This is a genomic window from Ruegeria aquimaris, from assembly GCF_025751555.1.
In the GTDB taxonomy this organism is placed as follows: Bacteria; Pseudomonadota; Alphaproteobacteria; order Rhodobacterales; family Rhodobacteraceae; genus Ruegeria_B; species Ruegeria_B aquimaris.
Genome location: NZ_JAOWLB010000014.1, coordinates 1 through 57,382 on the forward strand (window position 1 = coordinate 1; position 57,382 = coordinate 57,382).

Here is a 57,382-nt window from a genome sequence, read left to right on the forward strand (position 1 = left end):
CGCCGCGTGGCAACTCGCTACGACAAAACCATGGAAAGCTTCCTGGGTTTCATCGACATTACCTCCATCCGGCTTTGACTCAGACATTTGTCAACATGACCTAGTGGAATTTGCAAGTGTGGTTGAAGCGGTAAAATGTGCATGGGAAATTCAGTCCAGCGTTGCCCGCTACAACTCGGCGTCCGAAGCTGGACGCGAGATTTTGTTTCGGATCGGCGTCAACGTTGGCGACGTGATTGCCAATGGCCAAGACCTGCTTGGCGATGGCGTGAATGTTGCAGCCCGGTTGGAAGCTATTGCTGATCCGGGCGGTATCATCGTCAGTAAGGCGGTGGCTGACTACGCCAAAGGCAAAACTGACTTCTATTTTCACCCGCTGGGTTCCAAGCGTCTTAAAAATATTGACCGTCCGGTGGAAGTTTACAGCGCTAAATCTGAAGCCCCTGCGCCGGAGAAAAGGCGCACTCCACTCTTGTCTGCTGCATTGGCTGTCATTCTGGCACTTTGCGCAGGTCTGTTTTTTTGGCTATCCCCTTTCGATTCCAAGCCTTCAGGTCCGCCGCGAATTGCCATCCTCGCTCTGGACGACCACAGCACCGGCGACGACAAAGGCTGGCTCAGCGACGGAATTGCGGAAGGTATCATTACGGAACTGGCCAGCTATCGTGAATTTCTCGTACTGGCACGAAACTCAAGCTTTAGCTTCCGAGACAAGCCTACCGATATTACCGAAATAGCAAAGCAATTGAATGCGGATTACGTGGTCGAGGGCAGTCAGCAGAAATCTAAGGACAGGCTCAGGGTGACCGTCCAATTGATCAATGGCCATGACGGTTCGCACATATGGGCGGACGAGTTCGACGCTACCATCGACGAGTTATTCGAAGTCCAATCGCGGATTGTGCGAAGCATTGCTACGCAGATCGGCAGCGAATTGACCTCGAAACCGCCACCAAGCGGAGGAAGACCAAAGGTAGATGCCCTGCACTGGTACCTGACGGGTGTGAATGAGTTCCAAAAAAGAACTCCGGAAGCGAGGCAGGCAGCCGCAAAACTGTTCGAACAGTCCATTGAGGCAGATCCCAATGCACCCTTCGGATACGCTGGAATGGCAACCTTAATTTATTTCGATTTGCTTCAGGGATGGGTCTATCCCGATGTACCTCGCAATGAGCTTATTCGACGAGGCATTGAATTCGCAGAGAAGGCCCTTGATGCGGATCCTACATTTTATGAGTCGCATATTGCGCGTGGCGATCTTCATCTTGCCGTGGGTGAACACGAAGACGCAGTGAAAAGATATCAAATGGCGCTTGAATTGAACCCAAGCAGCAGTGAGGCGATGGCCGTCTCAAATGATCCCTTGCTGTACCTCGGTCGTGGCGATGAAGCTGTTGCCTTGATGGAGCGGGCGATTGACATCAATCCAATAACTCCCGGCTGGTATTTTAATGAGCTTTCCCGCGCTTATTGGGCAGTTGGGCGCTGTGACGAAGGACTTGCAGCGATCAAGCGTAGACCGACGCTCCGGGCATGGGACTACAGGGCAATGATTGTCAACCTTACATGCCTCGGCGAAATAGACGAAGCAAAAAAAGCGGCCGCCAAGCTTCTGGAGCTCGATCCCGACTTTACGATCAGCGGACACGGCAACCAAATTCGCGAGACGGTAAATAACCCGGAGTTCCTTGAGCGTTGGTTAAACGGCCTCCGGGCAGCCGGATTACCAGAGAACTGAACCAGCTAGAATTTGACCAATTTTGTCATCTTGGCATCCTGACGGATTTTGAGCGGCGGCTAAGTCCCGCAAAGCTGTTTCTGATGACCGACGTAGCGCATGACCACTCCCCGCCGACCGCCAATTGCGCCTGTTTGCAGCCGCCCGAGGGTGATTGCGCCCCGGCAGAGGTGCTGACGACGCACGAAATGCGACGCTTTTCCAAAAAACAGCAGGATCGCGCGCGAGCCTGCGTCCCTTCGGTCTTACCTGGAAAAGGCAGGTCTCACCCTTCGCGCAGGTACCAGTCGTCAAATCGTGAAACGTCCTCCAGCACCCGGCGATACCCTTTCGAGGTCAGCAAGGCATGGATGTCCTCCCGCTGGGGGGCGTGGTTGTGTTCCACCGTCATCACCCCAAAGGTCCAGCGGTCGAAGTCGAAGGCGTTCAGGATGTCGAACTCGCTGCCCTCGGTGTCGATCGAGATATAGTCGATATGCGCGGGGGCCTTGTGGGTTTCCAGCAGGTCGACCAGCGAGATGGTCTCGACCTTGTAATTCTGGCCCCGCAACCGGCGTGACGATTTGACGAAGGTCGAGATGCCCGAATTCTCTCCGCGCGGTGCCTCGGTGAAGGCGAGCGTCTCGCCCGTGGTGTGCCAGACACAGCGGGTTTCAATTGTACATTTCCGGTTGGCCTTGAGCGCATCGTGCCAGCCACGGGCCGGTTCGGCGAGGATGCCGGTCCAGCCGAAATGGGTTTCCATCAGATAGCTGTTGTTCAGCTCGATGCCGTCTGTTGCGCCAAATTCGACAAAGAACCCGCCGGTCTTGAACCCGCATTGCGTCAGGGCAAACAGGTCCTGGCGAAGCTGCGATCTGGAGTCCTTCAGCAGGTCGATGCAGCGGCTTCTGTCGTCCGGAGCGGTTGCCTTGAGGAACTCCAGATCGAACCACGACTTTTCGCGCTGTTGCAGTTGCTTCAGACGATCGCGGCGGACAAGGGTTGTGTTCGAGATCAAGTGGCTCACGGGGACGTTACTCCGAAGTTACCGCTTCTGGGTACCGATCCCGTCAGGGTCACGCAAGAGACATTGTCAGTCGGGCTCGATCAGTCCCAATCCACGCAGATAGATCCCGACCCCTGTTTCCAGCAGATCCTCGGGCGGAAAAGGTGAGGCGGTACCTGTGTTTCGGGCATAAAGTTCAACCACCCCGTGGCTCATGGCCCAGATATGGGCGGACACCATTGACGCAGGCGGTCTGCGGTTGGTCGGGATATGCTGGCTGAGGTCGGATGCCGCCTGTTCCAGAACCGCCTTTGCCCGGTTCGCAGCGGCGGCCAGGTCCGGATCGCGATTTAGCGATACGCCGCTTTCGAACATCGCGATATAGTGGCCCGGATGTTTGCGGGCAAAGGCGAGATAGGCCCGGCCCGTCGCCTCGAACGCGGCCAGGGCCGAAGGCTGGCCCTTGTCATAAGCGTATTGCATCAGGTCGGCGAACATCTCGAACCCTTGGCGCGCGGCCTCGGCGATGAGGTCCTCGCGCCCGTCAAAATGACGATAGACGGCGGCCGGGGTTACACCGGCTGTCTTGGCCGCCTCGGACAGGGTAAAACCGGTCGGTCCCTTTTCCCGGATGAGTTCCAGCGCCGCGTCGATCAGGGCCTGTCGCAGGTTGCCGTGATGGTATCCCTGTTTACGCATCCCAGATTTCCGGGCCTCCGCAGATCTTGCTGTCGGGCTTGCCTATCGCCTTGTCATCCTTGTCGTCATAGTCGATGGTCGACAACACGGTCTGTATCGCCGCCATGCGCGCGCGTTTCTTGTCGTCAGAGCGGATAATCGTCCAAGGCGAGCGCTCGGAATGACTGCGGGTCAGGGTTTCTCCGATGGCTGAAGTGTAGTCGTCCCATTTGTCCAGCCCTTGCACATCCACCGGGCTCAGCTTCCACTGTTTCAGAGGGTCTTTCTCGCGGGCGAGGAAGCGGCGCAACTGTTCTGCCCGCCCGACGTTCAGCCAGAACTTGAACAGATGAATCCCGTCCTCCATCAGCGCATGCTCAAACGGCAGGGCTTGCCGAAAGAAGTGTTCGCGCGCCTCGGGCGTACACCAGCCAAACACATGTTCAACCACGCCCCGATTGTACCAGCTGCGGTCAAAGAAAACGATTTCACCGGCAGACGGCAGGTGCTGGATGTAGCGTTGAAAATACCACTGGGTGCGCTCCGCCTCGGTCGGTTTCGACAGGGCAACGACCCGTGCGCCGCGCGGGTTCAGGTTTTCGCGGAACCGCGAGATTGTACCCCCCTTGCCAGCGGCATCGCGGCCTTCGAAGACAATCGCGATGCGCGCGCCGGTTTCCTTGACCCAGGCCTGCATCTTGACCAGCTCGATTTGCAGATCGTCCATGGCCCGGTCGTAGGTCTTGGACGAGATCTCGTCATCGTAGGGATAGGTCGTGCTGAGAATATCGTCCTTGCCTGCATCCTTGATGGCCCGGCGGACTGCATCGGGGGCGCGGTCTTTGAAATAGCGCGAGATCTCACCGATAAATGTGTGTTTCATCCGCAGGCGTCCTTTGCCGGGGTTGTTCTTGTCCAATATGGAAGCTGCCGCGACCTAACGCAAACCCGCGCGTTGGGCTGCACGCAGCACAGCGGCAACAACGGCGTCCACGGCGACATGATGCGGCATATGACCGATACCGTCGAGAGCCGTCAGGTTTGCGCCTTTGATCTGGTTGGACAGGTTAACGGCGTGCAGTTCGAAGTTCACCGTGTCATCGGCAGTGCCGTGAACGATTTCGGTAGGGACGGCAATCTCGCCGTATCGTAGGTGCAGACCGCGGATTTCATCCAACAGAATGGCCCGGTGCCACGCATTCGCGCGCAGCGATCCCCGGCGCAGCGACAATCCCGGTCCAAAATGGTTGGCGTAGTCGTCAGGTTCGGCCTGCGGGGCAAAGACATCCTCCAGCGACCGGGTCACGTACCAATCCGGGACATAGGCGGTGATCATCGGCACGGCGATGGCCGCCCCAAAGGGATTGGAGGTGACCCGGTACAGCAGATCAAGGGGCGTGGTCCAGGGGTTGGACGCGGCCGACACCGGGATGAGCGCCGACAGGGCATCGGGGTGATTGACGGCCCAGGCCAGGGCCACCGCGCCGCCATAACTGTGACCCAGCACCATCGGTCGGTCCGATCCCAGCGCCTGTGCCGCACGGGCCAGGACGGCGGCCTGATGATCAATGCCCGCCGCGTCGTGGGGCAGGGCGTCCGAGTATCCCAAGCCCGGGCGGTCGAACAGGATGACCCGGAAGTGGTGCGCCAGAGCGGGGGCCAGCGCATAGGTCATGTCGCGGGTGCTTCCGTTCGATCCGTGGATCAGCACCAGATCGGGTCCTTCGCCCAGCACCTCGGCATGGATGCGCGTGCCGTCAACCTCGATGAATTGCCCGCGCCGCGGGTGCGAGGCCTCGGCGCGGTCTTCGTGACGGGCGGCACGCCACAGGGTCAGGGCCCAGAACCCACCGGCAATCAGCGCCAGGACGAGGATCAGGCGCATCTTGGCTCACCCCCTCAGATCTGTCGATTCCAGGCCGATCCTGTCAAGGTCGTATGGTGTCGTTTCATAGATCTCGCTGATCCAGTTGCCATAGAGCAGATGCGCGTGACTGCGCCAGCGGTTCAGCGGTTTGCGGGACGGATCGTCGTCGGGGTAGTAGTTCAGTGGCACATTGATAGCGGTTCCGCCGGCCACGTCGCGATCATATTCCTGCTTCAGCGTGTCGCTGTCATACTCGAAATGATTGAAGATATAGATCGCCCGATGGCCCGGATCCTCGATCAGGCATGGACCCACCTCGTCGCTGCCAAGAAGCGTCTTCAGGCCGGGAATCGCATCTATCTCGGCCTGTTTCATCTCGGTCCAGCGACTGACGGGAATGACGAAATCGTCTGAGAAGCCGCGCAGATAGGGCGAGGCGGGCGCAAGGTTCTTGTGCCGGAAACAGCCAAACGCCTTGTGGTCGAGTATGTGTTTCCTGACGCCATGGAAATGGTTGATCATCGCCATGCCGCCCCAGCAGACGCCAAAGGTCGAATGCACGTTGGTTTGCGTCCAGTCAAACACCTCGCGCATTTCATCCCAATAGGTGACATCGCCGAATTCGAGATGCTCGATGGGCGCGCCGGTGATGATCAGCCCGTCGAACTTCTCGGCCTTTACTTCCTGAAAGGGACGATAGAATTCTTCCATGTGCTCGGCGGCAGTGTTCTTGGTCTGATGTTCGGTCATCCGGATCAGGCTCAGTTCGATCTGAAGCGGCGTGGCGCCGATCAGACGGGCGAACTGGTTCTCGGTCTGGATTTTTTTCGGCATCAGGTTCAACAACCCGATCCGTAGGGGGCGGATGTCCTGCCGCGCGGCCTGATCCTCGGACATGACCATGACGCCCTCGCGGCTGAGAACGTCATAGGCGGGCAGATGTGCGGGGATCTTGATGGGCATTTGGGGGCTGTCTTTGTGATCGGGAAAGGGAAAGCTAGGTCTGTGCCGCGCGCACCTCAAGGGCGCTGGCGATCAAATCATCGAAATCGGCGGCATTGCGGACCGCGCCGATCTGGTCTGCGGTCACGGTGATCCCCCATTTCTCGGCCATCGCGGCATAGCGCGGCTGGCGGTGCGCCAGCGCCTGGGCATAGGTCCAGCGCAGAAAGGCGGGCGGGTCGACACGGTCGGGCGACAGATCGTTGAGCGACAGGTACTTGTCCCAGACACGGGTCAGGAACTCGGGCTGGTAGGCCATTGGCTTGGGGTCGCGATCGAACCGGCGGATCAGCTTTTCGGTATGCGCCTCGTCGCCCTTGATCCAGATCATCAGCGTGTGCTGGCTGAGGTTCCTCAGGATCGGATCCTCGGGATTATCGGCATCAACCCATTCGCAGATTGATCCGCCAGTGTCGCAGATAAAATGCGGATAGCCATAAAGCCGTTCGGCCCGGTCGATGAAATATTCAGTATCCAGAAGGGCATAGATCTCGGCATGGCGGAACTGATCCTGCCGCCGTCGGTACTCGGCTATGTCGAGGCCGCCCAGTGCCGGGTCGCCCGGCGTGCCCAGATAAGAGGCCACCGGCTTGAGGTTCTCGAAGCTGATATTCGAGCCGATATAGATCGAATCCGTCATCAGAAGATCGCGCAGAAACGGCACCTTCATCGCCTCGGCCTTGGCATTGTCGGCGATGAACTCGCCCATGTAGCGGGTGCCGATGCGATAGTCGATCGAGTAATGGAACCAGTTTCCGGCATCCCGCAGAATATTCGAGACATAGGTCTTGCCCAGTCCCGACATGCCAAAAAACAGCACCTTCTTGCGCGCCGCATCGCGCCATTCCTGAGCCGAGCCGTAGATCATTCTGCACCGCTATCCCTTGTCAGGGCCGTTGTTAATGGGCCTCACGCCCATGGTCAATCGCGGCGGCGCGGGCGGTTGAGAACAATCAGCCCCAGCGCAAGCAGGGCAAAACCCGCATAGGTGTTGGCCGACAGCGCCTCATGCCGCACCAAGGCCCCAAGGATGATGGCCACCGGCGGGATAACCAGCGTCACCAGCATCAGGTTCGATGCCCCCGCCATCGCCAGGACGCGGTAATACAACATATAGGCACCGGCGGTGGCGACCAGCGAATAATACCCGACCGCGGCCCAGGTGCGCGGTTGCAGGTCGAATTGCGGTGGACCATCGACCAGCAGGGTCAGCGGAAGCAGCAGCAGGGTCGAGCCGGTCAACATGCCCGCAGCCGCCAGCTGCGGTGGCAGATGGCCAAGCCGCAGCCGCGCCCAGGCGCTCGCCAGCGCATAGGACAGTGTCCCGGCCAAAACCGCCAGTTGCGCGGTCGAGCGCAGGCTGAACTGGGCCAGATGCCCAAGGCCGATGGTTGTCGCGACGCCAAGAAACCCAAGCGTGACACCCGCGAGCCGCCGTTTGGTCAACCGCTCGTCGGAAAAGACCAGCGTGGCGACCAGAACCCCGAAAATGGCCGTTGTCCCGTTCAGGATCGAGGTCAGCCCGCTTTCGATATGCTGTTGTGCCCAGGCCATCAGGACAAAGGGCACAACGTTGTTGAGCGCACCCATCACCAGAAAAGCCGCCCAGATCCGGGGATCGCGCGGCAGCGGAATGCGACCGATCAACACCACCACCCACAACAGCAGAGCCGCCCAGAATGTCCGATGCAGCACGGTGGTCAGCACCGGCAATTCATCCAGCGCGATGCGGATGGACAGAAAAGAGGCGCCCCAAATGAGGCCGAGCAGCAACAGCTCGGCCCAGGCGCGCGCGGAAAGGGTCTTCTGATCACTCATACGTCCTTGTGCCCGACCTCGTACCCAGGCGCGACCCGTTTCCTGCGCCTTGCTCAGTTCAGCGCATAGGTGATCTGGAACCCGACGCTCCAGGCGCTGTTGCCGGTGAAGCGGGCACCGTTGTTGGTGGTGGCATCGCCCAGATCGGTATAGCGCACGCCGCCCGAGATCTTGGCCTGCTCCAGCGAATAGGTGCCGCCCAGACCGATACTCCAGAACCCGTCGGTGGGGCCCAGGTCGGAGAGGCTGTCGCCTGAGCGCCGTTCGTATCCCAGCGTCACCGCGCCCGAGAAGGCCTCGGAGAACTTGCGCCCAAGGCCCAGCGAATAAGTCACCGTATCGCTGTCGTAATCGACCAGGTTGCTCAGCGGCGGATAGTTGGGCGGGTTGTAGACCAGCGCGGTCCAGTCGACCCAGCGCACGCTGCCGAACAGCAGCGTGTCGGCGGCGATGCCGGTCTGGAAATCCAGATTCACAGATTGTGGCGTGCTGATCGTGCTGGATGAGGGCAGGGTGGCCACGAAGCCCGGCGGCGCAGGCGGCGGCGGGTTCAGGCTCTCGCTTTGTTCCAGGGTATGGTCGATGGCCGAATTGTAGGTCAACGCCACCCGTGCGGCGATGTCGGGCCGCTCCCATGCGACGCCTACCACATAGCCGAAATCGACCGGGCTGTCGGTGGTTACACTGTATCCGGCGGCGGCTGGCACGGTGACGCTGGCCTCGGCCCGCTGGGCGCGCAGGCCGCCGATCACGCTCAGCCCCCGGTCAAAGCGATAGCGGAACAGGGCGGTCAGCGCGTCGGTATCGGCCTTGGCCCTCAGCACGTCACGGCGCCCGCCCGGCACCGGGTTTTGCGACAGCGGATAGGCCGCGTCATAGGTGATGTCGGCGCCAAAGGGTTGGTCATAGATCAGCGCGAAATCCAGCCGGTCGGTGAGCGCTTTCTTGTAGGCGAAATGCGGGGTGACAAAACTGTTGGCCACATTGCCCGAAGGCACGCCCCCCAGGCTGCCGCTGACGCGGGGATCGGTCCAGCCGAGGCGAAACTGGATCACATCGCCGTCCTCGAACAGGATGTTGACGCCCTGGCCTGACCGGTCAAGGCCGCCCGCCTGTGCCGCCACCGTCAGGGCGCACAAAGCCAGCGCACTCGAAAGCGCGTATCTCATTGATCTCTCCCAGATATCTCCGTCCCGCGCAGGTGAGGGGCTGCGGGGATCTCCCGTTACTCTGAGATCAAGTTATGAAGGTGTACTGATCGGTCAACTCTTAACCAAGGGTCAGCTCGCGCGGGATTGAGCGGGCGTTACCGCGCCGTGTTGCGGGTCTCGGCAAGGATATTGAGGTAGTTGCCGCCAAAGATCACCGCTGCGCCGACCAGAACCCAGATATCGAGCGGTTCGCCATAAAGCAGCATGCCGACAACCGCGATCGTGGGCAGGCGGGCAAAGTCGATGGGCACGACCACGGTGGCGGGCGCAATGGCCAGCGCGTTGGTGATGCAGAAATGCGCCAACAGCCCGGCAAGCCCTACCAGCACAAGAAACGGCGCGGTGCCAAGCGTTGGCAGTGCGATCTGACCGTCATAGCCCGAGGCCACCATGCCTAGAACGGATTGCATCACCGTGAGCCAGAACATGATGCAGCCGATGCTGGCGATCCGGGTGAGCTTCTTCGTGGAAATCGTTGTCAGGGCGAAGAAAAAGGCCGACATTGCCGCCGTCAGGATGCCGATGTTCAGGCTGCTGGCACCGGGTCGGGCGACGATCAGGATGCCGATGAAGCCGATCACCGCCGCGGCCACGCGCACCCGTGTCATCCGCTCGCCCAACAGGAGGGGTGACAGAAGGATGACCCAAAGCGGCTGGGTGAATTCCAGCGCAAAAACCTGCGCCAGCGGGATCACGGTGACGGCAAAGAACCACAGGTTCTGACCGGTGAAGTGCACCGTGTTGCGCAGCGCATGCAGGCCCAGGGCGCGGGTGCTGACCTGATGCCATTTACCGGTGAAGGTCAGGGCCAGAGAGACCACCAGCACGCCTACAAAACTGCGGTACATCATGATTTCGAACGTGTCGTGCACGGCGCTCAGTTCACGCCCGGCCACCGCCATGGCCGAGAAGGAGGCGATGGCGCCGGTCATCCAGAGCGCGGCTTTCGAGGTGTTGTTCATGAAATCTCCGTCACTCTGGCGCCGCCATCAAGACCGCCGACGGCGGGAGCGTCAAGCCGGGAATTGACCGTTTTGTACGTGATCCGAGAGGCGAATGTTCCGTTTTGTACAAGGGCGAACGCGGGGCAGAGACGGGTGCTGCTAACGAACTCGAAAGGTTTTGGATCTAACTTGATCGTGAATTGGTCTTGGATGTGCAGGCGGGCGAAGGTCGGGTTTCGCCTGATAGGCTTGGTTCGGCAGGGCCGGGGTCCGATGGGTTAGGTCTGGTGGGGCGGTCGGCCCGGGTCTGGTCGCGTGTATCGGGTCCAGCTCTGGGGATTGGGCCGGGTCGGGCGCCGGGGTTCCTTGGGCACGAGAGGCAGGTATGAGCGCGCAGGACAGACACCTGAATGGCGCGTCACCGTCCGCGACCATAGTCGGACAATACAGCATGGCCGAGTGGTGTGATCCCACTCGGCGGTCAGGGTCCGTCACGCCCAGGCGTCGGAGCAGATCATTCCCACTCGATTGTGCCCGGGGGTTTCGAGGTGATGTCATAGGTGCAGCGGTTGATGCCCTTGACCTCGTTGATGATCCGGGTCGCGGTTTCACCCAGGAACTCGTGGGTGAACGGGTAATAATCGGCGGTCATGCCGTCTACCGAGGTCACCGCGCGCAGCGCGCAGGCGTAATCATAGGTGCGCCCGTCGCCCATGACGCCGACGGTACGGACGGGGAGAATGGCGACGAAAGCCTGCCAGATCTCGTCATAGAGTCCATGTTTGCGGATCTGGTCGATATAGATCGCATCGGCCTCGCGCAGGATTTCGAGCTTTTCGCGGGTGATCTCGCCGGGGCAGCGGATCGCTAGGCCCGGTCCGGGGAAGGGGTGGCGGCCGATGAAGCTTTGCGGCAGGCCCAGTTCGCGACCCAGCGCGCGGACCTCGTCCTTGAAAAGCTCGCGCAGTGGCTCGACCAGTTTCAGGCCCATCTTTTCCGGCAGGCCGCCCACATTGTGGTGCGATTTGATGGTGACCGAGGGGCCGCCCGAGAAGGAAACCGATTCGATCACGTCGGGGTAGAGCGTGCCCTGGGCCAGGAACTCGGCGCCCTCGATGGTGTCGGCATGTTTCTGGAACACGTCGATGAAGAGCTTGCCGATGATCTTGCGCTTGGTCTCGGGGTCGGACTGGCCGTCAAGCTCGCCCAGGAACAGGTCGGATTCGTCGGCATGGATGAGCTGGATGTTGTAATTGTCGCGGAACATGCCGACGACTTCGGTCGCCTCGTTCTTGCGCAACAGCCCGTGATCGACAAAGACGCAGGTGAGCTGGTCGCCGATCGCCTCGTGAATGAGGATCGCGGCGACGGAGCTGTCGACGCCGCCCGAGAGGCCGCAGATGACCTTCTTGTCGCCGACTTGCTCGCGGATCTTGCGGATCATCTCTTCGCGATAGGCGCCCATGGTCCAGTCGCCCTTGAACCCCGCCAGACGCACGAAATTCTCGTAGAGCTTTGCACCATTGGGGGTGTGGTGCACCTCGGGGTGGAACTGCACCGCATAGAAATGCCGGCTGGTATCGGCGGTGATGGCAAAGGGCGCGCCGGGAGAAGTGCCGAAGACCTCGAAACCGGGGGCGATTTCGGCCACGTGGTCACCATGGCTCATCCAGACCTGTTCGCGGCCGTCCGTGAACCAGCCGTCGAGAATGTCGAGCTTGCCCTTGGGCGTCACATAGGCGCGGCCGAATTCAGCGGTGCCGTGGCCGGATTCGACGCGGCCGCCGAGCTGGGTCATCATCGTCTGTTGGCCATAGCAGATCCCCAGGATCGGCACGCCATAGTCGAAGATTTCCTGCGGCGCGCGCGGGGAGCCTTCGCGCGTGACGCTGTCGGGCCCGCCCGAGAAGATCACGGCCCGTGGCGCCATTGCGCGCACGAAGTCCATCGTGACGTTCTGATAGGGGTGGATTTCGCAATAGACGTTCAACTCGCGCAGGCGGCGGGCGATCAGCTGCGTTACCTGGCTGCCGAAGTCGATGATCAGGAGGCGGTCATGGGATGTCTGGCTCATGTCAGGCTCTTAGGCCGCGCATGGGGGTTAGGCAAGGGGCGAGATGGGGTCATCCTGTCGCCTTTGTGCGCGAAACATGTCGCTTTTCCCCCGATAGCGCCGCAATCCACATTCGGGCTGCGCGCAGTCCTGATAAAAGGCGTGCAACGCAAACCAATCAGCCAGGGGATCAACCATGGAAGAGGTCAAAACTCGGCGCGCTCGCGGGGGCGGCGGTGCGGCCCGGCGGGCCGAACGCACTGCGGTGAACATCGAAACCGCCAAGTATATCGAACGCAATATCCCCAACTTCGAAGTTCTGAACGAAGAAGCGCTGGAGATCATCGAGGCGAATGCCGAGACCATCCTGGCGGAGATCGGTGTAAACTTCGTCAATAACCCGGCGGCGCTGGAGCGCTGGCGGGCGGCGGGCGCCGAGATCGAGGACGAGCGGGTGCGAATCCCGCGCGGGCTGGCCCGCAAGCTGTGTTCCACCGCGCCGAGCCAGTTCACCCAGCATGCGCGCAACCCCGAGAAATCGGTGGTCATTGGCGGGCGCAACATGGTTCTGGCACCGGTCTATGGCCCGCCCTTCGTGCGCGATGCCCAGGGTGGCCGCCGCTATGCCACCATGGCCGATTTCGAGAAATTCGTGAAGCTGGCCTATATGTCGAAATGGCTGCACCATTCCGGCGGCACGGTCTGTGAACCGACCGACATTCCGGTGAACAAGCGTCACCTGGACATGCTGATGGCGCATATGACGCTCAGCGACAAGCCCTTCATGGGCTCGGTCACGGCACCCGAGCGGGCGCAGGATTCGGTCGAGATGTGCGGCATCCTGTTTGGCAAGGAGTTCGTGCGCGACAACACGGTGATGACCTCGCTGGTCAACATCAACTCGCCCATGACCTTCGACGACATCATGATGGGCGCGCTCGAGGTCTATGCGGCCAACAACCAGGCCGCGATCATCTCGCCGTTCATCGTGGGTGGCGCGATGGCGCCGGTGTCGGTGGCGGGCACGCTGACGCAGGTTCTGGCCGAGGTTCTGGCCGGTGTCGCCTATAGCCAGCTGGTGCGCCTGGGCGCGCCTGTGATCTTTGGCGCGTTTGTGTCGTCGATCGACATGAACTCGGGCGCGCCGACATTCGGCACGCCAGAGGCGTCGCTGATCACCTATGGTGCGGGACAGCTGGCGCGGCGGCTGAACCTGCCGTACCGCTCGGCAGGGTCGTTCTGCGGTTCGAAACTGCCGGATGCGCAGGCGGCCTATGAGACCGCGAATTCGCTGAACATGGGGCTGCTTGCGGGCGTGAACTTCATGCTGCACGCCTGTGGCTGGCTCGAAGGCGGGCTGGTCGCGGATTTCGAGAAGTTCGTGATGGATGCCGATCAGCTGGGCGTGCTGCACGGGCTGGCCAAGGGGGTCGCCGTGGATACCAACGCGCAGGCGATGGACGCGATCCGCGAAGTTGGGCCGGGTGGCCATTACCTGGGCTGCGCCCATACCCAGGCCAACTTCAAATCCGCCTTCTGGAAGACCGATTTGCTGGATTACAAGCCGTTCGAAACCTGGGAAGAAGAGGGCGCGCGCGATACCTATGCGCTGGCCTCGAACCGGGTCGAAAAGCTGCTGGCGACGTATCGCCAGCCGGAGATGGACCCGGATATCGCCGGGGCGCTGGCGGCCTATGTGGCCGAGAAGAAGGCCTCGATGCCGGACTCGTTCATGTAATCAGACAAGGTGCGAGGCGCGGTTTGCCTGGAGCAGCTCCGCCTCGCCCATCATCGCGATCAGAAGATCCACGTGGCGGGGCAGCGAGTACCCGGCATCGTCGGTGCAACGCTGCTCTTCCAGGTCGCGTTCCAGTTCGATTAGGCGCAGCAGCGCGGCGGCGGGACGCGGCAGGCTGCCATATCCCAGAATTCTTTGTAGATGGCTGTCGCGATTGTAGGTCGACTGCCCATGACGCGCCGCGCGGATCAACAATCGCGGCCGGCTTAATGTCGTCAACATGGTCAACAGATCTTGCATGGCGGAACCTCTCAGGCGTTTGAATTCGTTTCCGCCTTCTTTTTGGCACAACCAGGAAGGGTGTTGCACGGGTTGGTTTTCCACCGAACGGTGAGATCATGACTGTTTAGACTTTCGAAACAATCATGGGGGCTGCAGCGCGTTTCTTAACCAACAGGTAACGAAAACAACCATAGGGTGTGTTAATAACTTGGGGGATTAACGCTGTATAAGAAGGTCAGCTCTATTGTCATTGAGGACGGAAACAATGGTGAACCGATTGGTAGCCCGGGTTCCGGAGTGGGTTCCGGAGAATGCGCAACGCTACCTTGCGCATACCGAGGCCGGCTTTTCGATTCGCGATCTCGCGCGGGGGGCCGGGTGCCATGCATCGACGGTGTTGCGTCAGATCCGCAAGGTCGAGCTGCGCCGGGACGACCCACTGGTCGACGCGGCCCTGCAAGCCCTGGCCGCGTCGCATTTTCCGCCCCTGCGGTCAAGAACGGACGCTGACCCTGCCAGTGGAACCCAACCAGAGGATCATGCCCCGATGCCTTCCTTGGCCTTGCCGTCCAAAGACACTCCGAACGATACCACCTTTGACCAGGAGGCGATCCGGACCCTGCGCCGCATGTGCGAGAGCGGGGCGGTGCTCGCCGTGGCCGAAGACATGGACAAGGCCGTCGTGGTGCGCGATGACGGGCAGGGGGGCAGCACCCGGACGGCAGTGGTGGATTGCACGATTGCACAGGCGCTGGCGCTGAAGGACTGGATCGCCTGTGACCAGCCGGGCCGGATCAGCCGCTACTACGTTACCTCTGCCGGGCGCGCGGCGCTGGGGCAGTTGCTGGCCGAGGCCGAGAACCGGGCGCGGGTGCAGAAGGACGGTTTTGCAGAAGCGCAAAGCGCATTCACCGGCCCGGCGCGGGCAACGGCAACGGATGACGAGACGGCCGAGCGGCCTCGGCGGATGCGCTATAGTGCGGTGGAAAGTCCCCTGATCGCTCTGGCCCGGCGCAAGGACCGCGATGGCAGCCCGTTTCTGAGCGACACGCTGGTACGGGCGGGTGAGCGGCTGCGCGAGGATTTCGAACTGGCGCAGATGGGGCCGAATGTCACCCAGGACTGGGGGCGGTTTCTGACCGGCGGTGTGCGCGCGGAATATTCGCCGGATCGCCGGGGCGGGCATGGGCCCGAGGCCGCGCGCGACCGGGTGGCCCGGGCGCTGGCGGAACTGGGGCCGGGGCTGAGCGATGTGGCGCTGCGGTGCTGCTGTTATCTCGAAGGGCTGGAGCTCGCGGAGAAGCGCATGGGCTGGTCGGCACGCTCGGGTAAGATCGTGTTGCGGATCGCGTTGCAGCGCCTGCGCCGCCATTACGAAGAGCAGCACGAGAACGACCGGTATATCGGCTGAACCTGGGGTCGTGCGGCCCGGTGTTGTGAAATCCCCGGCGCGATGCCACATAGGAGGCCATGAATTTTACCCTTCGCCAGCTGCGCTACTTCATCGCCCTTGCCGAACAGCGCAATTTTGGCCGCGCGGCCGAGGTCTGCCACGTGTCGCAGCCGGCCCTGTCGGTGCAGATCCGGGCGCTGGAGGACTGTGTCGGCGGTCGCCTGGTGGAGCGTCGCGCCCGCGATGTGGTGCTGACGCCATTTGGCCGCACCGTGCTGCCACTGGTGCAGCAGGTGCTGGCCGATGCCGAAAGGCTGGACCGGTTTGCCCAGGCGCAGGCGGGAGAGGGGACCTTGTCGCTTGGGCTTATCCCGACGATGGCCCCCTATCTGCTGCCGGGGGTTCTGGCCGAGCTCAGGGCGCGGAACCTGTCACTGAAAATCCACGTGCGCGAGGCGCGGACCGAGCAATTGCTGGCGGCGCTGAACAAGGGCGAGCTGGATGCCGCGGTGCTGGCCTTGCCGGTGGCGCAGGCCGGGTTAACGGCGGTCGAGCTTTTCGAGGACCGGTTTCTGCTGGCGGGGTCGGCGGCGCGGTTGGAGCGGTTGCAGCTGGAGACCGCGCGGGTGCGACCCACTGATCTGCAACCCGCGCAACTGATGTTGCTGGAGGACGGGCACTGTCTGACCGATCAGGCGCTGGAGGTCTGCGGCCATGACCGGAACGCGGCCGGGATCAACATGGGCGCCTCGTCGCTGGGGACGCTGTCGCGGCTGGTTGCTGCCGGGTTCGGAATGACTCTGATGCCGGAACTGGCCGCCCGGGCCGAGGCGGCGGCGGTGCCCGATCTGTGCCTGCACCGGTTTCCGACGCCGGAGCCACGCCGGATCGTCGGGCTGGCGCGGCGCATCTCGACCTATCGTGAAAGCTGGTTTGATGATCTGGTTGCGGTGATCCGGTCCGTCGGACAGGAGATTGTGACGGCCGAGCGCGGTGCGGAGGCGGGGCCCTCTGCCCGGGAGGATTCGCAGCGGGCCTGACGGCCCGCGCTGGTGGAACGGGGGGCGGCCTGAATCAGGCTGCGACCTCGGCATTTGCGGCGACCAGCCAGTTCAGCACGGTCTCGGGTGACGAGACGCCATAGGGGTCGTCGGGGCAGTTGTCCATCAGGCCGGGTTCTTCGAACCAGGCCTCGACCTTGCCGTCGTTGACGATGGCCGCATAGCGCCACGAGCGCATGCCGAAACCCAGATTGTCCTTGTCCACCAGCATGCCCATCTTGCGGGTAAACTCGCCCGAGCCGTCGGGGATCACGGTGACGTTCTTCAGCCCCTGCGCCTCGGCCCATTTGTTCATGACAAAGCTGTCATTCACCGACATGCAATAGATCGCGTCGATGCCCTGGGCCTGGAAATCGCCAAAGCCGTTTTCGAAGCCGGGCAGCTGATAGGTCGAGCAGGTGGGGGTGAAGGCGCCGGGCAGCGAGAACAGTACCACGCGCTTGCCCGCGAAATAGTCGGCGGTGGTCATGTCCTGCCAGCGATAGGGGTTCGGGCCGCCAACCGCCTCGTCCCGCACCCGGGTGCGGAAGGTGACATTGGGAAGGGATGCTCCTGTCTTCATCAGACGATCTCCTTGGAATTTCAATTGGTCGGGCGAGGGGTAGAGCGATTCCAGATCGGCTTCAACCGGGGAAATGCTGCATGTGCAGCATCGTGCCGCACGGCAAATGCATGGCGGCCATGCAGCAGTGGTCTTACCAGTGACGCCGCGTTATGTTAGAGGGTGCCGCAACCGTTTCAGCCAAGGGAAACCCGCCCGTGCGTGACCTGAAGATCCCCGAGCAGCGCCACCCCGAAAAGGCGCATCGCCCCGATCAGTCGCAACCCAAGAAACCGGACTGGATCCGGGTCAAGGCGCCGGGGGGCAAGGGCTATGCCGATACCCGCCGGATCATGCGCGACAACAATCTGGTCACCGTCTGTGAAGAGGCAGGTTGCCCCAATGTCGGCGAATGCTGGAGCCAGGGCCACGCCACCATGATGATCATGGGCGAGATCTGTACCCGCGGCTGTACCTTCTGCAACATCGCCACCGGGCGCCCGGATGCGCTGGACGCGTTCGAGCCGGGCCGGGTGGCGCATGCGGTGGAAAAGCTGGGCCTGAACCATGTGGTGATCACCAGCGTCGACCGCGACGACCTGGCCGATGGCGGGGCCGAGCATTTTGCCCAGACCATTCGCGCCATCCGGCATCGCAGCCCGTCGACCACGATCGAGATCCTGACGCCCGATTTCCTGAAATGCGCGCCCGAAGTGCTGGAGGTCGTGGTCGCGGCGAAACCGGATGTGTTCAACCACAACCTGGAGACCGTGCCGGGGCTGTACCCCGAGGTGCGCCCCGGCGCGCGCTATTTCCATTCGCTGCGCCTGCTGCAACGGGTCAAGGAACTGGACCCGTCGATCTTTACCAAATCCGGCATCATGGTCGGCCTGGGTGAGACCGAACAGCAGGTGCGCCAGGTGATGGACGACATGCGCGCCGCCGATATCGATTTCCTGACCATCGGCCAGTATCTGCAACCGACGCCGAAGCACCACCGGGTCGACCGTTTCGTTACGCCCGAGGAATTCGCGTCTTATGAGAAAGCCGCCTATGGCAAGGGTTTCCTGATGGTCTCGGCAACGCCGCTGACGCGCTCGTCCTACCATGCGGGCGACGATTTTGCGCGCCTGCGGGACGCAAGGCAGAAAAAGCTGGGCCTGGCCTGACATCCGATGCGCCAGTGCTGACCGGCGCGGGCCGGGTCAGTTTGCGGGCAATGCCTTGAGATAGGCGGCGATTGCGGCGCGATCCTCGGGCGGCAGTTGCGCGGTGTTCTGGATCACTTCGGCCATGGCGCCGCCGGCGCTGTCGAAATCGGGGGTAAACCCGGTTTCCAGGTAGTAGGCGATGTCCTCGGCGCTCCACTTGAGCGTCCCCGGCGTCAGGTCGGGAAAGCGGCCCTTGCTGCCCGGGATCGGACCGCCGGTCAGCCATTTGTCACGCTGCAACCCGCCCAGCGCGTCGCGCGGGGTGTGGCATTCGCCGCAATGGCCCAGCGCCTCGACCAGATAGCGCCCGCGCGTGACCTGCGCGTCGGCGGGGTCGGTCATCACCCAGCCTTTGCCCGTGTTGAGCTGTTTCCACAGCCCCAGGCCCCGCCGGATGTTGAAGGGGAAGCCCACGTCATGCGCGCGGCTTGGCGTGTCCGAGACAGGCAGGGTGATCAGATAGGCGTGCAGATCGGCGATATCGCCCAATTCCGCATTGGCATAAGAAACATAGGGAAAGGCGGGATAATAATGCTGACCCTCGGGCGAGGTGCCGTGTAGCATCGCGTTGGCCAGGTCCAGCACGCTCCAGCCGCCGATCCCGTGTTCGGGTGAGGGCGAGATATTGGGTGCGTAGAATGTACCGAAGGGGCTGGCAAAGCCCTCGCCCCCGGCCAGCACCAGTCGCGCTTCGCCCTCGGCCCCCGGCGCGGCATGGCAAGAGGCGCAACCGGCGGCGGCAAAGACCAGCGCGCCGCGTGTGGCGTCGCCGGTTGTGCCGTCCAGAGTGCCATGGGCCACCTGTTCGGGCCGGGTGAGCAGCCAGAAAACCGCAATGCCCGCGACCGCGAGAATGGCGCCGATCCGCAGAAGCCGCATCCGCCCCTCCGTCTGAAAAAATACCGGTCCCAGTCTAACCGGGACCGGCGCGCGCGTCACTCTTCGGCGCGGAACGACTTGTGGCAGCCACCGCAAGAGGCGCCAACCGGGCCGATGGCGCCCCGCAGCGCCTCGAGATCGGTGCCGGCGGCGGCCTGAAGGGCCGCGACCGCCTCGCCCATCGCCTGCGACTTGGCGCCGATATCCGAATCGGCGGCCCAGATGGCGGGCAGCGCGCGGGTGCCCTCGACCGAGGCATTGTCCGACCCGGCGGGCCAGGCGGTGGGCATCCAGATCGACTTGGCGGCGGCAAGGTTGTTGGCGGCCAGCGCGGCGGCCTCGGCATCGTATTCCGCCTCGCCCTTGGCCATGGCGCCCAGGATGCCGAGGTTGAAGGCGTAAAGCGTCATCTGCGCCTGGCGCGCCTTGATCTCGCGGGCGAACTCGCCCTGCGCGTGGCTTGCAGCAAAACCGACGCCGGTCATGGCGACCAGCGCGGCGGCTGCAACGGAAATTCTGGCTTTCGAAAACATGTACCGTCTCCACTGTTGGATTGAAAATTGGCGACAGCGACTAGTTTATCTGTGATGGTAACTCGTAGTAGTCAGAGTTTTTGTCTAAAGGGTACGTATTCTTGCACAGATTGAACTGGGATGATCTTCAATATGTTCTGGCCGTCGCGGATGCCCAAAGCGTGGCGGGTGCCGCGCGTGAGCTGGGGGTGAACCATGCCACCGTCCTGCGCCGGATCGCGGCGTTTGAGGAAAGCGTCGGAACCCAGGTGTTCGACCGGACACCGCGCGGATATGCGCTGCGCCCTGATCGGCTGCGGCTGATCGCGGCTGCGCGGGAGGTTGGGCAGGCGGTCACCTCGGTCTGCAATCTGGCGGACGGACTCGATGCGCCTTTGGGCGGGCATGCGCGGGTGACATCCACCGACACGCTGTGTCAGACGGTGCTGCCGGAAATCCTGTCCGAGTTGTGCGGCAAGAGGACTGAACTGCAATTGTCGCTGATTTCCACCAACAGTCACCTGAACCTGTCGCGGCTCGAAGCCGAGCTTACGGTGCGGCCTGCGAAGGTCTTGCCCGAGGGACTGGTCGGAGAGACGCCCGTGTCCATGCATTTCGCGGCCTATGCCTTGCCTGGTTGCGCCAATCTGGGCTGGCTCGGGTTCGACGGGGCGATGCGGCGGTCCACCGCCTGGGCATGGTTGGAGCCGCAGCTGGACAAGGGAAGGGTCGTTGCGTCGGGTGACAGCTTCCTGGTGCTGCGGGAACTGGTCGCCCGGGGCGTGGGCAAGGCGTTGTTGCCGGTGTTCGTGGGGCGCAAGGACCCGAGGCTGGAACGGATCGACATCGACCTGCCGGGCAACCTGGCCACGCCGATCTGGGTCGCGTGTCACGAGGATCTGGCCGATGTTCCCCGTCTGATCCGGATCCGCAAACTGTTGTGCGATGCGCTTGAGGCGCGGTCCAGGGATTTCGTGGCCTGAGTTTACTTCAACAGATCAGAGACGATGCCGACCGCGTCGATCACGGTGCGGGAATCCTCGTAGATCGACACGATATCGTCATCAATCCGGATGTAGCGCTGACCCGGCGGCAGCGGCTTGAGCTTCCATTTATCGAGATCGTCGATGTAATCGAACTTGAGATCGCCGGGGAGTTTTGCGCCTCGCGTGTAGCGCTTGATCTGGCCGGGCGGAATCACCTTGGGGCCGTTCGACTTGTCGATCTTGACCTTGTCGGCCCCCTTTGCCTTGCCTTTGCCCTTGTCATCCTTGGCCTCGGCAGTGCCGGTCGCAAATGCCAGAGACAGCATGCATAGAAATGCGGTCATACCTTTTGCCATGGCCAGAGCCTCCTTCTGCCGGGAAGCCAAGCCTAGCCCTGACCGTGGTTGAATCAAAGGGTTTTCATGGCGGGTGGGGCGCAGTCCGTGACTGCGGCTCCTTACCCCTCGACGAAGCGGACCTTGCCGATGAAGGGCAGGTTGCGGTTGCGTTGGGCAAAGTCGATGCCATAGCCCACCACAAATTCATCGGGGATCTCGAAACCGATCCAGTCGGAGCGGAAATCCACCTCGCGTCGGCTGGGCTTGTCCAGCAGGGCGATGGATTTCAGCCGCTTGGGCATCCGGCTGAGCAACAGATGGGTGACATGGTTCAGCGTGTGGCCGGTGTCGACGATATCCTCGACCACCAGCACGTCGCGGCCTTCGATCGGGCTGCGCAGATCCTTGAGGATACGCACCTCGCGGCTCGATTCCATCGCGTCGCCATAAGAGGAGGCTTCGAGGAAATCGACCTCGATCGGCAGGTCAAGCTCGCGCACCAGATCGGCGATGAACACGAAGCTGCCGCGCAAGAGACCCACCACAACCAGCTTGTCGGTATCGGCGAACTCGGCCTGGATCTCGCGGCACAGCGCCTCGATCCGGGCCGCGATGGCCTTGGCCGAGATCATCTCGTCAATCACATAAGCGCGGTCCGTCATCGCAGCCCCCTTGATCTTTGGCGCGCAACATACGACATGACGCGCCATTGTCATCAACAAATGCCCAAGGACAGATGCCCACACATTCGGAAACCCGACGCCTGCCGTATAGTGCCCAGCAGATGTACGATCTGGTTGCCGATGTGGCCAAGTATCCCGAGTTCCTGCCCTGGTGCGCGGCGGCCCGCATCCGCCGGACCACGCCCGAGGGCGAAGCGGTGGTGATGGAGGCGGATCTGGTGATCTCGTTCAAGGTGTTCCGCGAGCGGTTCGGCAGCCGGGTGACCCTGTTTCCGGCGCAGATGCGTATCGACACCGAGTATCTGGACGGACCGTTCAAATACATGAAATCGGACTGGGCCTTTGCGGATGCGCCCGGCGGCGGCTGCGACGTGTCGTTTCATGTGGATTTCGAATTCAGGAACGCCCTGCTGCAAGGGGTGATCGGGATCGTGTTCAACGAGGCGATGCACCGGATCGTGCGCGCGTTCGAGGAGAGGGCAAGGGCGCTTTACGCCTGAACGATGCCCTCTTTACGCGGGTCCGTCCGACGCTAGACTGCGCGTCATGCCAGAGTTGACACGCACCCTTTCCGAATTCGCCACCGGTTCCATCACCACGACACCCGCCGCCCGGCTGGTCACGTCATTGTCTGCCCTCGACTGGGTCGCGGTCGGCCGCGCAGGCGCCGAGGAGCCGGTCTCGCGGATCGTCCGCGACATGGTGCTGGAGGAGGGGGGCGCGGGCCAGGCGCGGCTGTTCGGAGGGGGCGCGGCGCCGCTGCGCGGCGCGGCGCTGGTCAATGGCACGGTGTCGCATGCGCTGGATTACGACGACACCCATTTCGCCCATATCGGCCACCCTTCGGTGGCGGTGTTTCCGGCCGCGCTGGCCATGGCCGAGGCACGCGACGCGGCGCTGGTCGAGCTGCTGGAGGCGGCGCTGGTAGGCATGGAGCTGTCGGTGCGCGTGGGGCTGTGGCTGGGGCGCGGGCATTACCAGGCCGGGTTTCACCAGACCGCCACCGCGGGCGCCTTTGGCGCGGCGGCGGCGGCGGGGCGTCTGGCCGGGTTCACCGCCGCGCAGATGGCACAGGCGCTGGGACTGACGGCGACCCGGGCCGCGGGGCTGAAGGCGCAGTTCGGCACCATGGGCAAGCCCTATAACGCAGGGATCGCGGCGGCGGCCGGGATCGAGTCGGTGCAACTGGTGCGGCGCGGATTTGTCGCCAATCCGGACGCGATGGAAGGCCCGTTCGGGTTTGGGGCGACCCATCACGGGGCCGGGGACCTATCGGCGCTGGAGGGGTTGGGCGAGACCTGGCTCTTTGAGCAGGTCAGCCACAAGTTCCATGCCTGCTGCCACGGATTGCATGCGGTGCTGGAGGCGGCGCGCAGCCTGGATATCGCGGAACCCGAGGTGGCGGCGCTGACCGTGCGCACCCATCCGCGCTGGATGAGCGTGTGCAACCAGCCCGCGCCGACCACCGGGTTGGGGTCCAAGTTTTCCTATACCACGGTGCTGGCGATGCGGGCGCTGGGGCACGATACGGCACGGCTGGACAGCTATTCGGACGCGGTCTGTGCCGATCCGCGGCTGGTTGCGTTGCGCGAGAAGATCGAGGTGCGGGCCGATGACAGCCTGAGCGAGACCCAGGCGCATCTGGAGCTGCTGCGGCGCGACGGGGTGCGGCAGGAGGCGGAGCACGACCTGATGGCGCCGATGACCCTGTCCGCGCGCGAGGAGCGGGTGCGGGCCAAGGCCGTCAAACTGATCGGCGGGCGGGTGGCCGACGAGATCTGGGCAATGCTGCGCACCGGCGGGCGCGCGGCCGATCTGGCGGCGCGCCTGGCGGTGGGCTAACGCGGGTATCGCGCGGGTCGCGCGATGCCTCCGGCGGGGAAATTTTCGGCAAGAGGAAGGAGGGCGTGCGCGACCGGTTTGAATGGTCGTGGCCCATGAAAAAAGCGGACCCGGGAAGGGTCCGCTCCTTGCCCGTTCGGGCGAGCGAGCGCGCCGAGGTGGGCTCAGCTGCTCATGTCATAGGCCCGCTCGCCATGGACGGAGAGGTCGAGCCCGTTTGTTTCGGTCTCGGCATCTACGCGAAGCGGGGTAATGAGCGCAACCACCTTGATCAACACGATGGTGACAACGGCTGTGAAGACACCTACGATCACCAGCCCGCCCAGTTGTGCGGCCCAGCTGCCAGAACCGAGTACGGCGATCATGAGCGTGCCAAAGATGCCACCGACCCCGTGCACGGCAAAGACGTCGAGCGTGTCGTCGATCTTGAGCCAGTTGCGCACGAGGTTCACCGCCTCCTGACACAGGATCCCGGCGACGGCGCCAATGAGTAGTGCTGCGGCGGGGCCGACAAAACCGCTGGCGGGGGTGATCGAGGCGAGACCTGCGATGGTGCCGGTGACCAGACCCACCAGCGAGGCCTTGCCGTATTTGATCCGCTCCCACAGCGCCCAGCTGAGCGAGGCGGTGGCGGCGGAGATATGGGTGACGGTCAGCGCCATGGCGGCGCCGCCATCGGCGGCCAGTTGCGAACCGCCGTTGAAGCCGAACCAGCCCACCCACAGCATCGCCGCGCCGATCATCACGAAGCCGGGGTTGTGCGGCGGCGTGGTGCGGTTGCGGCGCGGTCCAAGGAAAACGGCGATGATCAGCGCGGCCAGACCGGCGGTTTCATGCACGACGATGCCGCCGGCGAAATCCTTGACGCCGGTCTCGCCGAAGATGCCGCCATCGGCCAGCATGCCGCCGCCCCAGATCCAATGCACCACCGGCGCATAGCACAGCAGCATCCAGAGGCCCGAGAAGGTGAGGACAAAGCCGAAGCCCACCCGCTCGACATAGGCGCCGACGATAAGCGCCGGGGTGATGATGGCGAAAGTCATCTGGAAGGCAAAGAAGAGGATCTCGGGCAAGGTGCCGCTGAGGCTGTCGACGGTCACGCCCGCCAGCATCACCTTGTCCAGCCCGCCCCAGAGACCTGATGTGCCGCCGCCAAAGGCGATAGAGTAACCCGCCACCAGCCACAGGATGCTCATCAGGCAGGCGATGGCGAAACAGTGCATGAACACGCTCAGCACGTTGCGGGCGCGCACGAGGCCGCCGTAGAACAGGGCAAGGCCGGGCAGGGTCATGAAGAGGACCAGGGCCGTGGCCACGATGATCCAGGCGGTATCGGCTCCGTTCATGGGCCGCTCTCCTTTGCTGCGAAAACGAGTGGTGAGTGCGGTTGAGCGGAAATCGGGCGCGGGAAAAAGAGGCAGGCGGGTGCCGGGGCGCCCAAAAATGACGCTTTTGTCAAAGTGATTAATTTTTGCGCGGCTGTTCCGGCTATTTGCCTGTTTTGGGGTCGATCAGGGAAAGCCCCCGGTCCAGCAGCGCCAGCGCATGGTCGCGGGCGGCGCGGCGCACCGCGTCGCGGCCCAGGGCGCCGAATTCGATGGTTTCGGATTCGGTGGCGAAGCCTTCGCCCGACAATCCGAAACAGACCCGGCCTTCGGGTTTGAATTCGGACCCGCCGGGCCCGGCGATGCCGGTGATCGCGACAGCCAGCGTGGCGCGCGAGAAATCGAGCGCGCCTTCGGCCATTTCGCGGGCCACTTCCTCGGACACGGCGCCATGGGCGTCCAGCGTCGTCTGGCGCACGCCCAGCATGTCGCGTTTGGCGGCGTTGGTGTAGGTGACAAAGCCCCGGTCGACCACGGCGGAACTGCCGGCAATGTCGGTGAGCGCCGCCATGACCATGCCGCCCGTGCAGCTTTCCGCGGTTGCGATGGTGACGTTTTGCGCCTTGGCGCGGTCCAGAAGAGCGGCAACGGTCACAGGCCCAGTACTCCGTGAGAGAGCCCTGCAAGCAGGGCGGTGCCGAGGGCGGCAAAAGCCCCGGCGATGATATCGTCGAGCATCACGCCCATAGGATCGCCGCGTCGGTCGGCGCGGCCCACCCAGCCTGGCTTGGTGATGTCGAAGAGGCGGAACAGCACGAAGGCCGAGACCCAGCCGGGCCAGAGGACCGAGATGTCGAGCCCATGCAGCCAGGCGGGCAGCGAGATGGCCCAGAGCGCCAGGAACTGGCCCGCGACCTCGTCGATGACGATCTCGGAAGGGTCGTGGTCGTCCTGTCCGGCGGTCATCACGCCGGTGGCCCAGAGACCGCCCAGAAACGCGGCGAGTGTCGCCAGGGCAAGGGCGGGGAAGCCGCCCGCCTGATGGATGAGCCAGGCCAGCGGCAGCGCCGCCAGCGAACCCCAGGTGCCGGGTGCGGGGCGCAGGTAGCCGACACCGCCGACGGTGGCGATCAGTCGGGCCGCGGTCATGGCCGCACCAGACAGGCGGTGGCCAGCGCCGCGATACCTTCGCCACGACCGGTGAAACCCAGCCGCTCGGATGTGGTGGCCTTGACCGAGATACGGGTCGAATCCAGCCCCATGACCCGGGCCATTTCTGCTTGCATCGCAATGGCATGCGGGCCGATCTTGGGGTATTCGCAGACCAGCGTGCAGTCGATGTTCGACACGGTGTAGCCGCGTGCGCGCACCAGATCGACGGCGTGACGCAGGAAGATCTCGCTGGCGGCGCCCTTCCATTGCGGGTCCGAGGGCGGGAAGTGGCGGCCGATATCGCCTTCGGCCAGCGCGCCATAGAGCGCGTCCGTCACTGCATGCATGCCGACATCGGCATCGGAATGGCCTTGCAGACCGCGCTGGTGCGGTACCCGCACCCCGCAGAGCATCACGTGATCGCCGGGGCCGAACCGGTGCACGTCATATCCATTGCCCAGTCTTACATCCATGTCCTGCCTCAATATGCGTTCGGCGCGGGCGAAATCCTCGGGCCGGGTTATTTTCAGATTATCCGGCTCGCCCGGCACGATGGCAATGTCCAGCCCGGCGGCGCGGGCGACCTCTACATCATCGGCGGCACCGCCCGGATGGGCGGCATGGGCGGCGCGGATGGCGTCATAGTGAAATCCCTGCGGCGTCTGCGCAGCATAGAGGCCATCACGGCTGCGCGTACCGGTGACGAGGTCATCGGCGCCGGTCCAGAGTGCGTCGGTCACAGCGAGGCCGGGAGCCGCCGCAGGATGGGTGTCGAGCGCATTCAGAATGGCGCCGATCAGGTCGGGCGAAACACAGGGCCGGGCCACGTCATGGATCAGCACCTTGGTGATGCCTAGCCTGTCGAGCGCCGCCAGCCCATTGCGCACCGATCCCGCGCGGTCCGCGCCACCTTGGGCGAGGATCAGCGGGCGTTGCGAGAACTCGGCCCAGCCGTCGTGATCCTCGGGGTTCAGGACAAGTACGACATGGCCGATCTGGGGGATTGCGAAACGGTCGAGTGTCCAGTCGACCACCCGGCGGCCCGCCAGCATACGCCACTGTTTCGGCAGGTCGCCCCCGGCGCGGGTTCCGCGCCCGGCGGCGACGATGATGGCGGCAGTCGTCATTGAAATCCTCAGGGTTATTCCGGCCGATGTTTATGAGGTGACGTGTTCGGTGGCAATCACTCGGCGTAAGTTGATTAAAAATTGTGCAGTTGCGTATTTCTTCCGCCTTGAGCCCGGTGGTTTCATTGTGCAAAGGGCATGACCTCGGTACCACTGGCTCAACTGCGCAAGGATTAGGCAGACGTGACCCTGCATCTTGGAGAGAAAACACTGACCCCGCCGGTCCTGCTGGCGCCGATGGCCGGAATCACCGACCGGCCGTTCCGCGACCTGGTCATGGAGTTCGGGGCCGGGCTGGTTGTCAGCGAAATGGTGGCAAGCCAGGAGATGGTTCAGGCCAAACCGGGCGTGCGCGAGCGTGCGGAACTGTCGGCGGATGTGGAGAACACCGCCGTGCAACTGGCCGGGCGCGAGGTGCACTGGATCGCCGAGGCCGCGCGCCAGGTGGCGGACCGGGGCGCCCGGATCATCGACATCAACATGGGGTGCCCGGCCAAGAAGGTGACGAACGGCTATTCCGGTTCGGCCCTGCTGAAGACGCCCGACCATGCGCTGCGTCTGATCGAGGCGGTGGTCGAGGCGGTTGACGTGCCGGTCACGCTGAAGACCCGGCTGGGCTGGGACGAACACCTGATGAATGCCGCTGACGTCGCGCGCCGGGCGCAAGAGGCCGGGGTGCAGATGGTGACCATCCACGGGCGGACCCGCTGCCAGTTCTACAAGGGGCAGGCGGATTGGGCGGCGATCCGGCCCGTGCGCGATGCGGTGCGCGTGCCGCTGATCGCCAATGGAGACATTGTCGATGCCGCTACCGCTCGGGACGCCTTGGCGCAATCAGGCGCGGACGGGGTGATGGTGGGGCGGGGTGCCCAGGGTAGGCCCTGGGCGCTAGCCGAAATCTCAAACGCGCTCTATGGCTCGCCGGCGCCCGAGATCCCGCGTGGCCTGACGCTGGTCGATATGGTGATCCGGCATTACGAGGCAATGCTGTCCTTCTATGGAACGGACCTGGGGTTGCGCGTCGCGCGCAAGCATCTGGGTTGGTACATGGACGAGGCGGGCACGCCCGCCCCCCTGCGCAAGTCGATTCTGACCAGCCGCGACCCGGTCGCCGTGATCCGCCTGTTGGCAGATGCGCTGATGCCGGGAACGGAGGCCGCGGCATGATCCAGGACAGCGCCATCTGGACCTCGCTGCCGGTGCCGGCCTTTCTGATCGACGAAAACGACCGGATCGCCGATGTGAACTCGGCTGCCGAAGGGTTTCTGAACGCCTCGCGCAAATCGGTGCTGGGTTATCCGATCTGGGACCAGCTGGCCATCGACGCACCGATCGAGCAGGCGTTCGAGCGCGCGCGCAAGCAGGGCACGCCGCTGTTCGTCAATGACATCGACGTGGGGTCGGGCAGCCGCGCGCCGCTGCAATGCGGGCTCCAGATCGCGCCTGTCGTGGGCCGTCCCGGCACCATGCTGATGCTGGTCAGCCCGCGCGAGCTGGCCGGGCGCATGACCCAGAGCCATTCGGTTAAATCGGCGGCGCAATCCGCCATCGGCATGGCCGAGATGCTGGCACATGAGATCAAGAACCCGCTGGCGGGGATCACCGGGGCGGCGCAGCTTTTGAGCATGAACCTGGCGGCCGAGGATCTGGAGCTGACCGACCTGATCGTCGAGGAAAGCCGCCGGATCGTGAAGCTCTTGGAGCAGGTCGAGCAGTTCGGCAACCTGAGCACGCCGGATTTCAAACCGGTGAACATACATGACGTGCTGGACCGGGCGCGGCGCTCGGCGCTTTTGGGCTTTGGCGCGCATATGGCCATCGTGGAGGATTACGATCCTTCGCTGCCACTGGCTTATGGCGACCCCGACCAGCTGTTGCAGGTGATCCTGAACCTGCTCAAGAACGCGTCCGAGGCGGCGCCGGGTGGCGGCACGATCCGCTTGCGGACCTATTTCGAGCATTCGTTCCGCCTGCGCCGCAGTGACGGATCCGGCCATTCCCTGCCGCTTCAGATCGAGGTGGTGGATGACGGGCCGGGCCTGCCGGACGATATTCGCTCAGATATCTTCGACCCGTTCGTGTCCGGGCGCGAGAACGGCACCGGGCTGGGCTTGGCGCTGGTGAGCAAGATCATTTCCGACCACGACGGCTGGATTTCCGTCGACTCGGTGCCGGGCCGCACGGTGTTCCGGCTGTCGTTGCAGCGCGTCCCGAAAGGGCGCCAGGAGAAGGAGAACAACTGATGGATGGTACGGTTCTGGTTGCCGATGACGACAGAACGATCCGGACGGTTCTGACCCAGGCGCTGACGCGCGCCGGATGCAAGGTGCATGCGACCTCGAGCCTGACCACGCTGATGCGCTGGGTTGCCGAGGGCAAGGGCGATGTCGTGATCTCGGACGTGATCATGCCGGATGGCAACGGGCTGGAGATGCTACCGAAGATCTCGCAGGACCGGCCCGGGCTGCCGGTGATCGTGATCTCGGCGCAGAACACGATCATGACCGCGATTCAGGCGACCGAGGCCGAGGCCTATGATTATCTGCCGAAACCCTTCGATCTGCCTGACCTGATGAAGCGGACGGCGCGGGCGCTGGAGCACAAGCGTCGCGCGTCGCCCGGTCGGCAGGTCGAGGAGGTGGCCGAGCGGCCCGATGAGCTGCCGCTGGTCGGGCGCACCCCGACGATGCAGGCGCTGTACCGGCTTGTGGCCAAGGTGATGAACACCGATCTGCCGGTGATGATCTCGGGCGAGAGCGGCACCGGAAAGTCACTGATCGCACGCACCATTCACGATTTCTCCGACCGCCGGACCTTGCCCTTTGTCACCGTCACGGCCTCGGACCTGCAAGAGTTGGAAGGCCCGGTCCGGGTTCTGGCGCGGGTCAAGGGCGGGACGCTGCTGATCGATGAGATTGCCGATATCAGCGAAGAGATTCAGGCGCGGATCGTCCGGATGATGGATGCGCCCGGCGATTATGTGCCGCGTTTCATGGCGACCAGCCAGACGGACATGGCCGCGGCGATGGAGCGGGGCAAGGTCCGGCAGGACCTCTATTATCGGCTGTGCGGGGCGCCGATCCATGTGCCCTCGCTGCGGGAACGTGTCGACGACATCCCGCTGTTGACCGATTACTTCCTGGCCAAGGGTGAACGTGAGGGCGGGCCGAAACGCTGGTTGAGTAAGGAGGCGGTCGAGTTTTTCCGTGTCTATTCCTGGCCGGGCAACGTCCGGCAGTTGGAAAACGCGGTGCGGCGCCTGTCGCTGATCAGCCGGGCCGAGGAAATCACCCGGGCCGAGGCGCAGCAGGTTCTGGGCAATCAGCCGGATCTTGAACCGGCGCTCGGCGGGAGGGGTGATTCCGAAAAACTCTCGGCTTCGGTGGCGCGTCACTTGCGGCGCTATTTCGATCTGCATGGCAATATGCTGCCGCCGCCGGGTCTGTATCAGCGTATTCTGCGTGAAGTCGAAGCGCCGCTGATCGAGATCGCGCTGGAGGCTTCGGGCGGAAATCAGGCGAAATGCGCCGATTTGCTGGGTATCAACCGGAATACGCTGCGCAAGAAGATCACCGATCTCGATATACAGGTGACACGCCGCCGCAAACTGATGTAATATCGCCACACAAAGCGTGGCATCCGGGTCGCATCCCGGCAAGGACCACGAAATATGGCGGTTCGTCGCGCAAGCGGCACATCAGGATGAGGGCAGCAGGTGGCATCCCGGTCACAGAGCGGATCGTTTTTGTCGCTCACCGAATGGCGAAAGACCCGAAAGGCCCGCAATATCGGGGCTTTGGGGCTGGTTCTTCTGGGGCCGGTGCTGACGCTTGCGACCTATCTGGTGACGGGGCCGTTCGATCTGGGCGCCAGTTCGACGACATTGCGGCTGATCCTGCTGGCGGATCTCGTCTATATCCTGGCGCTTGCGGCGCTGGTGATCTCGCAGGTGGGGCGGCTGGTGGCCGCGCGGCGCGAGAAATCGGCGGGATCCCGCCTGCACCTGCGCTTGATCGGGGTGTTCACGCTGCTGGCGCTGATTCCAACGATCACGGTGGCGGTGTTTGCCGGTCTGACCCTGAACATCGGGCTGGAGGGCTGGTTCTCGGACCGGGTGCGCAATGTGGTGGGAGCGTCGCTGTCGGCGGCCGAGGCTTATGAACAGGAGCACCGGGAGGGGTTGGAGCAGGACGCCCGGGCGCTTGGCCGCTATCTGGACCAGGCGCGCTCGCTGAACTTCTTTGTCACCGATGCCGAATTGCGCGGCGTGCTGGCCCAGGGGCAGGCGCAGATTCAGCGCGGCCTGCGCGAGGCCTATGTCATCGACGGAAGTGGGCAGATCAAGGCGCGGGGCGACCGGTCCTATCAGTTCGATTTCGAGGCGCCCAGGGCCGAAGATTTCGCGACCGCGCAGGCCAGGGGCACGGCCGTCATCCAGGATTGGGACAATAACGAGTTTCGCGCGCTGGTGCCATTGCAGGCCTATCTCGACCGCTACCTATATGTCAGTCGGGTGGTGGATGGCAGCATTCTGAACCTGCTCGACGACACCAAGGAGACGGTGCACCTGTATCAGCAGCTGGAAAACGAGCGCGGGCGGGTGCTGTTCGAATTTGGGCTGCTCTACCTTGGGTTCGCGGTCATCCTGATTCTGGCGGCGGTCTGGCTCGGCCTGTGGTTCGCCGAGCGTTTGTCGCGTCCGGTGGGCCAGTTGACCACTGCCGCACAGCGCGTCGGGGGCGGCGACTTGGGGGTGCAGGTGCCCGAGGACAATGGCGATGACGAGATCGCCATGCTGGGGCGCTATTTCAACCAGATGACGCGGCAGTTGAAGGGGCAGCGCGACGCGCTGCTGGAAAACACGCACCAGATCGAACGGCGCAGGCGGCTGTTCGATTCGGTGCTGAGTTCTGTTACCTCGGGCGTTGTCGGGCTGGATGCGCAGGGTTGCGTGACCTTTGTGAACCGTTCGGCCGCGCGGCTCTTGGATTGGTCGGGGGACGAGCAAAGCCTGGCGATCGGGATCGCGGTTCCCGAGTTTCTGCCGCTGTTCGAAGGGCTGGTGGGAAGCGCGCAGGAAACGGTTCAGGCCGAGATCAAGGTCACCCGCAAGGGCCAGTTGGAGAACCTGCTGGTGCGCATGTCGACCCGTCGCGGCGAGGATGACACACTCGAAGGTTACGTGATCGCCTTTGACGATGTCACCGATCTAGTCAGCGCCCAGCGGATGGCGGCCTGGGGCGACGTGGCGCGGCGCATCGCGCATGAGATCAAGAACCCGCTGACACCGATCCAGCTGAGCGCCGAGCGCATCAAGCGCAAGTTCTCGCGCAAGCTGGACGAAGAGGATTGCGATAGCCTGGAATCCATGACCGACGTGATTGTCCGCCAAACCAATGACTTGCGCCGGATCGTTGACGAGTTCTCGAAGTTTGCCCGGATGCCCGAGCCTGACCGGCACGAAGAGGACCTGAGCAAACTGGTGCGCGAGGCCGCGGTGTTGCAGCAATCGGGCCAGCCGAGCGTGCATTTTGTGGTCGATATCCCGGATCAGCCAGTGATGGGTAATGTCGATGCCACCATGTTGGGCCAGGCTCTGACGAACCTGATCAAGAACGCGGGAGAGGCCATTGAAAGCCTGGAGAAAAAAGGCGCGCCAGACAATCTGCGGCCGGAGATCCGGGTGCGGCTCGACGGTGAGGGTCCGGGTATTGTGGTGACGATTGCCGATAACGGGATCGGGTTGCCCGAGGACCGGGCGCGACTGTTCGAGCCATATGTAACGACGCGCGACGAAGGGACGGGCCTTGGCCTGCCCATCGTCAAGAAGATCATCGAGGAACATGGCGGGACGCTTCAGCTCGAAGACGCGCCCGTTTTTGAGGGCCAGGACCATTTCGGCGCGATGGCCGTGATCCGGTTGCCAGCCTATGAGCCAGTGCAAAAGTCCGCGACCCTAAGACAGGCGGCAAGAAGCAAAATGAAAGCAGGGACGATATGAGCGATATCCTGATTGTTGACGACGAGCGCGACATTCGTGAACTGGTGTCGGACATTCTGGAAGACGAAGGCTATGCGACGAGGCTGGCGGGCAATTCCGAAGAGTGTATGGCCGCGATAAACGCGGAACCGCCTGGGCTGTTGATCCTGGATATCTGGCTCAAGGACAGCCGGATGGACGGGATCGACATCCTCAAGGCGGTGAAGCGGGACAACCCGGATGTGCCGGTGGTGATCATCTCGGGCCATGGCAATATCGAGATCGCTGTGGCGGCGATCAAGCAGGGCGCCTATGACTTCATCGAGAAGCCGTTCAACATCGACCAGCTGATGGTGGTGATCCGGCGGGCGATGGAAACCTCGCGCCTGCGCCGGGAGAATGCGCAGTTGAAACGCCGCGAGGTTTCGACCGCCGAGATGATCGGCCAATCCGCCGCGTTCCGGGCGATGGTCAACCAGCTCGACAAGGTCACCAAGTCGAACGGGCGCGTCATGCTGCGCGGGCCGGCGGGGTCCGGCAAGGAAATCGCCGCGCGCTATATCCATGCCCATTCAAACCGGGCCAACGCGCCGTTTGTGACGGTGAACTGTGCCGGTGTCGAACCCGAGCGGATGGAAGAGGTGCTGTTCGGTCGCGAGACGCCGGAACGTGGCGTCGAGCCGGGGCTGTTGGAACAGGCGCATGGCGGCGTGATCTTTTTCGACGAAGTGGCGGACATGCCGCTGGGCACCCAGTCCAAGATCCTGCGGGTTCTGGTCGATCAGCAATTTCAGCGCGTCGGCGGTGCCGACAAGGTCCGGGTGGACCTGCGGGTGATTTCCTCGACCAACCGGGATCTGGAAACGGAGATCCAGGCAGAGCGCTTCCGGCAGGAGCTGTATCATCGCCTGAACGTGGTGCCGATCGCCGTGCCCTCGCTGGAGGATCGCCGCGAGGACATCCCGGTACTGGCCGCGCATTTCATCGAGACCTGTCACCAGAGCCAGGGCCTGCCGTTGCGGGAAATCAGTGAGGAGGCGATTGCGCTGATGCAGACCATGCCCTGGCCGGGCAATGTGCGCCAGTTGAAGAACCTGATCGAACGGGTTCTGATCCTGGGCGAAGGCACGGACCCGATCGAGGCCAAGGAATTGCCGAGCAACGAGGAAAAGGCCGAGGAAGGGCGGGTCGTTCTGTCCGGCGCGCTGGCGACACTGCCGCTGCGCGAGGCGCGCGAGGCGTTCGAGCGAGAATACCTGCTGACCCAGATCAACCGGTTTGGCGGCAATATCAGCCGCACCGCCAGCTTTGTCGGCATGGAGCGCAGCGCGCTGCACCGCAAGCTGAAGTCGCTGGGCGTGGTGACCTCGGGCAAGTCGGGCGCAAGGCTGGCCTTTGCCGATGACGAGGTTGAGGCGGCCGAATAGCCGTCAAACTAGCCGGAGACGGGTGTCACCACCTGAATGGACCCGTCTTCGAACTTTACGACACAGGATTTCGGCCCAAGCGCGGGCAGCTTGGCCGATTTGACCGGTTGAACCTGGGCCGCGACGGTCTGGCTGCACGTGGGCAGTTGCACCGGGGCATAGCCCTTGTCCGCCATGCATTGCTGTTCCACGCGCCCGCGCAGACCGGCATTGGGATCGACGGTGTAGACGTTGCCGGGCTCCCACCAGCCGGGCGTGGTATAGCACTGGCCTGCCGAATTGCAGACCGTGCGCCCGGGAAAATATATTGGCGGGCTTTGCCTGACTTGCGTGGCCACGGGCGCGTCACGCAGCGCCTTGACCTGGCAATCCGTGGTCTCGGATTGCATGCGCGAGACGCTGACGCCTTCGCGATAGTAGATCGACAGCGGGCCGCAGCCCGACAGAATCAACGCAACAAGAGGAAGAGAAAGACCGTGTTTCATAGCCGCGAGAGTGGCACCAACGCGCGGCCAAGACAATTGAATTGACCCGGTCCCGGGCTTCTGTCATTCAAAAAACCTCAGGCAAAAGGGGCCAGAGCATGAAGGTCATCATCTGTGGTGCGGGGCAGGTTGGCTGGCAGATCGCGCGCCATTTGTCGGGTGAGTTGAACGACGTCACCGTGGTGGATAGCAACCCCGATCTGGTGCGGCGCGCCACAGAGACGCTGGATGTGCAGGGGATCGCCGGTTTTGCCTCGTACCCCGATGTGCTGGAGCGCGCGGGCGCGCGGGATGCGGATATGATCATCGCGGCGACCTATTCCGACGAGGTGAACATGGTCACCTGCCAGGTGGCCCATTCGGTGTTCGGGATTCAGCGCAAGATCGCGCGCCTGCGGTCGAAATCCTATCTGAACGCGATCTATTCCGACCTCTACCGGCGCGAGCATCTGCCCATCGACGTGGTGATCAGCCCCGAGCGCGAGGTTGCGGCGGCGGCGATGCGCCGCCTGTCGGCGCCGGCGGCCTTTGACACCGAGGTGTTCATGGGCGGCATGGCGCAGCTGGTGGGCCTGTCGGTTGACGAGGAAAGTCCGATCATCAACACGCCCCTGCGGCAATTGACCGATCTCTTCTCGACCCTGCGGGCCATCGTGGTCGGCATCCGACGCGAGGGAACCCTGTTTGCACCGGAGCCGGGCGACCAGATCTTTGCTGGCGATGAATGTTATGTCTTCTGCCATGTCGATGACGTGAGCAGAACGATTGAAGTCTTTGGCAAGACGCAGAAAAAGCAGGATCGCGTTGTCATCGTTGGCGGCGGGAACGTAGGGCTGGAAGTGGCCCGCGCGCTGGAAGAGCACAAGGGCCGCATTCATGCAAAGGTGGTCGAGCGGGACCGCCGGAACGCGGAACGGGCCGCCGAGGCGCTGGAGCGGACCATCGTGCTGCATGGCGACGGTCTGGACGCCGCCTTGCTGTCCGAGGCCGGGATCGACCGGGCGGATGCGATGCTGGCCGTTACCGACGACGACCGGACCAATCTGCTGGCGGCGGTGCGGGCCAAGGCTGCCGGGTGTCGGCTGGCCATCGCGCTCATCAACGACCCGACGCTGGTGGCGTTGATGGGGCCGCTGGGCATCGACGCCTATATCAACCCGCGCGCGACCACGGTCAGTTCGATCCTGCGGCACATCCGGCATGGGCGTGTGCGTCAGGTCTATTCTATCGGAGACGCCGAAGCCGAGGTGATCGAGGCCGAGGTACTGTCGACCTCGCCCATGGCGGGCCAGCGGCTGCGCGACATTGACTTTCCCGAGGGGGTTCTGGTCGGCGCGGTCAGCAAGGATGGCAAGGTGGTGCGACCGAACGGCGAGTTGCGTATCGAAGAGGGCGACGTGATCGCGCTCTTCGCGATGGCGGATGACGTGCCCGAGGTCGAACGGCTGATGCAGGTCTCGATCGATTTCTTCTGATGGCGCGGCGCAAGCAACAGGAGGAGCAGGGATTGTTGCGGCGGTTGCCGCTGTTCCTGCTGGTCTGGGGCGCGTTCTCCATCAGCATGTGGGTCCCGTCGACCTATGCGCTGGTGTTGAATGATCACGAGACCTCGCGCTCGTTTTTGTATTCCGGGCTGCTTGGTGTGATCGTGGTAACCATGGTCGCGCTGGCGCGCGCCGGGCGCCCGTCGCGGCACGGGGTGTTGGGGCAATTGCTGACGTTGTTGTCGACCTTTGCCATCCTGCCGGTTTTTCTGGCCATTCCGTTTCATGATGCGCTCAAGACCACCAGTTTCCTGAACACCTATTTCGACATGGTCAGTGCGATCACCACAACCGGGGCCGAGATGTTTCCCGACCCCACACGGCTGAGCCAGCCGCTGCATCTGTGGCGGGCCCTGGTCGGCTGGCTGGGTGGGCTGGTGATGTGGATCGCCGCCTCGGCGATCCTGGCGCCGCTGTCGCTGGGCGGGTTCGAGGTGACGGCGCAGGGCCAGCCGGGCCGGATCGTCGCCGGATCGGGGCAGGGCGAGAAGGTGGACAGCCGTGGCCGCCTGATCCGCATCGCTGTTACGCTGGCGCCGGTTTATGCCGGGTTGACGGTGATTGTTGCCATCCTGTTGATGGCCTCGGGAGAGGCGGAACTGACCGCTGTCTGCCATGCGATGTCGATCATGGCGACCTCTGGGATATCGCCGGTCGGTGGCCTGTCAGGATCCACCGCCGGGCTGACGGGTGAGGCGATCCTGTTCCTGTTCATGTTCTTCTCGCTGTCGCGGCTCACGTTTTCCTCGGACACGGCGACGCGCGGATATACGCGGCTGGATCAGGATCCGGAGTTTCGCATCGGTGTGCTGATCGTGGTCAGCGTTCCCCTGCTGCTGTTCCTGCGGCACTGGTCTGGCGCGATCGAGATCAACTCGGCCGAAAACCTGGGGTTGGCGCTGCGGGCGCTGTGGGGCGGGGTCTTTACGGTCTTGTCCTTCCTGTCGACCACCGGGTTCGAATCCGCGGACTGGGAAGAGGCGCGGCAATGGTCGGGGCTGGGAACCCCGGGCATGATCCTGCTGGGCCTGTCGGTGATCGGTGGCGGGGTCGCCACCACCGCAGGGGGTGTCAAGCTGCTGCGGGTTTATGCGCTTTACCTTAACGGGACCCGCGAGTTGCAGCGGCTGGTCTATCCCTCGTCGGTCAGTTCCGCCTCGGGCAAGAACCGCCGGATTCAACGTGACGGGGCCTTTATCGCCTGGGTCTTCTTCATGCTCTTCGCGATTTCGCTTTTGTCGGTCTGTCTGGCGCTGGCGGCCACGGGGTCGAGCTTTGAGCAATCCATGGTGCTCAGCATCGCGGCCTTGAGCACGACCGGCCCCCTGATCGAGATTGCATCCGAAGAGCCGATACGGCTGATCGAGATGACCGTTGCGGCCAAGGTGATCCTGTGCGCCGCCATGATCATCGGCCGGCTGGAAACGCTGGCGATCATCGCCCTGATCACGCCCGCCTTGTGGCGGAATTGACCTATCGGGAACGCGGGCCGATTTTCTTTGCCTTTTTCGACTGGCAAATCCCTGAACAGGACTTCATACTTAATCATTAGGTGCGTGCCGATGCGCGGCAAGTAGCAAGAACAAAGGCGAGATTGTAAAGAAATGGCTTCGGACAGACAGAATCTTCAGGATGCTTTCCTGAATCATGTAAGAAAAACCAAGGTCCCGGTCACGATTTTCCTGATCAATGGCGTGAAATTGCAGGGGGTCATCACCTGGTTCGACAATTTCTGCGTGTTGCTGCGCCGCGACGGACAGTCGCAACTGGTGTACAAGCACGCGATCTCGACGATCATGCCGGCGCAGCCCATCAGCCTGTACGAAGGTGAAGACTCCAATTGATGGAACAAGATCGTGCGGGCACCCGCGCGTGGGTTCTGCATCCCGAGTTGAAATCCGACCCTGACCGCCGGGACCCGGTTCCGGCGTTGGAAGAGGCTGTGGCGCTGGCCGCAGCTTTGCCGGAGTTGGAGGTCGCGGGATCGGGCATCGTGCGCCTGCCCAAGCCGCATCCCGGCCATCTGTTCGGATCGGGCAAAGTCGAAGAGCTGGGCGCGCTGTTCAAGGCCAATGAGATTGAGCTGGTGCTGATCGACGGGCCGCTGTCCCCGGTGCAGCAGCGCAACCTGGAAAAAGAATGGAAGGTGAAGATCCTCGATCGGACCGGTCTAATCCTGGAAATCTTCTCGGATCGCGCCCGGACCCGCGAGGGTGTCTTGCAGGTCGAGATGGCCGCGCTCAGCTATCAGCGGACGCGTCTTGTGCGGGCCTGGACCCATCTCGAACGGCAGCGCGGCGGACTTGGCTTTGTCGGTGGCCCCGGCGAAACCCAGATCGAGGCGGACCGGCGTGCGATTGACGAACAGCTTGTGCGGCTGCGGCGGCAGCTCGACAAGGTGGTCAGGACGCGCGAATTGCATCGCAAGGCGCGGGCCAAGGTGCCTTATCCGATCGTTGCCCTTGTGGGCTATACCAACGCCGGGAAATCGACGCTGTTCAACCGGCTGACCGGGGCCGAAGTGCTGGTCAAGGACATGCTCTTTGCCACGCTCGACCCGACCATGCGGCGGGTTCAGCTGCCGGACGGGCCCGAAGTGATCCTGAGCGACACGGTTGGGTTCATTTCTGACCTGCCCACGGAACTGGTCGCGGCGTTCCGCGCGACGCTGGAAGAGGTGCTTGCCGCCGATCTGATCCTGCATGTTCGCGACATCAGCCATGCCGCGACCGAAGAGCAGGCACGCGATGTCGAAAGCATCCTTGCCTCGCTTGGGGTGGCCGAAGGAAGCCCGAAGCTGGAAGTCTGGAACAAGATCGACCTGCTCGACGCTGACCGTCACGCGGCGGCCCGGATACGCGCAGAGCGGGATCCGGGTCTCTATGCGGTGTCGGCAATCACCGGCGAGGGGCTGGGCGATCTGCTGGCGGCCATTTCCCGGCAGCTGGAAGAGGTGCGGCACGAGACGACGCTGCTCCTGTCGTTTTCCGACGGGCGGCGCCGCGCGTGGCTGTTCGATCAGGATGTGGTGCAGAGCGAGGAACAGACCGAGGCCGGGTTCGAGATCAAGGTGCTGTGGACGGCGCGGCAAGAGGCGCGGTTCGGCGCGCTCTAACCTGCCTTGCGCAAGGCGACGGCGGCCAGGATCGGCCCGATAAGTTCGAAGGTCACCGTGGCCGCAATGGCAAGCGCGGTGATCATGTCGCCATGTTCGGGAAAGTATTCGGCCGCCATCAGCGCCATACCGATGGCGACCCCGGCCTGCGGCAACAGGGCCGGTCCATACCAGTTCCGTTGGTGGCGCGGCGTGCGGGCCAGCATCCCACCCAGCCACCCGCCCACGATGCGCCCCAGAATCCGCAAAACGCAATAGGCGAGGCCGACCGGCCCGATGGCCCACAAGGCCGCGGGCTCCAGCGTTGCGCCCGCGAGAATGAAGAAGATGATCATGAAGGGCCATTCGAGATTCTCGATCTCGCGAAAGGCCATCGTGTGGTGACGGGCAAGGTTGACGATGACGGCACCGGCGGTCATGCCCGCGATCAGATAGGACAGATCGAGCCACAGGGCGCAACCGGCGGTCAGGAATACGACCCCCAGCGCTTCGATCCTCAGCGGTTCGCCGTCCGACAAGCGGCCGGTGAGATAGGCGGCGGGCACCCCTATGACGCAGCCCAGCAGCATGGAGCCGAAGATCTCCACCAGGGCGTCGGCCAAGAGGTGCAGCCCCGGATCAGCCCCGTTGACCGCCCGGGCGACAACGATCAGCAGCGCGAACACCATCACGCCCCAGGCATCGTCGATGGCGACGATCCCCTTTAGTGTCCGGGAGAACGTGGTGTCGGTTCCCGATTGGCGGATCACATCCAGCGTTGCCGCCGGATCGGTGGCGGTTGCCAGCGCCCCGATCATCAGGGCTGCGGCCAAGGGAACGCCGATTGCGGTCAAACCGGCGGCGACGGCGATCAGGGTGCAGAACACGACCGCCAGCGAAATGATCACGATGGCCCGGCCCTGGGACCGGAGGGTTCTGAAGGACAGTTCACCGCCGAGCAGAAACGCCACCATGCTGAGCGCGATGACCGCGACAATCGGATAGACATCGCGCAGGTCCTCCGGGATCAGGTCAAACCCGGCGCTGCCGCCCAGCAGCCCGCAGGCCAGGAGCAGCGTTACCCGGGGGAGGTTGGTGCGTCGGCCCAGGCCGTCGGCAGCCAGTCCGACGAGAAACAGCACCCCAAGCGCGATCAGGGCTGGTGCGTAGACCTGCATCTAGGGTTTTTGGACCAGTTGCGTGATGCCGACGGCGGCCGCCCGTGCCAGCTCGGTATCCAGTGACATCGGAATGTATTCGCCCCGGCGCCAGAGCTGAGCCAGATCGTCGTAATAGCGCGACAGGAAATGGCCCGACTGCCCGGTCGAGATCACAAACACGGAACTGTCCGGGTCGGCAAAGTCATAGACCCCGCGATACCCCGCGCCATGCACGTTCTGGAACGGGTCGGGATCCTCGCCCGAGGTGCGACCCCGTTGCAGCGTGTTGTCACCACCGCTGGTCGATTGCCGGATGTTCACGAAATACCGCAGCACCGGCACCTCACCCAGTACCGGATGGTCATGGGTGGCCTGATGGGCGTCGCCCCAGCGCAGCGATTCCAGGGCCGTGCCATAGCGCTCGCCGATCCAGACCAGCGCATCGTCCAGCGCCAGGCGGGCGATTTCGGTGCAGTCTTCCTGTGGTGCGCTTTGCCGGATGTCGCACCAGGCCGAGGCGCCGTCGACATCCTTGAACACCCGTTCGATGAACAAGGGTTCGACATGTTTGAATTCACTGGCAAGCGGCCCCAGCTCGTCGGTGATCAGGCGTTTTTGCAAGGCGCGCACCCAGGCGGCATAGATCAAAGGTTCGGGCAGATGCTCGTTCATCTCACCGTTCCATTCCGCCAACAGGGACAGCGCGATCTGGCGCTGGCGCTCGGGCGTACCTTCGGGGGCGGCCTCTCCGGTAAACCACAGATCCGCGCCGATCAGCGGCAGCAGGGTGCGGGCGGTGGGGCTGACCGGGTCGAGCTGCGCTTCGATGAAACCGTCGCGGGTGTGCACCTCGCGCGATTGCATCAGTCTCAGCCAGCGGGTTACGCGTTGCGTATCGCCCCAGACAAAGGAGATGTGGTTGGGAAAGGGGCGTTCGAGCAGTTTGTTGTTGGTATTGCCGAGCAGGCCGCCGACAGGGGACAGGAATTCGGGGTTGGAGGCATAGGGCATACGCCCCTGCCAGCGGTTCTCGATGCGCCAGCCTTGCGAGGGCAGGCGGCCCTGGCTTTGATGCGCGGCATCCCGGCGCGGCACCGCCCCTACCATCTTCATGGCGACGGTCTCTCGGTCGGCAAGTGTGAGGTTCTGCGACGGGCCGACATAGGATTCGGTGGCCTTGATCGCTTCGTCCACCGTGCCCGCGCCGAGCAGCGCCATCGCCGCCGACATTGAACCGTCCTGCGGATCAAGGATGGTCCAGGCCAGCGAGGCCACATGCCCGGGCGGCGTGATGGTTTCCAAGTCGTAGACCGTTCCGGGCAGGACCGGCCCGTTTTCGGTCCAACGCAGGGTCAGGGTGATCGGGGCGGCATCCTTGATCTCGATGATCGAGGGGCGCGACTCGAAGGCCTTGTACCCGTCCGGCGTCAGGTATTCTTCTGGGTTGTCGGGGTTCAGTTTCTCGATGAACAGGTCCTGGTCGTCCATGTAGGACGAGGTCAACCCCCAGCCTAGACGCTCGCTGCGGCCCACAAGCACCAGCGGCATGCCCGGGATCGTGCCGCCGATCACACCGCCCTTGGCCAGTTCCAACCGGGCCAGATACCAGGTGGAGGGGGCCGAGAACCCCAGATGCGGATCGTTAGCCAGCAAGGTTCCACCGCTGGCCGAGCGCGACGGTGCCGCCGCCCAGGCGTTGGAGGCGCCGGCCAGGCCACGTTTTGGCAGTGGTGACAGAGGGTTGTCGTCCTCTGTTCGGCCGGCGGCATAGCGCGGCAGGCCGGGAAACATCGCGGCATATTCCGGCAGCGCCGCCACTCCGGCACCCGGTGCGTCCGGCAGGATATCGAGCAGGCGGGCCGGGTCGCCCAGCATGAGAGAGGTCCGCGCGCGCAGCACTTCCTCTTCGAGATGTCCAGAGAGTTGCAGGCCCATCAGTTTCATGATCGCGATACTGTCGGCCGGTTGCCAGGGGGCGACAGGGGCGTTGAACAGGAACATCTCCGGCGCGCCGCGGCCCAGCGCCTTGTCGTTGATCTCGGCCAGGCGCGCGTTCACACCGGCGGCATAGGCCTTGAGTGCGGCGGTGGTATAGCTGTCCTGCGTCGCGACCGACTGTTGTGCCAGGCGATAGAGGTCGAGCCGCCGCAGCAACCGGTCGATCGGCACGGTTCTCTGGCCGAAAACCTCGGACAACCGCCCCTGTACCGTCCGCCGCAGCATGGTCATCTGCCACAGCCGGTCCTGTGCGTGCACGTAACCCAGGCCAAAGAACACGTCCGGGTCGGTACCGGCGAAAACATGCGGAATGTTGTTGTTGTCGCGCACGATCTCAACGGGTGTGGTGAGACCCTCGACCTCAACGCTCTGGCTGTACTCGGGCAGCGACTGGCTGGCGAGGTAGTAGATCAGGCCGATCGCCGCGACCACCAGAATGACAAGACCTGCGGCAAGTCGCAGAAGCCAGCGAAAAATCAGTCCCATGCGTGACCCGAAAGGTTTTGGTTTACGGATGATGATTTGACACTAAGGCATTGAGTGTCGGAACAAAAGAGCACATCCGGTCCGGATCCGTGAACGCAGGGAACGCCGATCACGGGATGTGACCGGCGTTGTCGTTGTCAGGGAATGATACGGGTATACTTGGTACCTTCGAGCGTTGCGCCCACCCGCAGACCGGCGCGCCCGAAGACCGCGGCCAGAACCGGAGAGCGCAGGGTGTTGGTGTCGGCGGCCAGAGAGTCGCCCTGATCGCTGACCACATATTCCAGATCGGCCCCAGCGGCCCAACCGCTGGACCGGCGGAACTCACTGAGCGCGTCCTGGGTCATGAAGAAGAGCACATGCGCATATTGCTGGGCGCCTACCTGGAACCCTGCGCTGCCTTTTACCGCCGAGTAGTAGTCGACCGTCACGCCGTCGATGCGCAGCGCGCCGCGGCCATAGCCGCCGCCAAAGACAAAACCGGCCTCGGTCAGAAGTGGCATCACCAGCATGCCAGCCGCCTTTTGCGAGATTTCCACGGTGTTCGGGAACTCGCTGTACATCTCGTTGAGCGTCGCGACGACGCGCGCGTCGATTTGGGCGGCGTTGGAGTTTCCAACGCCATTGCCGCATGCGGCGGTCACTGTCAGACCGGCCATGCCAAGAAGAATGCCTCGACGGGTCGGCCGGGGAGTAAGGATGCTGCTCATCTCTCTCGTCTTTCGTAGAGTTGCCTGAAGTAAGCCGGGTTATCCCGGTCTTGGCGAGGACATTACGCCGATCACAAGGCCCTGTCACGACCGAACTGTCACGGTTCGGCGGGTTCTCGCCCCGAAACCCTGCTCAAGCGTTCAGAATACGCGCAACCTGGGGTGCAAAATAAGTCAGGATGCCGTCGCACCCGGCGCGCTTGAAGGCCAGCAGGCTTTCCAGCATCACCTTTTCCCCGTCGATCCATCCGTTCTGGGCGGCGGCCTGGATCATCGCGTATTCGCCAGACACCTGATAGGCATAGGTCGGCGCGCCGAACGTGTCCTTGACCCGTCGGCAGATGTCGAGATAGGGCATGCCCGGCTTGATCATCACCATGTCGGCGCCTTCGGTCAGGTCGCGCTCGATCAGGCGCAGGGCCTCGTTCGAGTTGCCCGGATCCATCTGATAGGTCTTCTTGTCGCCGGTCAGCGCGCCCGAGGCGCCAACCGCATCGCGGAACGGTCCGTAAAAGGCGCTGGCGTATTTTGCGGCATAGCTCAGGATCATGACATTGCGGTGGCCGCTTGCCTCCAGCGCCTGGCGCATCGCACCGATACGCCCGTCCATCATGTCGGACGGACCGATGATATCGGCGCCTGCCTCGGCCTGGGCCAGTGTCATCTTGACCAGCGCTTCGACCGTCTCGTCATTGATGATCTCGCCACCCACCACATAACCGTCATGGCCGTTGATGTTGTAGGGGTCGAGTGCCACATCGGTCATCACCGCGATGTCGGGGGCGGCGGCCTTGATCGCGCGGATGGCGCGGTTCGACAGGTTGTCGGGACTCCAGGCCTCGGCGCAATCCTCGGTTTTCAGCGCGGCATTGGTGTAGGGAAACAGGCAGATCGCCGGAATACCCAGCGCCTGCGCCTCGACCGCGGCCTGGGCGACCCGATCGACCGAGCGGCGCATCACGCCAGGCATCGAGCCGACGGGCTCTTCAACGCCTTCGCCATCACGCACGAAAACCGGCCAGATCAGATCATCAACGGTCAGCGTATGTTCCCGCACCAGGGCGCGAACAGAGGACGAACTGCGTGCACGGCGAAACCGCGCGGCGGGAAAGGGGGCGATGGTCGGCTTCATGCGGCGCTCTCCTTGCACATTCGGGCATTGGGTGGCATGGATTTGATCCGGTCACAAGGGTACCAAAGGCCGCGCATTGACGATAGAAGACCGCGAAGGCGGCGAGCAGAGGGGCAGCACGTTTGGATTGGTATGCGTCTATCTTCGAACTTATCGACATGCGAAGCTTCTCCAACCTGTGGTTCTGGATCGCGCTTGCGGTTGTCTGGTCCTCGGCCAGTCATTGGGTGCTGGGTGTGCCATACGACATGGTGACCCGCGCCCGGCGGGTCGGCGGGCAAGCGGAACAGGATCTGAACGACATCGCGCGCGTTAACGTGAACCGGATGCTCTATATCGTTGATGTTTCGGGTACTTGGCTCTTTGCCTTTTCCTGTTTCATCCTGTCGGGTCTGGCAACGGCCGGATTTATCTATGGGATCGAGTTTGCTCAGGCGGTGTTCCTGCTGGCATTCCCACTGACCTGGGTGGCGTTGCTGAACCTGGTGACGGCGCGGCGCGTCAGGGCCGAGATGCTCGAGGGTGAAATGCTGGCGCGCGCGCTTGGCCGCTGTCGGCTCTACACCCAGATCATCGGTATGCTGGCGATCTTTTTCACCTCGCTTTGGGGCATGTATCAGAATCTGTCCATCGGCGTTCTGGGCTGAGCGCGGCAGGCGGAGACGGTTATGAAATCACCTAACCACGTCCTTGTCGGGGGAGCACCCGAAGGTTTTGACGCACAATTGATCCTCAAGGAAGTCGCCCGCGTCGATGGTCCGGTGCTGCATGTGGCACGCGACGACAAGCGGCTGGAGGCGATGCGCGCGGGGCTGGCCTTTTACGCTCCGGATTTGCCGGTCTTTGTGTTCCCGGCCTGGGATTGCCTGCCTTATGACCGTGTTTCCCCGAACCCCGATGTTTCGGCGGCCCGGATGGCGACGCTGGCGGCATTGGTTCACCAGATGCCGCCGCGCTTTGTGCTGCTGACGACGCTCAACGCGGCCACGCAGCGGGTACCGGCGCGCGCGGTGTTGCGCGAGGCCGCGTTTTCCGCGCAGGTCGGGCGCCGGGTAGACGAGGACGGGCTGCGCCAGTTCCTGGTCCGTATGGGGTTCAGCCAGAGTCCCACTGTAATGGAGCCGGGCGACTATGCCATTCGGGGCGGCATCATCGACATCTATCCGCCCGGCGACAGTGGCCCGGTGCGGCTCGATTTCTTTGGCGATGTGCTGGATGGCGCCCGCCGGTTCGATCCGGCGACGCAGCGCACCACCGAGAAACTGGACCTCGTGGAACTGGCCCCGGTCAGCGAGGTCATTCTGGACGAGGCGGCGATCACCCGGTTCCGCCAGAACTATCGCATCGAATTTGGCGCGGCGGGTAATGACGATCCGCTCTATGAAGCGGTCAGCGCCGGGCGCAAGCATCAGGGGATGGAGCATTGGCTGCCATTCTTCCACGAAGATCTGGAAACCCTGTTCGACTATCTGCCCGATGCCACGGTGACGCTGGATGACCAGCTGACCGCCGCGCGGCTGTCGCGGTGGGACGGCATCAAGGATCAGTACGAAACCCGACGTCTGGCAATGGCCGACCGGGCGCGGATGGACAGTGTCTATAAACCCTTGCCGCCCGGCCTGCTGTTTCTCGACGATGCAGACTGGGACGCGCTGTTGCAGGACCGGCGGGTGATGCAGTTTAACCCGCTGCCGCAGGCCAGCGGGCCGGGCGTGATCGACGCGGGCGGTCGCATCGGACGCAATTTCTCGCCCGAGCGCGCTCTGGAAAATGTCAGTCTTTTTGGTGCTTTGGCGGATCATATCAAAGCAAAGCTGGCGAAAGGCCCGGTTCTGATCGCGTCCTATTCCGAGGGTGCGCGCGAACGTTTGAGTGGCCTGATCGAGGACGAGGGTCTTGCCGAGACGATCCCGGTTGCAAACGGCACAAGGATCGGCAAGCGGGCTCTGCATCTGGCGGTCTGGGCGCTGGAACACGGCTACGAAACACCCGAGATTACGGTGATCTCGGAGCAGGATGTGCTGGGCGACCGGTTGATCCGGCAGCCCAGGAAGAAGCGCAAGGCCGAGAACTTTCTGACCGAGACGCAGTCGCTGTCACCCGGCGATCTGGTCGTGCATGTCGATCACGGCATTGGGCGCTACATGGGCATGGAGGTGATCACCGCAGCCGGTGCCGCGCATGAATGCCTGCTGCTGGAATATGCCGAGGACGCCAAGCTCTACCTGCCGGTCGAGAATATCGAACTGTTGTCGAAATACGGCCATGAAGAGGGGCTGCTCGACCGTCTTGGCGGCGGCGCATGGCAAGCGAAGAAGGCCAAGCTGAAAGAGCGCATTCGCGAGATGGCCGACCGGCTGATCCGCATTGCCGCCGAACGCGCCCTGCGCAAGGCGCCGGTGATGGACCCACCGCCGCATGCCTGGGAGGATTTCAGCGCCCGCTTTCCTTATCAGGAGACCGACGACCAGCTGCGCGCCATTGCTGACGTGATGGACGATCTGCATTCCGGCATGCCGATGGACAGGCTGATCTGTGGCGATGTCGGCTTTGGCAAGACCGAGGTGGCGATGCGCGCGGCTTTTGTCGCGGCCATGTCGGGGTTACAGGTGGCGGTGATCGCGCCCACCACGCTCTTGGCCCGCCAGCACGCGGCCAGTTTCCGCGAACGGTTCCGGGGCTTTCCGCTGGAAGTGAAGCAACTCAGCCGTTTTGTCTCGGCCAAGGAGGCGCAGCAGACCCGCGAGGGGTTGGCGAGTGGCACGGTGGATATCGTGATCGGCACTCATGCGCTTTTGGCCAAGGGGATCCGGTTCCAGAATCTCGGTCTGCTCATCATCGACGAAGAGCAGCATTTCGGCGTGGCCCACAAGGAGCGGCTGAAACAGCTGCGCTCGGACGTGCATGTGCTGACGCTGACGGCAACGCCGATCCCGCGCACCCTGCAACTGAGCCTGACCGGCGTGCGGGATCTGTCGATCATCGGTACGCCGCCAGTGGACCGGCTGGCGATCCGCACCTATGTCAGCGAATTCGACGCGGTCACCATCCGCGAGGCGCTGTTGCGCGAGCATTACCGGGGCGGGCAGAGCTTCTACGTGGTGCCGCGCATCACTGATCTGCCGGATATCGAGGGTTTCCTGAAGGAACAGCTGCCGGAACTGACCTATGTGGTGGCACATGGCCAGATGGCGGCGGGCGAGCTCGACGACCGGATGAATGCGTTCTACGACGGCAAATACGATGTGCTGCTGGCCACGACCATCGTCGAAAGCGGGCTGGACATCCCCACCGCCAATACGATGGTGGTGCACCGGGCCGACATGTTCGGACTGGCGCAGCTCTATCAGATCCGGGGGCGCGTGGGCCGGTCCAAGGCGCGTGCCTATGCCTATCTGACCACCAAGCCGCGCATGCGCCTGACCCCTGCCGCCGAAAAGCGGCTTCGAGTACTGGCCTCGCTCGACACGCTGGGCGCCGGGTTCTCGCTGGCCTCGCAGGACCTCGATATTCGCGGTGCCGGCAATCTCCTGGGCGAGGAACAGTCGGGCCAGATGCCCGATGTGGGCTATGAGCTTTACCAGTCGATGCTGGAAGAGGCGATCGCCAAGATCCGCAGCGGCCAGATGGAGGGGCTGAGCGAGGCCGACGACCAATGGGCACCACAGATCAATCTGGGCGTGCCGGTGTTGATCCCGGAGGACTATGTGCCCGATCTGGACGTGCGGCTGGGTCTCTACCGGCGGCTTTCATCGCTCAGTACCAAGGTGGAGCTGGAAGGCTTTGCCGCCGAGCTGATCGACCGGTTCGGCAAGTTGCCGAAAGAGGTGAACACGCTGCTTCTGGTGGTGCGGATCAAGGCCATGTGCAAGCGCGCGGGCATTGCGAAGCTCGACGGCGGGCCAAAAGGCGCCACGATCCAGTTTCACAACGACAAATTCGCGTCACCGGCGGGGTTGGTTGAGTTCATTCAGGGTGAAAACGGGTTGGCCAAGATCAAGGACAACAGGATCGTCGTGCGTCGCGACTGGCGCTCGGATGCTGACAAGATCAAGGGTGCCTTTGCCGTGGCGCGCGATCTGGCGGAAAAGGCCTCGGTTACCGGGAAAGGCGTCCGAGCGTAGCGCACAGATTTTTTCAAAAAAATCTGCGGACAAAATCTTGATAAGATTTTGCGCGCTGCGCTTAACGTCCGGTCGTGAAGGTGCAGAGTTGCCAGGCGCCTTCCGGTGAAACGGCAAAGGCGGCGCGGTACCCTGACATCTGCACCAGGAAATCGCGATGCAGATAGCCTTGGGTTCCGTCGGTCAGGATGACGGCTTGGTAATCTCTGTAGGCATCGGCTGCCTCGGTCAGCACCACCTCGAAGCTCACGCGCGCAACTACCGGCGCCTCACGGTCCGGGGCCGCGCGCAGATTAACGTTCTCGCCATTGGTGAAATAGGACAGAGCCGCATCGATCCGGGCCGGAAGGTGAATGCGCCAGTGATAGGGCATCCAGAACTCGCCGTCGTCGTCGAAATAACCCGGCGCATCCAGCGTCTCGGCCAGCACCTGCCAGCGTGCTTCGACATCTGCGTTGGGGTCGTTCAGAAACTGCCGCAGCTCTTCTGGTCCGCCCGGCCCGTTATCGCTGAGCATCAGGTCCGGGCAGGCAGCGGCGGTAAGCGCCTCGATTTCGCGGCGCGCCACGGCGGCCCGCAGCGCGTCGCGAAAAGCGACGAGAGAAGGGTCGCGCGCTGCCTCGTCCTGCGGTGGAAACGACTGACGCCCGGCAAGGGTCGGGGCTGCGCTGAGCAGCAGGGCGCAGATCAGAACCAGTCTCATTTCGCCGCCCGCATCGCGGCCTGTGCACAGAAACAAGACGCGCCCACGGCGCGGTCGGACCGGGCGAGGGCGAGGTCCAGCCTTTGTCGGATCTGAACGATTTCAACTGCTTCGCCGCGCGCCTTAAGGCAATCGTGCAAGCCCTTGAGGCTCCAGATATTGTCAGGATGAACCGCGGCGCGGCTCAACTGACCGCCGAGCCCAAGATCGGCGCGATAGACTTCTTCGGCCTCGGCGTGATGACCCTGTTCGAAGAGCAAAGCGCCCAGCGCATGGCGGGTCGGTTGCATCCAGCCCCAGGGTTCGTCATAGGGCAGGTTGTCGTCCAGCTCGACCGAGCGGCGCAGATGGGTATAGGCCAGATCGTAGTTTCCTTTCCTGTACTCGATCTCGCCGCGCAACATTTCCTTGGCAATTTCAAGGAGATCCACGACGCGGTTGTTATGCAGCAGACGGCTGTCCGGTACCCGCGCGGCGGCACTCAGGAACACCTGTTCCTCTGCTTCGGCCTCGCTCACCCTAGCGGTGGCGGCAAAGGCCACCGCTCGGGCGTAATGCACCGTCGCGGTCAGGGTGCGGTAGAGATCGGGGTCGGCGGGCGGTTCAAGCGCGATTGCATCGGCCCAGCGCCCGAACCGGACTAGGATATGCGGCCCCATCGCCATGTAACTTTCGAAATAGTCCGCCATCGGCGGGCTTTCGATGCGCAGCATCTCCTCGGGCGTGGTGTCCCACAGGCCCTGGTTTGCGTCGAGCGCCGGTTGCATCTGGCCCAGGAACAACGCGCCGTAGATCACGAAGTGATAGTCGTGAATGCGATAGCCCGAGTATATGTTGAACGCGCCTTCGCGGTGGAAATACTTCAGGTCGGCCTCGACCGCCTTCTGGTTCCAGTAGACGACATTGTGGTAATGCCCGCACAAGACGTCGATATGCGTGGGCATATGAACGAGGTGACCCGAATCTGGCACCAGCGTGCGCAGCGCGTCACCTGCCTTGAGCGCCTTCTCCGGGAAGGGCGACATCTCCATCAGGTGGATGTAGAGGTGCAGCAATCCGGGGTGTGACATGGCCCCGGGGTCGTCGCGCAGCGCGGTTTCCAGCACGTCCTGCGCTTCCAGCGTGGCGGCCCCCTCGGCAGGGCGACCCGATTTCAGATCCCACATCTGCCAGGGGGTCAGGTTCAGCAGGCTTTCGGCACAGACGGTGCGGAGGTCGAGATGCGCGGTGTCGGTGGCAAAGGCCGCACGCATCGCATCGGCAAAATCATAGTCCCAGCGGTGCATGTCATCATCAAGATCACGCTGCGGGTAACGCGCGGGCAGGGCGCGGATCAGCGCCTGTTCGACGGCTGTGCAGCCATCCACACGCGCCATTGCCGCCTGTGTCGCGTCATAGGCGGTTTGCAATGCCTTGGCGCGCCCATCTGTGTCGAACAGATCCCAGGGCATATTGTAATTGGGGCCGGTGGCATAGGCCACGCCCCAATGGGCCATGGCGCAATCCGCGTCGTGCTCCAACGCGCGGTTGAAGCAGACGGCGGCCTCTTCGTGATTATAGCCATAGGTCCAGATCAGGCCTCGGTCGAACCACAGTTGCGCCAGCGGCGATGTGGTCGTTATCGGGCAGGTATGGCTGCCCAGGTCATAGCCATAGTCGTCCATTCCAGATACTCCCCCTCTATGTCCGGAAGAGTACGCGAAAGCGAGGCGCGAGGAAACCTCAGCCAGGCAGACGGTCTTCGACATGGCCCATGCGCAGCATCAGCAGGAAGCCGATGATGCACATGATCAGGATACCGGCGCTGAGCGGAGCCAAGGAGCCATCGAACAACAGGCCGACCGGTGCCGCGATGGCGGCCGCGAGCACGGTTGCCACCGCGCCTATCACCGAGGCGGCCATACCGGCGATATGGCCCATCGGTTCCATCGCGATGGCGTTCAGGTTGCCCAGGGTGGTGCCCGCCATGAAGAACACAGCCGTTTGCCATGCGATGAACAGGCCGAATGACATGTTGCCCGACAGGGTCATGCTGTTCAGTGCAATCATTCCAAGTGTGATGACGATCTGCGCGCCCAGCGACCAGGTTACCATGCGGCGCATGCCGACCCTCACCACCAGGGCCGCGTTCAACAGGCTGGCCGAGCCCGAAAGCAGCGCCACCATGGCAAACCAGAACGGGAAACTGTCGCCGCGTCCATGGATCACGTCATAGACCGGCTGCACCATGGTCAGCATGGTAAAAAGCGTGCCCATACACAGGGTCTGGACCATGATCGACAGGCGCACCGTCGGGTGGGCGAACATCTGGCGCACCGCATCAATCAGCAGGGGCAGGCGAAAGGGGCGGCGGTTCTCCGCCGCAAGCGATTCCGGCAGGCGGAAACCCATCCAGAGGATTGAAATGGTGGAAAACAGGACAAAGGCCGCAAAGATCCCGCGCCAGCCGGTCAGCGCGATGATGCCGGCGCCCATCAGCGGCGCAAAGGCCGGGAAGAGGGTAAAGATCATCATGGCGATGGACACGATGCGCGCCATCTGGCGACCGGAATAGAGGTCGCGGACGATGGCCATGGCCACCACACGTGGCCCGGCGGCGCCCAGTCCTTGTGCCACCCGTGCGGCCAGCACCAGTTCCAGCGAGGGGCTGGCCCAGGCGATTGCGCTGGCGAGAATGTACACCACGGCCCCGCCATAGATCACAGGCTTGCGCCCGAATGCGTCAGAGAGTGGCCCGGTGAAAAACGTGCCGATCCCCATGCCCAGCACAAAGGAGGTCAGGATCAGCTGCGCCCGGTTGGGCTCATCAGGGCTCAATTCCAGCCCGATTTCCGGCAGAGCGGGCAGCATCGAATCGATCGAAAACGCAATTGTGGCGAACATCATCGCGATCAGCGCGATGAATTCGGCCTTGGACATCCGGTCTGCCATGGGGCTCTCCTTACCCCTCAGGCGCTAACATGGCCGGGGCAAGGGGGCCAGTTGCACAAATGCACAGAACCCTGTGGGTTTATGCAGGGGTAGTCTCAAGCTGAGACATGATTTCGCGGATCACCTGTTCCCAAAGCTCAGGCGGCTGCGCACCGGGAACAGCGTGCTTGTTTGCCACGATAAAGGTCGGGACCGAGTTCACCCCCATCTCGCGCGAATGGGTATCGCGTTTGGCGATGTCCTCGCGGTCGGCGTCGGTCTTGAGCAGTTTCTGTATCACAGCCGCGTCCATGCCGATACCGTCGGCGATGTCACCCAGAACCTCGTGGTTGCCGATGTCGCGGCCGTCGACGAAATAGGCGCGGAACAGGGCATCGACCGCTTGCGTCTGCTTGCCTTCGATCCCGGCCCAATGGATCAGGCGATGGGCGTCAAGCGTGTTGGGCGTGCGGCTCATCGCTTCGAAATTGATGTTCAGCCCGGCTTTTTGCGCGTGCTCGACCACCGGCGCGTAGGCGCGTACCGCGCCATCCTTGCCGCCGAACTTGGTTTCCAGGTATTCGCGGCGGTCCATGCCCCCCTCGGGCATGTCGGGGTTCAGCTGGAACGGGTGCCATTCGATGACAAAGGGATGGTCCGGGATGGCCGCCAGCGCTTTTTCCAGATGAGTCTTGCCGATATAGCACCAGGGGCAGATCGGGTCGGACAGGATATCGAGCTTGACGGTCTGGCTCATCGGGACGGTCCCTTGAAATAGGCCGGCAGCGCCCGGCGCAGGAGTTTGCCGTTGCCGCCTGTGGGCAGCGCCGGAAGGTAAACGAAGGCGCGCGGCTGTTTATAACGCGCGAGGTTCCCCTCGACATAGGTCCTGAGCGCGGTTTCGTCCAGTTCGCGGGGGCCAGAGTAGAAGGCCGCGATCACGAATGTGTCAGGTTTGACCTCGACCGAGGCTGCGCCGACCTGTTCGATTCCGGGGTAGCGCGCCAGTACGGCTTCGACCTCTACCGGGGATACACGGTAGCCGCCCGCGTTCATCATGTCGTCGTCGCGGCCCAGATAGGTGATCTGCCCGTCGATGGCCATGGCGCCCTGATCTCCGGTCAGGAACCAGTCGCCCTGCATGCGCGCGGCGGCTTCCTCGGGGGCGTTCAGATAGCCCAGCATCAGCCCGGGATCCTCCCGATGTACCGCGATGGTGCCGGGCTGGCCCTGCGGTACCGGGCCGTCCGGCCCCAGGATCGCAATGCGCCGTCCCGGTTGGGGCTGGCCAAGTGCCTCACCACGGGCCGGATGTGCCGGGCTGGACGAGATGAAGGTCGAGCATTCGGACATGCCGAATGCCTCGTATAGCTCAGTGCCCGAGGCCCGGTCCCAGTGTTCGTGCAAGGCGCGGGCGAGTTTTTCACCGGCACACAGGCCATGACGCAAAGCAGGCAGCTCCAGCCGGTCACGCCCTTGCAGAAGCTTGCGGAACACGCCGGGGGCTGCGGCAAAGATCGTGGCCCGGTGTCTGGCCAAGAGATCCGGCAGCCGGTTGATATCGGTGCCGGGCGCGGGGATCAGCGCGGTTGCGCCAATGGTCCAGGGGTCCATCAGCCCGGTGCCCAGCGTATAGGTCCAGTTGAACGCGCCCGCGTGACACAGACGGTCGTCCTCGGTCAGGCCGTACCAGCCATCGACCATCATCTGCCGTGCCCAGATCGCCCGATGGGCATGCGCCACCGCACGCGGTTTGCCGGAGGTGCCCGAGGTATACACCGCATAAGCCAGCCTGTCGGGATCGCCCATGGCGAATGCGGCGGGCGGCAGGCTGTGCATGGCATTGAGCGCCTCGGTCCCGATCTGGTTCGGGTGCGGCGCGCAGGCGACACCGGAGTCGCGCAGAACGGCGGCCGGGTTCAGTTCGGCGATCATCCGCGCGGTTTCTGGTTCGGTCAGTTGTGACGAGGTCGGAACCGGCACCATTCCGGCGGCGATCGCACCGAGATAGGCCACCGGAAACTCGACCGTATTGCCCAGCCGCATCAGGATCAGGTCACCGGGTTTCAATCCGGCCTCCAACAGCCCGGTTGCGGTGCCCAGAATGGCCTGACGCAGTCGGGCATAGCTCCAGTCGTCGGTCTGGTCCTCGTTGAGAACCGAAAGCGCGATCTTGCCCGCCAGACGTTCCGCATGACGCAGGACGTGGGCGGCTAGGTTGAACGGTGTGGGGCAGGGCGGCGGCGGCCCTTGGTCATAGATCGACAGCATGCGCCTTGGCTAGCCTGCCGCGCCGCCCGTTGCAAGCGGGCGACGCGGGTTCTATAGACTGGGACCATGACCAGCCGCGATCCAAAATCCCTGATCCGCATTGCCCGTTCCAACGGCGCCCAGACCGAGGCCGAGCCGCTGGATCTGGGGGCGCGTGTGCGCGAATTGCGCAAGGCGCGCGACTGGACGCTGGAACAGGCCGCGACCAAGGCCGGGCTGGCCCGCTCGACGCTCAGCAAGATCGAGAACGGCCAGATGTCGCCGACATATGATGCGCTGAAAAAGCTGGCCGTCGGTTTGCAGATCTCTGTACCGCAGCTGTTCACGCCGCCGCAAAAAGACCAGATCAACGGGCGGATGGCGGTGACCAAGTCCGGTGACGGCGCGGCCCATGCGACCGCAACCTATGAACACGAGCTGTTGGCCGATACGCTGACCAAGAAGCAGATGCTGCCCTATCGTGCCCGGGTGCGCGCCCGGTCGATGGACGAGTTCGACGGTTGGGTACGTCACGATGGCGAAGAGTTTCTGTATGTGCTGACCGGGGTCGTCCGCCTGTTCACCGAGTTCTATGAGCCGGTGGAGATGCGCCGGGGTGACAGCGCCTATTATGACGCCTCGATGGGGCATAATGTGATCTCGATCAGTGACGAGGATGCGATGATCCTCTGGGTCACCTCGCTGTCCTGACTGCCGTCAGTCCTCGTATTCGCGGTTCAGCCCCTCGACATAGAGAAAGTCGGCGAACTCCTCGCGCGCTTCCTCTATCGTCAGATTGTGGCGGTCGGCCAGATAGGCTTCGAACCGGGCGCGGTCGAGTTTCAGAAACGGCATGTCCCGTTCGTCCAGCTCAGGAAACCGTGTCTTCGCGCGAGCAAACCCATTGGCCCAGTCATGGGTCAGCTCTGTCCAGGTCATCATAACCAGCATTCCTTTGCGAGCATCGACGCGAGATGCTCCCCCCGGTGGGCACAGTAATGAACGGAGTGCAGATCCCGCACCCGACAAAATGCCGCAGCGCAGAAAGAAGGCGCGGCTCACCCGGTCGGGATCGGTGAAACGGGCACTACTCCTCGTACCACCAGACATCGGGCATATATTGCGGGCCGTCGCCATAGATCGGCGGGTTTTCCGGATACCGCAGCTGCCGGATATGGGCGATCCGGCCGACCTCGAAGCTCCAGATCGGGATCACATAACGTCCGGCGGTCAGAATACGGTCCAGCGCGCGCGCGGCGGAGGTCAACTCTTCCTGCGTTCTGGCCGACAGCATCGCGTCGATCATCGCGTCGATCGCGGGCAGATCGGCGCCCATGAGGTTGCGCGTGCCGGGCTGGTTGGCGGATGCGGAGCCCCAGTAGAGCCTTTGTTCGTTGCCGGGCGACAGGGACAGGTCGCGGCGGAAAGGCGTAAGATCGAAGTCTAGATCGGCGATCCGCGCGGTGTATTGTGCATTGTCGACTTTCTCGGTCGTGGCCTGGATACCCAGGCGCTCCAGCGCCCGGGCGTAGATGTCGATCACCGTCTGCATGTCCGTGTCCCCCTGCCGGATCAGGAAGCGGAACGTAAAGGGGTCGCCGTCCGGCCCCATCAGCACCCCGTCTTCGACGTTGAACCCGGCATCGGCCAGCTGGGTTGCGGCCTTGCGCAGGTTCTTTCGATTGCGCGCGGTGCCATCGCCAACCGGCAGGGCGTAACCCTCGAGCGTGCCGGGTGGCAGGGCATCGGCATGGGGCGCCAGCAGATCGGCTACCGCGCCGGTGGCCGGACCCGGGCGAAAGGCCAGATCGGTTCCGGAAAAATACGATGTGATGCGGGGCATCGCGCCGCCGGTGACGGTATCGTTGATGTACTCGAAATTGAACGCTTGCAGCAGTGCCTCGCGCACGCGCCAGTCGTCGAACGGCACGCGCCGGGTGTTGATGACAAATCCGGTCATGCCCGAGGGTTTGCCATGGGCGATCTCGGTCTTGATCACATCGCCGCGCT

Annotated in this window: 52 protein-coding genes (1 of these 52 cut by a window edge); 20 read left to right on the forward strand and 32 right to left on the reverse strand. The window is 63.3% G+C overall.

The features are described 5' to 3' along the window. Positions 1-118 precede the first annotated feature (118 nt). Entirely contained in the window at positions 119-1,738 is a 1,620-nt protein-coding gene (locus tag OE747_RS16910) for an adenylate/guanylate cyclase domain-containing protein (RefSeq protein ID WP_263829840.1), read from the forward strand. Between the two features lie 265 nt (positions 1,739-2,003). On the opposite strand, the gene OE747_RS16915 is transcribed toward OE747_RS16910, so the two are convergent. The 10 genes from OE747_RS16915 to guaA form a co-directional block, all read right to left on the reverse strand. After that, a complete protein-coding gene (locus OE747_RS16915) occupies positions 2,004-2,747 on the reverse strand; it encodes an FkbM family methyltransferase (RefSeq protein ID WP_263829730.1) in 744 nt (247 codons plus the stop codon). Between the two features lie 66 nt (positions 2,748-2,813). Continuing rightward, on the reverse strand, positions 2,814-3,425 hold the full coding sequence (locus OE747_RS16920; protein ID WP_263829731.1) for a TetR/AcrR family transcriptional regulator: 612 nt from the start codon (positions 3,423-3,425) through the stop codon (positions 2,814-2,816). Beyond that, the gene (gene ppk2, locus OE747_RS16925; protein WP_263829732.1) at positions 3,418-4,287 is read right to left on the reverse strand and encodes a polyphosphate kinase 2; all 870 of its coding nucleotides are present in this window, start codon (positions 4,285-4,287) and stop codon (positions 3,418-3,420) included. The genes OE747_RS16920 and ppk2 overlap by 8 nt, the downstream gene beginning before the upstream one ends. A 54-nt stretch (positions 4,288-4,341) precedes the next feature. Continuing rightward, positions 4,342-5,289, reverse strand: coding sequence for an alpha/beta fold hydrolase (locus OE747_RS16930; protein WP_263829733.1), 948 nt, complete (start codon positions 5,287-5,289; stop codon positions 4,342-4,344). A gap of 6 nt (positions 5,290-5,295) precedes the next feature. Further along, a complete protein-coding gene (gene metA, locus OE747_RS16935; protein ID WP_263829734.1) occupies positions 5,296-6,234 on the reverse strand; it encodes a homoserine O-acetyltransferase MetA in 939 nt (312 codons plus the stop codon). 34 nt (positions 6,235-6,268) lie between these two features. Next, positions 6,269-7,141 carry an ATPase gene (locus tag OE747_RS16940; RefSeq protein WP_263829735.1) on the reverse strand — a complete coding sequence of 291 codons (873 nt, stop codon included), beginning with the start codon at positions 7,139-7,141 and terminating at the stop codon, positions 6,269-6,271. A gap of 53 nt (positions 7,142-7,194) precedes the next feature. Beyond that, entirely contained in the window at positions 7,195-8,091 is an 897-nt protein-coding gene (locus OE747_RS16945) for a DMT family transporter (protein ID WP_263829736.1), read from the reverse strand. 53 nt (positions 8,092-8,144) lie between these two features. After that, a complete protein-coding gene (locus OE747_RS16950; RefSeq protein WP_263829737.1) occupies positions 8,145-9,260 on the reverse strand; it encodes an OmpP1/FadL family transporter in 1,116 nt (371 codons plus the stop codon). A 137-nt stretch (positions 9,261-9,397) separates the two neighbouring features. Then, positions 9,398-10,264 carry a DMT family transporter gene (locus OE747_RS16955; RefSeq protein WP_263829738.1) on the reverse strand — a complete coding sequence of 289 codons (867 nt, stop codon included), beginning with the start codon at positions 10,262-10,264 and terminating at the stop codon, positions 9,398-9,400. Between the two features lie 496 nt (positions 10,265-10,760). Then, positions 10,761-12,320 carry a glutamine-hydrolyzing GMP synthase gene (guaA, locus tag OE747_RS16960; RefSeq protein ID WP_263829739.1) on the reverse strand — a complete coding sequence of 520 codons (1,560 nt, stop codon included), beginning with the start codon at positions 12,318-12,320 and terminating at the stop codon, positions 10,761-10,763. Between the two features lie 175 nt (positions 12,321-12,495). Here guaA and OE747_RS16965 point away from each other — a divergent pair, with 175 nt between their 5' ends. Next, positions 12,496-14,037, forward strand: a complete 1,542-nt coding sequence (locus OE747_RS16965) for a trimethylamine methyltransferase family protein (protein ID WP_263829740.1) — start codon at positions 12,496-12,498, stop codon at positions 14,035-14,037. On the opposite strand, the gene OE747_RS16970 is transcribed toward OE747_RS16965, so the two are convergent. Continuing rightward, positions 14,038-14,337: a DUF6477 family protein gene (locus tag OE747_RS16970; RefSeq protein WP_263829741.1), complete on the reverse strand. Its 300-nt coding sequence runs from the start codon at positions 14,335-14,337 to the stop codon at positions 14,038-14,040. Positions 14,338-14,584: 247 nt separating this feature from the next. Here OE747_RS16970 and OE747_RS16975 point away from each other — a divergent pair, with 247 nt between their 5' ends. Further along, on the forward strand, positions 14,585-15,730 hold the full coding sequence (locus tag OE747_RS16975; RefSeq protein WP_263829742.1) for a DUF6456 domain-containing protein: 1,146 nt from the start codon (positions 14,585-14,587) through the stop codon (positions 15,728-15,730). 59 nt (positions 15,731-15,789) lie between these two features. Beyond that, on the forward strand, positions 15,790-16,752 hold the full coding sequence (locus tag OE747_RS16980) for a LysR substrate-binding domain-containing protein (RefSeq protein WP_263829743.1): 963 nt from the start codon (positions 15,790-15,792) through the stop codon (positions 16,750-16,752). 34 nt (positions 16,753-16,786) lie between these two features. Here OE747_RS16980 and OE747_RS16985 read toward each other — a convergent pair whose 3' ends face one another. Further along, complete coding sequence (locus OE747_RS16985) at positions 16,787-17,335, reverse strand: peroxiredoxin (protein ID WP_263829744.1); 549 nt, start codon at positions 17,333-17,335, stop codon at positions 16,787-16,789. Positions 17,336-17,532: 197 nt separating this feature from the next. Here OE747_RS16985 and lipA point away from each other — a divergent pair, with 197 nt between their 5' ends. Beyond that, complete coding sequence (gene lipA / locus OE747_RS16990; RefSeq protein WP_263829745.1) at positions 17,533-18,483, forward strand: lipoyl synthase; 951 nt, start codon at positions 17,533-17,535, stop codon at positions 18,481-18,483. A gap of 36 nt (positions 18,484-18,519) precedes the next feature. On the opposite strand, the gene OE747_RS16995 is transcribed toward lipA, so the two are convergent. Both OE747_RS16995 and OE747_RS17000 read right to left on the reverse strand, forming a co-directional pair. Beyond that, positions 18,520-19,404 carry a c-type cytochrome gene (locus tag OE747_RS16995; RefSeq protein ID WP_263829746.1) on the reverse strand — a complete coding sequence of 295 codons (885 nt, stop codon included), beginning with the start codon at positions 19,402-19,404 and terminating at the stop codon, positions 18,520-18,522. Positions 19,405-19,460: 56 nt separating this feature from the next. Next, positions 19,461-19,937 (reverse strand): c-type cytochrome, encoded by a 477-nt coding sequence (locus OE747_RS17000; protein WP_263829747.1) that lies wholly within the window; start codon positions 19,935-19,937, stop codon positions 19,461-19,463. A 101-nt stretch (positions 19,938-20,038) separates the two neighbouring features. Here OE747_RS17000 and OE747_RS17005 point away from each other — a divergent pair, with 101 nt between their 5' ends. Then, positions 20,039-20,899, forward strand: coding sequence for a LysR family transcriptional regulator (locus tag OE747_RS17005; protein ID WP_263829748.1), 861 nt, complete (start codon positions 20,039-20,041; stop codon positions 20,897-20,899). A gap of 2 nt (positions 20,900-20,901) precedes the next feature. Here the strand turns inward: OE747_RS17005 and OE747_RS17010 are convergent, their stop codons facing one another. Continuing rightward, on the reverse strand, positions 20,902-21,258 hold the full coding sequence (locus OE747_RS17010; protein ID WP_263829749.1) for a hypothetical protein: 357 nt from the start codon (positions 21,256-21,258) through the stop codon (positions 20,902-20,904). 101 nt (positions 21,259-21,359) lie between these two features. Then, entirely contained in the window at positions 21,360-21,902 is a 543-nt protein-coding gene (hpt, locus tag OE747_RS17015) for a hypoxanthine phosphoribosyltransferase (protein ID WP_263829750.1), read from the reverse strand. A 74-nt stretch (positions 21,903-21,976) separates the two neighbouring features. On the opposite strand from hpt, the gene OE747_RS17020 reads away from it, so the two are divergent. Together OE747_RS17020 and OE747_RS17025 are read left to right on the forward strand one after the other, a co-directional pair. After that, positions 21,977-22,423, forward strand: a complete 447-nt coding sequence (locus OE747_RS17020; RefSeq protein ID WP_263829751.1) for a type II toxin-antitoxin system RatA family toxin — start codon at positions 21,977-21,979, stop codon at positions 22,421-22,423. A gap of 46 nt (positions 22,424-22,469) precedes the next feature. Next, positions 22,470-23,765, forward strand: coding sequence for an MmgE/PrpD family protein (locus OE747_RS17025; RefSeq protein WP_263829752.1), 1,296 nt, complete (start codon positions 22,470-22,472; stop codon positions 23,763-23,765). A 164-nt stretch (positions 23,766-23,929) separates the two neighbouring features. Here the strand turns inward: OE747_RS17025 and OE747_RS17030 are convergent, their stop codons facing one another. From OE747_RS17030 to OE747_RS17045, 4 genes are all read right to left on the reverse strand, one after another. Continuing rightward, positions 23,930-25,111 (reverse strand): ammonium transporter, encoded by a 1,182-nt coding sequence (locus tag OE747_RS17030; RefSeq protein WP_263829753.1) that lies wholly within the window; start codon positions 25,109-25,111, stop codon positions 23,930-23,932. 142 nt (positions 25,112-25,253) lie between these two features. Continuing rightward, positions 25,254-25,745: a CinA family protein gene (locus OE747_RS17035; RefSeq protein ID WP_263829754.1), complete on the reverse strand. Its 492-nt coding sequence runs from the start codon at positions 25,743-25,745 to the stop codon at positions 25,254-25,256. Then, entirely contained in the window at positions 25,742-26,239 is a 498-nt protein-coding gene (locus OE747_RS17040) for a phosphatidylglycerophosphatase A family protein (RefSeq protein WP_263829755.1), read from the reverse strand. Before OE747_RS17040 ends, OE747_RS17035 begins: the two co-directional genes overlap by 4 nt. After that, on the reverse strand, positions 26,236-27,369 hold the full coding sequence (locus OE747_RS17045) for a bifunctional 2-C-methyl-D-erythritol 4-phosphate cytidylyltransferase/2-C-methyl-D-erythritol 2,4-cyclodiphosphate synthase (RefSeq protein ID WP_263829756.1): 1,134 nt from the start codon (positions 27,367-27,369) through the stop codon (positions 26,236-26,238). The genes OE747_RS17040 and OE747_RS17045 overlap by 4 nt, the downstream gene beginning before the upstream one ends. 183 nt (positions 27,370-27,552) lie before the next feature. Between OE747_RS17045 and dusB the strand changes: the two genes are divergently transcribed. The 5 genes from dusB (at position 27,553) to ntrX (ending at position 34,776) form a co-directional block, all read left to right on the forward strand. Continuing rightward, the gene (gene dusB / locus OE747_RS17050) at positions 27,553-28,536 is read left to right on the forward strand and encodes a tRNA dihydrouridine synthase DusB (RefSeq protein WP_263829757.1); all 984 of its coding nucleotides are present in this window, start codon (positions 27,553-27,555) and stop codon (positions 28,534-28,536) included. Then, the gene (locus tag OE747_RS17055; RefSeq protein ID WP_263829758.1) at positions 28,533-29,612 is read left to right on the forward strand and encodes a two-component system sensor histidine kinase NtrB; all 1,080 of its coding nucleotides are present in this window, start codon (positions 28,533-28,535) and stop codon (positions 29,610-29,612) included. Before dusB ends, OE747_RS17055 begins: the two co-directional genes overlap by 4 nt. Further along, positions 29,612-30,985 (forward strand): response regulator, encoded by a 1,374-nt coding sequence (locus tag OE747_RS17060; RefSeq protein WP_263829759.1) that lies wholly within the window; start codon positions 29,612-29,614, stop codon positions 30,983-30,985. Before OE747_RS17055 ends, OE747_RS17060 begins: the two co-directional genes overlap by 1 nt. A 99-nt stretch (positions 30,986-31,084) precedes the next feature. Next, entirely contained in the window at positions 31,085-33,370 is a 2,286-nt protein-coding gene (locus tag OE747_RS17065) for a sensor histidine kinase NtrY-like (RefSeq protein WP_263829760.1), read from the forward strand. After that, the gene (gene ntrX / locus OE747_RS17070) at positions 33,367-34,776 is read left to right on the forward strand and encodes a nitrogen assimilation response regulator NtrX (RefSeq protein WP_263829761.1); all 1,410 of its coding nucleotides are present in this window, start codon (positions 33,367-33,369) and stop codon (positions 34,774-34,776) included. Before OE747_RS17065 ends, ntrX begins: the two co-directional genes overlap by 4 nt. Positions 34,777-34,784: 8 nt before the next feature. Here ntrX and OE747_RS17075 read toward each other — a convergent pair whose 3' ends face one another. Then, a complete protein-coding gene (locus tag OE747_RS17075) occupies positions 34,785-35,261 on the reverse strand; it encodes a hypothetical protein (RefSeq protein WP_263829762.1) in 477 nt (158 codons plus the stop codon). A gap of 98 nt (positions 35,262-35,359) precedes the next feature. Here OE747_RS17075 and trkA point away from each other — a divergent pair, with 98 nt between their 5' ends. The 4 genes from trkA (at position 35,360) to hflX (ending at position 39,920) form a co-directional block, all read left to right on the forward strand. Then, positions 35,360-36,736 carry a Trk system potassium transporter TrkA gene (gene trkA / locus OE747_RS17080; RefSeq protein WP_263829763.1) on the forward strand — a complete coding sequence of 459 codons (1,377 nt, stop codon included), beginning with the start codon at positions 35,360-35,362 and terminating at the stop codon, positions 36,734-36,736. After that, positions 36,736-38,277, forward strand: coding sequence for a TrkH family potassium uptake protein (locus OE747_RS17085; RefSeq protein WP_263829764.1), 1,542 nt, complete (start codon positions 36,736-36,738; stop codon positions 38,275-38,277). The genes trkA and OE747_RS17085 overlap by 1 nt, the downstream gene beginning before the upstream one ends. Before the next feature lie 132 nt (positions 38,278-38,409). Then, positions 38,410-38,649, forward strand: coding sequence for an RNA chaperone Hfq (hfq, locus tag OE747_RS17090; protein ID WP_005611588.1), 240 nt, complete (start codon positions 38,410-38,412; stop codon positions 38,647-38,649). Beyond that, positions 38,649-39,920, forward strand: a complete 1,272-nt coding sequence (gene hflX, locus OE747_RS17095; protein ID WP_263829765.1) for a GTPase HflX — start codon at positions 38,649-38,651, stop codon at positions 39,918-39,920. The genes hfq and hflX overlap by 1 nt, the downstream gene beginning before the upstream one ends. Here the strand turns inward: hflX and OE747_RS17100 are convergent. From OE747_RS17100 to hemB, 4 genes are all read right to left on the reverse strand, one after another. Beyond that, positions 39,917-41,077, reverse strand: coding sequence for a cation:proton antiporter (locus OE747_RS17100; RefSeq protein WP_263829766.1), 1,161 nt, complete (start codon positions 41,075-41,077; stop codon positions 39,917-39,919). The genes hflX and OE747_RS17100 overlap by 4 nt on opposite strands. Further along, positions 41,078-43,543, reverse strand: a complete 2,466-nt coding sequence (locus tag OE747_RS17105) for a penicillin acylase family protein (protein ID WP_263829767.1) — start codon at positions 43,541-43,543, stop codon at positions 41,078-41,080. Between the two features lie 137 nt (positions 43,544-43,680). Next, on the reverse strand, positions 43,681-44,253 hold the full coding sequence (locus OE747_RS17110; protein WP_263829768.1) for a lipid-binding SYLF domain-containing protein: 573 nt from the start codon (positions 44,251-44,253) through the stop codon (positions 43,681-43,683). 133 nt (positions 44,254-44,386) lie between these two features. Further along, the gene (gene hemB, locus OE747_RS17115) at positions 44,387-45,385 is read right to left on the reverse strand and encodes a porphobilinogen synthase (protein WP_263829769.1); all 999 of its coding nucleotides are present in this window, start codon (positions 45,383-45,385) and stop codon (positions 44,387-44,389) included. Positions 45,386-45,507: 122 nt separating this feature from the next. Between hemB and OE747_RS17120 the strand changes: the two genes are divergently transcribed. Together OE747_RS17120 and mfd are read left to right on the forward strand one after the other, a co-directional pair. Then, complete coding sequence (locus OE747_RS17120) at positions 45,508-46,032, forward strand: component of SufBCD complex (protein WP_263829770.1); 525 nt, start codon at positions 45,508-45,510, stop codon at positions 46,030-46,032. A 21-nt stretch (positions 46,033-46,053) separates the two neighbouring features. Next, complete coding sequence (gene mfd / locus OE747_RS17125; RefSeq protein WP_263829771.1) at positions 46,054-49,509, forward strand: transcription-repair coupling factor; 3,456 nt, start codon at positions 46,054-46,056, stop codon at positions 49,507-49,509. 61 nt (positions 49,510-49,570) lie between these two features. Here mfd and OE747_RS17130 read toward each other — a convergent pair whose 3' ends face one another. The 5 genes from OE747_RS17130 to OE747_RS17150 form a co-directional block, all read right to left on the reverse strand. Further along, positions 49,571-50,212: an SH3 domain-containing protein gene (locus OE747_RS17130; RefSeq protein ID WP_263829772.1), complete on the reverse strand. Its 642-nt coding sequence runs from the start codon at positions 50,210-50,212 to the stop codon at positions 49,571-49,573. Continuing rightward, positions 50,209-51,876: a tetratricopeptide repeat protein gene (locus OE747_RS17135; RefSeq protein WP_263829773.1), complete on the reverse strand. Its 1,668-nt coding sequence runs from the start codon at positions 51,874-51,876 to the stop codon at positions 50,209-50,211. Before OE747_RS17135 ends, OE747_RS17130 begins: the two co-directional genes overlap by 4 nt. A gap of 58 nt (positions 51,877-51,934) precedes the next feature. Next, positions 51,935-53,143 carry a multidrug effflux MFS transporter gene (locus OE747_RS17140; RefSeq protein WP_263829774.1) on the reverse strand — a complete coding sequence of 403 codons (1,209 nt, stop codon included), beginning with the start codon at positions 53,141-53,143 and terminating at the stop codon, positions 51,935-51,937. 79 nt (positions 53,144-53,222) lie between these two features. Continuing rightward, positions 53,223-53,879, reverse strand: coding sequence for a DsbA family oxidoreductase (locus OE747_RS17145; RefSeq protein ID WP_263829775.1), 657 nt, complete (start codon positions 53,877-53,879; stop codon positions 53,223-53,225). Next, positions 53,876-55,393 (reverse strand): class I adenylate-forming enzyme family protein, encoded by a 1,518-nt coding sequence (locus tag OE747_RS17150; protein ID WP_263829776.1) that lies wholly within the window; start codon positions 55,391-55,393, stop codon positions 53,876-53,878. Before OE747_RS17150 ends, OE747_RS17145 begins: the two co-directional genes overlap by 4 nt. 66 nt (positions 55,394-55,459) lie before the next feature. Between OE747_RS17150 and OE747_RS17155 the strand changes: the two genes are divergently transcribed. Next, the gene (locus OE747_RS17155; protein WP_263829777.1) at positions 55,460-56,083 is read left to right on the forward strand and encodes a helix-turn-helix domain-containing protein; all 624 of its coding nucleotides are present in this window, start codon (positions 55,460-55,462) and stop codon (positions 56,081-56,083) included. A gap of 6 nt (positions 56,084-56,089) precedes the next feature. On the opposite strand, the gene OE747_RS17160 is transcribed toward OE747_RS17155, so the two are convergent. Together OE747_RS17160 and OE747_RS17165 are read right to left on the reverse strand one after the other, a co-directional pair. Continuing rightward, positions 56,090-56,314 carry a hypothetical protein gene (locus tag OE747_RS17160; RefSeq protein WP_263829778.1) on the reverse strand — a complete coding sequence of 75 codons (225 nt, stop codon included), beginning with the start codon at positions 56,312-56,314 and terminating at the stop codon, positions 56,090-56,092. A 145-nt stretch (positions 56,315-56,459) separates the two neighbouring features. Beyond that, positions 56,460-57,382: the 3' portion of an extracellular solute-binding protein gene (locus OE747_RS17165; protein WP_263829779.1), read on the reverse strand. 892 nt of this gene lie beyond the right edge of the window; 923 of the gene's 1,815 nt are visible here — the last part of the coding sequence; the start codon falls outside the window, past its right edge; its stop codon occupies positions 56,460-56,462.

Bases quoted from the DNA above. Each gene is read 5' to 3' on its own strand.
- OE747_RS16920 (WP_263829731.1), bottom strand. From the start codon at position 3,425: ATGCGTAAACAGGGATACCATCACGGCAACCTGCGACAGGCCCTGATC.
- ppk2 (WP_263829732.1), bottom strand. From the start codon at position 4,287: ATGAAACACACATTTATCGGTGAGATCTCGCGCTATTTCAAAGACCGC.
- OE747_RS16930 (WP_263829733.1), bottom strand. From the start codon at position 5,289: ATGCGCCTGATCCTCGTCCTGGCGCTGATTGCCGGTGGGTTCTGGGCC.
- metA (WP_263829734.1), bottom strand. From the start codon at position 6,234: ATGCCCATCAAGATCCCCGCACATCTGCCCGCCTATGACGTTCTCAGC.
- OE747_RS16940 (WP_263829735.1), bottom strand. From the start codon at position 7,141: ATGATCTACGGCTCGGCTCAGGAATGGCGCGATGCGGCGCGCAAGAAG.
- OE747_RS16945 (WP_263829736.1), bottom strand. From the start codon at position 8,091: ATGAGTGATCAGAAGACCCTTTCCGCGCGCGCCTGGGCCGAGCTGTTG.
- OE747_RS16950 (WP_263829737.1), bottom strand. From the start codon at position 9,260: ATGAGATACGCGCTTTCGAGTGCGCTGGCTTTGTGCGCCCTGACGGTG.
- OE747_RS16955 (WP_263829738.1), bottom strand. From the start codon at position 10,264: ATGAACAACACCTCGAAAGCCGCGCTCTGGATGACCGGCGCCATCGCC.
- guaA (WP_263829739.1), bottom strand. From the start codon at position 12,320: ATGAGCCAGACATCCCATGACCGCCTCCTGATCATCGACTTCGGCAGC.
- OE747_RS16965 (WP_263829740.1), top strand. From the start codon at position 12,496: ATGGAAGAGGTCAAAACTCGGCGCGCTCGCGGGGGCGGCGGTGCGGCC.
- OE747_RS16970 (WP_263829741.1), bottom strand. From the start codon at position 14,337: ATGCAAGATCTGTTGACCATGTTGACGACATTAAGCCGGCCGCGATTG.
- OE747_RS16975 (WP_263829742.1), top strand. From the start codon at position 14,585: ATGGTGAACCGATTGGTAGCCCGGGTTCCGGAGTGGGTTCCGGAGAAT.
- OE747_RS16980 (WP_263829743.1), top strand. From the start codon at position 15,790: ATGAATTTTACCCTTCGCCAGCTGCGCTACTTCATCGCCCTTGCCGAA.
- OE747_RS16985 (WP_263829744.1), bottom strand. From the start codon at position 17,335: ATGAAGACAGGAGCATCCCTTCCCAATGTCACCTTCCGCACCCGGGTG.
- OE747_RS16995 (WP_263829746.1), bottom strand. From the start codon at position 19,404: ATGCGGCTTCTGCGGATCGGCGCCATTCTCGCGGTCGCGGGCATTGCG.
- OE747_RS17000 (WP_263829747.1), bottom strand. From the start codon at position 19,937: ATGTTTTCGAAAGCCAGAATTTCCGTTGCAGCCGCCGCGCTGGTCGCC.
- OE747_RS17010 (WP_263829749.1), bottom strand. From the start codon at position 21,258: ATGGCAAAAGGTATGACCGCATTTCTATGCATGCTGTCTCTGGCATTT.
- hpt (WP_263829750.1), bottom strand. From the start codon at position 21,902: ATGACGGACCGCGCTTATGTGATTGACGAGATGATCTCGGCCAAGGCC.
- OE747_RS17020 (WP_263829751.1), top strand. From the start codon at position 21,977: ATGCCCACACATTCGGAAACCCGACGCCTGCCGTATAGTGCCCAGCAG.
- OE747_RS17025 (WP_263829752.1), top strand. From the start codon at position 22,470: ATGCCAGAGTTGACACGCACCCTTTCCGAATTCGCCACCGGTTCCATC.
- OE747_RS17030 (WP_263829753.1), bottom strand. From the start codon at position 25,111: ATGAACGGAGCCGATACCGCCTGGATCATCGTGGCCACGGCCCTGGTC.
- OE747_RS17040 (WP_263829755.1), bottom strand. From the start codon at position 26,239: ATGACCGCGGCCCGACTGATCGCCACCGTCGGCGGTGTCGGCTACCTG.
- OE747_RS17045 (WP_263829756.1), bottom strand. From the start codon at position 27,369: ATGACGACTGCCGCCATCATCGTCGCCGCCGGGCGCGGAACCCGCGCC.
- OE747_RS17055 (WP_263829758.1), top strand. From the start codon at position 28,533: ATGATCCAGGACAGCGCCATCTGGACCTCGCTGCCGGTGCCGGCCTTT.
- OE747_RS17060 (WP_263829759.1), top strand. From the start codon at position 29,612: ATGGATGGTACGGTTCTGGTTGCCGATGACGACAGAACGATCCGGACG.
- ntrX (WP_263829761.1), top strand. From the start codon at position 33,367: ATGAGCGATATCCTGATTGTTGACGACGAGCGCGACATTCGTGAACTG.
- OE747_RS17075 (WP_263829762.1), bottom strand. From the start codon at position 35,261: ATGAAACACGGTCTTTCTCTTCCTCTTGTTGCGTTGATTCTGTCGGGC.
- trkA (WP_263829763.1), top strand. From the start codon at position 35,360: ATGAAGGTCATCATCTGTGGTGCGGGGCAGGTTGGCTGGCAGATCGCG.
- OE747_RS17085 (WP_263829764.1), top strand. From the start codon at position 36,736: ATGGCGCGGCGCAAGCAACAGGAGGAGCAGGGATTGTTGCGGCGGTTG.
- hfq (WP_005611588.1), top strand. From the start codon at position 38,410: ATGGCTTCGGACAGACAGAATCTTCAGGATGCTTTCCTGAATCATGTA.
- hflX (WP_263829765.1), top strand. From the start codon at position 38,649: ATGGAACAAGATCGTGCGGGCACCCGCGCGTGGGTTCTGCATCCCGAG.
- OE747_RS17100 (WP_263829766.1), bottom strand. From the start codon at position 41,077: ATGCAGGTCTACGCACCAGCCCTGATCGCGCTTGGGGTGCTGTTTCTC.
- OE747_RS17105 (WP_263829767.1), bottom strand. From the start codon at position 43,543: ATGGGACTGATTTTTCGCTGGCTTCTGCGACTTGCCGCAGGTCTTGTC.
- OE747_RS17110 (WP_263829768.1), bottom strand. From the start codon at position 44,253: ATGAGCAGCATCCTTACTCCCCGGCCGACCCGTCGAGGCATTCTTCTT.
- hemB (WP_263829769.1), bottom strand. From the start codon at position 45,385: ATGAAGCCGACCATCGCCCCCTTTCCCGCCGCGCGGTTTCGCCGTGCA.
- mfd (WP_263829771.1), top strand. From the start codon at position 46,054: ATGAAATCACCTAACCACGTCCTTGTCGGGGGAGCACCCGAAGGTTTT.
- OE747_RS17130 (WP_263829772.1), bottom strand. From the start codon at position 50,212: ATGAGACTGGTTCTGATCTGCGCCCTGCTGCTCAGCGCAGCCCCGACC.
- OE747_RS17135 (WP_263829773.1), bottom strand. From the start codon at position 51,876: ATGGACGACTATGGCTATGACCTGGGCAGCCATACCTGCCCGATAACG.
- OE747_RS17140 (WP_263829774.1), bottom strand. From the start codon at position 53,143: ATGGCAGACCGGATGTCCAAGGCCGAATTCATCGCGCTGATCGCGATG.
- OE747_RS17145 (WP_263829775.1), bottom strand. From the start codon at position 53,879: ATGAGCCAGACCGTCAAGCTCGATATCCTGTCCGACCCGATCTGCCCC.
- OE747_RS17150 (WP_263829776.1), bottom strand. From the start codon at position 55,393: ATGCTGTCGATCTATGACCAAGGGCCGCCGCCGCCCTGCCCCACACCG.
- OE747_RS17155 (WP_263829777.1), top strand. From the start codon at position 55,460: ATGACCAGCCGCGATCCAAAATCCCTGATCCGCATTGCCCGTTCCAAC.
- OE747_RS17160 (WP_263829778.1), bottom strand. From the start codon at position 56,314: ATGATGACCTGGACAGAGCTGACCCATGACTGGGCCAATGGGTTTGCT.